Raw genomic sequence first — 55966 nt, forward strand, 5'->3', positions numbered from 1 at the left:
CGACCGCGCCGGCGGGGGCGCGGAGACACAAGTGAGGGGCGAACGCTTTCCGCGTTCGCCCCTCACCCGTACCGGCCGTGTCCCGGCCGGCCGCACCACTTCAAGCTTGGGAGCCTGTGGGCCCGTACTACTACGCGCTACTGACCCTGCTCGTCACGGCGACGCTGCCAGCGCTGCTCGATCCTGTTCATGAACGAGCGGCGCTGCCGAGGTTGTCGCCGGTCGGCCGTGGCCTCACCGGATGCCTGTTGCTCACCCGGTTTCGGGGCCTTGCGCCAGCCGGTGACCGCGAGAACCGCGCAGCCCAGCATGACGAGGAAGCCGACCACGCCCATCCAGATCTGCTTCGCGACCATACCGGTCATGAGGAGCGCGATACCCACCAGAAAGCCAGCGACCGCCTGGTAGACCCGTCGCCGGGTGTACGTACGCAGCCCAGTTCCCTCAAGCGCTGTCGCGAACTTGGGATCTTCGGCGTACAGCGCTCGCTCCATTTGCTCGAGCATTCGCTGCTCGTGCTCCGAGAGCGGCACGGAGTCCTCCTAGTCGTCGGTCGCGGGGGGCGACCGGTATGCGGCCCCTTCAGGATAGGCAGGGAATCGCCCCCGTGATACCCGCCCTCTACGCCATTTCGCCAATCCGGGCCGCCATGCCGACTCGGCCGCTGAGGCGTTGATTCCCCAACCGTCGACCCGTCATGCCGGAAGGCGTACCCCGATCATACGGCGCCGAACGCGTTGCCGGGGGGCCTGTGGCGCACTCCATGTGCAGCTGCGTTGCTGATCAGCCCGTCGATCAGTGCTCGGGAGCGTTCACTGTCAGGCCCGCTTCTGGCCCAGGACGTGCAGCTGGCTCGCGACCGAGTGGAAGGACGGCTGTTCCGCGGCGGCGGCCTCCAGCCTCAGAAGGGCGTCCAGCGCACCGGGCTGAGTGTCCACCAGGACACCCGGAACCAGGTCGGAGAAGACCCGTACGCCGTGGACCGCGCCCACGTCGACACCGGCCTTGTCGACCAGCTCGGTGAGCAGCTCGACCGTGAACCGCCTGGGCACCGGGTCGCCCTCGCCCCAGCGGCCCGCGACGTCGGTGAGGGCCTGCCGGGCCTCGGTGAAGTGCCCGGCGAGCGCCCTGGCGAGGACGGCGCCGCCGAGGCCGGCCGCCAGGAGGCTGAGCGCACCGGAGGGGCGCAGCGCCTCGACCGCGTTGCGGACGCCCTCGGCCGGGTCGTCGACGTACTCCAGGACGCCGTGGCAGAGCACGGCGTCGTAGCCGCCGCGCTCCACCACGTCGAACAGGCCGTGGATGTCACCCTGAACGCCGTTGACGCGGTCGGCGACGCCCGCCTCGGCGGCCCGGCGCTCCAGCGCGAACAGCGCGTTGGGGCTCGGGTCGACGACGGTCACCCGATGGCCGAGGCGGGCGACGGGCACGGCGAAGTTGCCCGTGCCGCCTCCGGTGTCGAGCACGTCCAGGGCCGCCGTAGCCACGGCTGCGGCGCGCGCTTCGAGGGCGCGGCTGAGCACCTCCCAGACCACGGCGGTGCGCAGGGAGTTACGGGGGCGCGACGGCGTCTCTCCACCGACGGCAGGGGAAGGGTCCGACACGGCAGTTGACTCCTCGGCGCGGTGCCGCCCCAGGTCGCGGGGCGTGGGCGGTGCAGGTTCCGCACAGCCTATTGCCTCCGTCGGCCGTCCCCGTCACCCAGCGGCGCCGCCCTTCTCCGGTCCTTCGGCCCTGGGCTGGGGCAGCACCGGTTCGAGCACGAGCAGCCGCTCCACCAGGCGCAGGAACATGGCGACGTCGCGCAGCAGATCGTCGGCGTCGCGGCTGCTCGCCGCGCCCTGTATGCCCGCCTCGGCCCGCGCCCTGCGAGTGGCTCCCGACGCGAACAGCGCGCTCCATTCCGACAGCTCGGGCACGATCTCGGGCAGCACCTCCCAGGCGCTCCGTATGCGCCTGCGGCGCGGGCTCGTGGGCTCGGGGCGGCCCCGGGCGGCGAGAACGGCCGCGGCGGTGCGCAGGGCGGCGAGATGGGCCGTGGCATAGCGCTCGTTGGGTGTGCCGAGAGTGGCGGCCTCGTCCAGCCCGGAACGGGCCTTGGCGAGCAGATCGAGGGCGGCGGGCGGCGCGGTCGCGCGCCTCAGGACGGGGTGGACATCGGTCGCGGCGCCGGTCAGTGAGGGGGCAGGGCCGCCTGTGCTTCGCCGGCGTGCGGCTGCGGCGTAGGAACTGGCCATGACGAACCTCCTGGTCGTCTCTGTGACGGCTCTGTGGCCGTATGTGTCCATCGTGGGGCACACCACTGACAATCGGCCCTGACCTGCGCTTTTGCTTCAATCATCGGTTCGGAGTAGCTTTTGCACTGACTGGTCAGTGCAAAAGCTCTGGGGAGGGCGCGTGAGAGCCGGACCGATCGACGGGGCCGCCGTCGTCGCCGAGGGATTCGGGCTGAAGGGGCCGCGCGGCTGGGTCTTCCGGGACGTCCGCGTCGACGTGGCCCCCGGTGGGATCCTCGCGATCGAGGGCGCGTCCGGTACGGGCCGCACCTGCCTCCTGCTCGCGCTCACCGGGCGGATGCGTCCCACCGCCGGACACGCGGAGATCGCCGGTCTGCGGGTGCCGCGCGCGATGGCCGCCGTGCGCCGTATCAGCGCGCTGGGCCCCGTCGCCGGCGTCAGCGAGCTGGACGCGGCCCTGACCGTCGCCGAGCACCTGCGCGAACGGGCCCTGCTCCGGCGCAGGTTCGACAGCTCCTTGAGAGGCTCGCTCCGCGCCCTGCTGCGGCCCCGCGCCGAACGCGCCGCCGAGGCACGCGGCCGTACGGAGGGCGCGCTGGCCACCGTGGAACTCGACCTGGGGGACCTGCCGAAGGGCGGTCGCACCGCCGTACGCGACCTGGAACGGCTGGAGGCGCTGCGCCTCTCCGTGGCGCTGGCACTCATCGGCCGGCCGCGGCTGCTCGCCGTCGACGATCTCGACCTCAAGCTCTCCGACACCGAACGGGCCCTCGCCTGGGACCTGTTGAGGTCTGTCGCGGCAGGCGGCACCACCGTCGTCGCCGTCTGCGGCCAGGCCCCGACGGGCATCGCCACCGTCCGCCCGGCCGGCGCCCCCGCGCGGAGCAAAACCACCGCCGACACCACAGCCACCGACGACCACGAAGACGCCGGGCACACCGAGGAGGGGACGGCCGATGCGTTCGCCGAGACTGGCCGCGCTTGAGCTGAAGCGGTTCGGCAGGGGGCGGCTGCCGCGCGCCGCGCTCGTCGCGATCACGCTGCTGCCCCTGCTGTACGGCGCGCTGTACCTGTGGTCCTTCTGGGACCCGTACGGCAGACTCGACCGGATCCCCGTCGCGCTGGTCAACGATGACAAGGGCGCCACCGCGTCCGGCGAGAAGCTCACCGCCGGCGACGACATCACCCGCGGTCTGCGCGAGAGCGAGGTCTTCGACTGGCGCGAGGTGAGCGCCGAGCAGGCCCGTGAGGGCGTGGCGGACGGCACGTACTACCTGTCGCTGACCATGCCCGCCGACTTCAGCCGGCGGATCGCGTCCAGTTCCGGCGACTCCCCCGAGACGTCCGCGCTCCAGGTCGTCACGAACGACGCCAACAACTACATCGTCGGCCAGATCTCCCGGACCGTCTTCAGCGAGGTGCGGACGGCGGCCTCCGCGAAGGCGTCGCGCTCGTTCCTCGACCGGATCTTCATCTCCTTCTCCGGCATCCACGACGCGACGGAGAAGGCCGCCGAGGGCGCCGACAAGCTCAAGGGCGGCGTCAGCACGGCCAAGAAGGGCTCGGCCGACCTCGCGGCCGGGCTGAAGGACGCCAAGGCGGGCAGCGGCGAGCTGGCGGGCGGCGTCAAGAAGCTCGACAAGGGCGCGGGAGAGCTGGAGAAGGGCTCGCGGCAGGTCTCCGCCGGGACCCAGGCGCTCGCCGACAAGGTCAACGGGGCGGCGGGGAGCCTGCGTCCGTATCTGAAGGAGAACGGCGCGACGATCGCCGAGACGGCCCGTCTGGTCGCCGATTCCTCCGGGGCGATGCGCGGCCATCTCGACGACCTCGTGAAGGGCGCGCCCCTCGCGGCGACCGCCGCCCACGAGGCGTCCGACGACCTCGCGGACATCTACCGGACGCGCTGCGAGGAGAGCGACGAGCCCGACCCGGCCGCCTGCCCGCCGCTGGAGCGCGCCAGGACGGCGGCGGCGGACGCGGCCCAGGTCGCCGACGACGTGAACGCCCTCGTCGAGGACAGCGGCGACGATCTGACGAAGCTCGACGGGCGGCTCGCGAAGCTCCAGGAGCAGGCGACCGCGCTCGCGAAGCGGGCCCCTCATCTGAACGACGACCTCAAGACGGCCGTCGCCAAGGTCAACCAGCTCAACTCCGGTGCCAAGAAGGTCGCCAAGGGCGCCGACGAGCTGCACACCGGGCTCACCACCGCCAAGAAGGGCTCCACCGACCTAGACGCCGGCGTGAAGAAGCTCGGCGCGGGCGCGAACAGCCTGGACGGCGGTCTCTTCACCCTCGCCGACGGTTCCGCCGACCTCGCCGCCGGACTGGGCGACGGTGTCGGCAAGATCCCGGACTACGGGAAGAGGGACCGCGACCTCCGTACGGAGGTGATGGCCGACCCCGTCCAGCTCGCCTCCCGTTCCACCCACGAGGCGCCCAACTACGGCACCGGTTTCGCCCCTTACTTCATCCCGCTCTCCCTGTGGGTCGGCGCGATGGTGGCGTACATGCTGATCCAGCCGCTCAACCGGCGTGCCCTCGCCGCCGGTTCGTCCGCGTGGCGGATCGCCGTCGCGGGCTGGCTGCCGGTGGTGGGCATCGGTCTGCTCCAGGTCGGCGCGCTGATGTCCGTACTGCACTGGGGACTCGGCCTCCAGATGACCCGCGCCGTCGGCACGGTCGGTTTCCTGGCCCTGGTCACCTGCTGTTTCGCCGCGATCGTGCAGTGGCTGAACGCCCGCTTCGGGGCGGCGGGGCGGATCCTCGTCCTCGCCGTGCTGATGCTCCAGCTGACCTCGGCGGGCGGCACCTACCCCGTACAGACGAGCCCCGGCTTCTTCAACGCCGTCCATCCCTTCCTGCCGATGAGTTACGTGGTGGAGTCGCTGCGCGTCCTCATCACCGGTGGCGGGCTCGGGCCGGTCTGGCAGGGCTGCGCCGTCCTCGCGGCGTTCACGGCGGGCGCGCTGGCGCTGACGGCGGTCTCCGCGCGCCGCAGGCAGGTCTGGACGGTGGACAGGCTGCATCCCGAGTTGAGCCTGTGAGCCGGTGAGTCGGCCCCGTACGCCAACACCTGTGAGAATCGGCCCCATGGACAGGAGCAGCACCCGCCGGCAGGCCACCCGACAGAAGCTCTACGAGGCCGCGGTGACGCTCATCGCCGAACAGGGCTTCTCGGCGACGACCGTGGACGAGATCGCCGAGCGCGCCGGAGTCGCGAAGGGCACGGTCTACTACAACTTCAAGAGCAAGACCGAGCTGTTCGAGGAGCTCCTGCGGCACGGCGTCGGCCTGCTGACCGCCTCCCTCCAGTCCGCGGCCGACGACACGGCGAAGCGCGACGGGACCAGCGTGCAGGCGCTGGACGCCATGATCCGGGCGGGGCTCGCCTTCATCGACCGCTATCCGGCCTTCACCCAGCTGTACGTGGCCGAACTCTGGCGCACGAACCGCGCGTGGCAGTCCACGCTGCTGGTGGTGCGCCAACAGGCCGTCGCCGTCGTGGAGAAGGTGCTCCAGGAGGGCGTCGACGGCGGTGAGCTGAGCCGTGAGATCGACATTCCGCTGACGGCCGCCGCGCTGGTGGGGATGGTGCTGGTGGCGGCTCTGGACTGGCAGGCGTTCCAGCCCGAGCGGTCGATCGACGACGTGCACTCGGCACTGTCGCTGCTGCTGCACGGCCGGGTCGGCGGGGGCTGACACAGCGACCGGCCGACAGGAAGCGACGCGCACACATGGAAATGCGCCGCTCCGACCGGGCTTCCTCACTCCGGGCCCGGTCGGAGCGGCGCACGTCCCACCCCGTAGCGGTCGGGGTGCCACGCCGCTCCGCCGCCCCGTGCCGGCGGTGTCGGCGTCGCGCCCCTCCCGTGCCCCTCACTCTTCCGTCTCCGCAGGTGGGGGCCCATCCGCGTCTCTACTCATCTCACGTACTAGGTACGGATACTCAGAGCCCCGTTCCGGAGCTCACCCGTCCGGCCCACACTCTGGCTACGATCACGTCCGTGTCCGTACTCCCCCTTGTCTTCACCAGCGGCTGGGCCAGCGGCATCAACGCCTACGCGGTGGTCCTGCTGTTCGGCGTCTTCGGCGCGACCGGGCTGACCGACGAGGTCCCCGAGTCGCTTCAGCGCACCGACGTGCTGGTCGTCGTCGGTGTCCTCTTCGTCTGCGAGGCGGTGGCGGACAAGATCCCGTACGTCGACTCGATCTGGGACACCGCGCACACGGTGATCAGACCGGTGTCCGGCGCGGTGGTCGCCGCGCTGCTCGCCGGGCAGAGCGGTTCGCTCCCGGAGATCGCGGCGGGCGCGGTCGGCGGCTCGACCGCCCTGATGAGCCATCTGGTGAAGGCCGGCACGAGGATGGCGGTGAACACCTCCCCGGAGCCCTTCAGCAACATCGCCGTGAGCACCGCGGAGGACCTGGGCGTCGCCGGGATCATCACCTTCGCGATCTTCCACCCGCTAGCGGCGGCGATCGTCGCGGGCGGTCTCCTCCTGCTCGGCATCGTGATCATCGTCTTCCTGGCCGCGAAGATCCGGAACTTCCGGCGGCGCAAGGCGGAGAGACGCACGCGGCGGCGCGTCGCCGCGACGTGGCCCGACTGACGGGCGGCCGGACGCTCCCCGGGCGCGGCGGCGGGAAATCCGGCCGCTAAGGTCCACTTCCATGGCACGAATTGCGGTGATCGGCGCCGGGATGGGCGCGATGGCGGCGGCTGCCCGGCTGGCGGTGGCCGGGCACCGGGTGACGGTGTACGAGCGCTCGGCGACGTACGGCGGCGCCGTCGGCCGGTTCGAGCGTGACGGTTTCGCGTACGACACGGGGCCCGGGCTGCTGCATCTGCCCGCCGTCTACCGGGATCTGTTCGTCAAGACCGGCAAGAAGCCGCTCGAAGAGTGCGTGCGGATGACCCAGGTCGACCCGGCGAGCAGGCATGTGTTCCCGGACGGCACCGTCGTGTCCCTGCCGAACGCGTCGCGCGGCGGTGTCGTCGCGGCCCTGGACGCCGCGCTCGGCGCGGGCGCGGGCGAGCGGTGGGGCGACTTCCTCGGCCGGGCGCGGGACGCCTGGGACCGGTCGCGGCGTCCTCTGTTGGAGGAGCCGCTGCGCGAGGACTGGCAGGTGCTGGGGCGCGATCCGTATCCGGCCCTGCGGCAGCGGCGGCTGCTGCGCGGCCCCCGGTCGGCGGGCACCGTCGCCGAGGTGGGGTCGTGGGAGCTGGGTGATTCCCGGCTCGCCGCGCTGTTCGACGGGTACGCCCTGTCGTACGGGCTCGATCCCCGGCACACCCCGGCGGGCGCCGCGCTGCTGCCGTACATGGAGCAGACCTTCGGGAGCTGGTACGTACGGGGCGGGATGCGGGCGCTGGCGCACGCGGTGTACGAGCGGTGCCTGGAGCGACGGGTGGAGTTCGTCTTCCACGCCGACGTGGTCCGGATCGTGGAGAAGGACGGGCGCGCGGCCGGTGTCGAGCTGGCGCCCGGGCCGTCCGACGACGCCGCCACCGTCGTCGACGCGGACCATGTGGTGGCCGGCACCGCTCCCGCCGCGCTGGTGGGCGACGAGCTGTGGCGGGACGACGACGTACGGCCGCGGGGCGGTGGCGCGGGTGTCGGGACGCCGTCGGTGCCCGGCAGGTTCACGGTGCTGCTGGCCCTGCGTGGTGGCAGACCGGACGGTACGGCACACCGCACGGTCATCCACTCCCCCGGCCGTGGCGACGAGGCCGGCGCCGTGTTCTCCGGGCGGACGGCGGAGCGGCCCACGGTCACGGTGCTGCGGCCCGACGACCCGACGACGCGTCCGGACGACGGGCACGAGGCGGTCACCGTGACGGCGACCGTGGCACCGCACGGTCCGGTGGACTGGACGGACGCCGGGCTGCGGGAGCGGTACGCCGATGTGCTGGTGGAGGTGGCGGGCGCCGCCGTGCCCGAGCTGCGGGAGCGGCTGCGCTGGCGGGAGATCCGTACGCCGGCCGACACGGCGGCCAGGACCGGGGCGCGGGGCGGTTCGGTGCCCGCGCCGTCGCTGGCGGGTGCCGACGGCCGGCTGCTGCGTCCGGCGAACAGCACGCGGCTGCCCGGTCTGTATCTCGTCGGCGGCGAGGCGCACCCGGGCGGTGGGCTGGCGCACGCGGGGATGTCCGGGGCGCTGGTCGCGGGGCTGATCGTCGAGGGGGCGGACTTCCGCGGCTCGCGCTGAACTCGCGAACATATGGCGGGAGTTGACCGGCCGCCGTCAGGAGCGGTCAGTAACGGGGGCGCTGCTCGTCGTGGTTGGGGTCGTAGCCGTACTGCTGGGGCTCCTGCCGCGGCATCGGGGGGAGGTGCTCGCCCTCGCGCTGCTGGGGGACCCAGACCCCGCCGGGCGGCGTGTCCGCGCCGTACGCCTGCTGGCCGCCGGGTCCGGCGCTCTGGGCGTTCGGGTCGCCGTAGGGGGCGCCGTACGGGTCCACGTAACTCTGCTGGCCGCCGTAACTGTCGTACGAGCCGTAGGAGTCGCCGCCGGTGGTCGCGCCGCTGTACGGGTCGGTGTAGGCGGCGTACTGCTGCTGGTCCGTGTCGTAGTCGTACTGCCCGCTCTGGCCGTGCTGGCCGTTCTGCCCGGCGTACGCGTCCTGTTGGCCGCCGTACACGTCCTGGCCCTGGCTCGCGTAGGGGTCCGTGGTGCCGTAGGCGTCGTTCGTGCCGTACCCGCCCTGGTCGGAGGACGGGGCGTAACCGGCGTACGGGTCGTAGTTGCCGTACTGGGTGGCCTGGTAGGCGGCGTCGCTGTACACGCCGTACTGCCCGGTCTCGTCGGGCATCGGCTCCGGCTCGTAGACGGACGCGGCGTACGGGGGCTCGTCGGGGACGGGACCGGCGGAGCCGGCGGGACCCTCGGGGCCGTGGTGGTCCTGGTGGCCGTCCGGGCCGGTGGTCACCGGCTGGTACTCCAAGTCCGAGACTTCCAGGCTCGGTTCGCGTGTCTCGGCCTCACCGGCGCCGGCCCTGCGGCGGCGGCTCGCGCCGGGGCTGCCGCCGATCGCCCAGCCGGTGGAGAAGCCGCGCCGGAACGAGAGCGTCACATAGGTCTGTCCGATCGCGAACGCGATCGCGCCGACCGCGATGACCGGGACGGAGGCGAGCAGGACACCCAGCACCACGCCGACGAAGCCCGTGAAGGCGAGAAGTCGCCAGCGCAGTCGCGCCTTGTACTGAAGCAGCACTTCGCCCAGCAGCCACAGCGCGACGACGCCGAACGCGATGTAGAGGACCGTCCAGCCCATGCCCGCCCCTCTCCTGCGGTCACCGCCCCGGAGCGGGGCGGGTACGACCGGTCAGGACTGCTCGTGCAGTCCGAGATTCTCGTAAATTTCGAGCGTCGCCGTGGAGTTGTTGAGTGTAATGAAGTGGAGTCCGGGGACACCCTCCGCGCGCAGCGTCGCGCAGAACTCCGTCGCGTACTCGATACCGATGGAGCGTACAGCGGCGGGATCGTCCTTGACGGAGAGGATCCGTTCTTTCAGCGCCGGGGGCACGACAGCGTTGCTGAGCTGCGAGAAGCGCTCAAGCTGCCGGACGTTGGTGATCGGCATGATCTCCGGGATGATCGGCGTGTCGCAGCCGGCGGCCGACACCTTGTCACGCAGCCGCAGATAGTCCTCGGGGTCGAAGAACATCTGGGTGATCGCGTAGTCGGCGCCCGCGCGGCACTTGGCCACGAAGTGCCGGATGTCGCTCTCCCAGTCGGTGGAGCGCGGATGCATCTCGGGGAAGGCCGCGACGCCGACGCAGAAGTCGCCGGACTCCTTGATCAGCCGGACGAGGTCGGCCGCGTACTCGACGCCCTCGGGGTGCTTGACCCACTCGCCTCTCGGGTCGCCGGGCGGATCCCCGCGTACGGCGAGGATGTTCCTGATCCCGGCGTCCGCGTACTGGCCGATCATGTTGCGCAGCTCGGCCACCGAGTGGTTCACGGCGGTGAGGTGGGCGACCGGGACGAGCGTGGTGTCGGCGGCGATGCGCTCGGTGGCCTTGACCGTGCCCGCGCGGGTGGAGCCGCCCGCGCCGTAGGTCACCGAGACGAAGTTCGGCGCGACGGCCTCGATGCGGCGCAGCGCGTTCCAGAGGTTCCGTTCGCCCTTCTCGGTCTTGGGCGCCCAGAATTCGAACGAGTACGACAACTTGCCGGTCGCCAGCAGATCACGCACCGTGCGGGCGTGGTCCGTCCTGATCGAAGCTGCGCCGAGAGCCATACGGAAAGGCTATCGAGGGTGCGGCGATCACCCAACCAGACCAGGGAATTTTGTCCGTTTCACACCATCCCTGCCCATTTTTTGGACCGTACGGACACGGCCCACCGCTGCCGCGTACCGGCCGTCAGGCGACCCGGTCGCGTACGCGCTTCGCGAGGCCGGCGGCCGCCATGGCCGGATCGTCCGCCTCGGTGAGCGCCCGTACGACCACGACCCGGCGGGCCCCGGCGTCCAGCACCTCGTCGAGATTGCCCGCGTCGATCCCGCCGATCGCGAACCAGGGGCGCCGGGTGGCCAGCGACGCGGCGTACCGCACGAGGTCGAGTCCCGGGGCGTGCCGGCCCGGCTTGGTGGGGGTGGGCCAGCAGGGTCCCGTGCAGAAGTAGTCAACGCCGGGCTCGCCGGCCGCCGCCATCGCCTCGGCCTCGGAGTGCGTGGAGCGTCCGATCAGCAGATCCGTACCGAGGATGGCGCGGGCGGCGGAGACGGGCAGGTCGCCCTGGCCCAGGTGGAGCACGTCGGCGCCGATCGCGTGCGCCACGTCGGCCCGGTCGTTCACGGCGAGGAGCTTGCCGTGGCGCCGGCAGGCGTCGGCGAAGACCTGGAGGTGGTCCAGCTCCTCGGCCGCCTCCATGCCCTTGTCGCGCAGCTGCACGACGTCGACACCGGAGGTGAGGACGGCGTCCAGGAACTCGGGGAGATCCCCCTGCCGCTTCCGGGCGTCCGTGCACAGATAGAGCCGGGCGTCGGACAGCAGATCGAGTGCGCTGGGCGCACCGGGCACTGCGGGCATGCGGGTCTCCCCCGTCGGATCAAGAGCCGTGTCTGCCGGATCAGGGTCTTGGGACGGCCGTGCGCGGGGCGGGCCGGCGTGGCCCGGCCCGCGTACGGCCGGTGGTGTCGTCAGACGGCGAGCGCCTGCGCGCGGCGCTTCACCTCCGTACCGCGATTCTCGCTGAGGGCCTGCGCGGGCGTGCCCGGCAGGGACGGGTCGGGAGTGAAGAGCCACTCGAGCATCTCTTCGTCGGTGAAGCTGTCGTCCCTCAGGAGCGTCAAGGTCCCCGCGAGGCCCTTGACCACCTTGTTGCCGTCGATGAAGGCGGCCGGCACCTGGAGCGCGCGGTTCTCACCGCGGCGCACGGCGATCAGCGTGCCTTCCTTCACGAGCTGGCGTACACGCGTCACCTCGATATCGAGCATTTCCGCGATATCGGGCAGGTGAAGCCAGGCAGGGACGAGAGCATCGATCTTTGCGTCAATCTCAGTCACAGGACAAGCCTGCCATCCCGGACTGACAGTCGGAAGCCGAGCGGGTCACAGGGCCGTCAGTTTGAGCGGTACGGCGGGGTCGGCGGCACGCTCCGTGTCGATCCGCGCGCCCGCCGCGACGAGCTTGCGGCCCTGCGCCAGATCACGCGGTCTGCCCACGGTCAGCAGCGCCACCAGCGCCCCGTCCCGCAGCCACAGGACCGACCAGGCGGCGCTCGCCGGATCGCCGCGCCACAGCAGCGTGCCGGCCCGCGCGTGGTGGCCCGCGTACTGCACGAAGCGGCCGAACTGCTCGGACCAGAAGTACGGCACCGGGTCGTACGGCTCGTGCGACTCACCGACGATGTCGGCGGCGACCGTACGCGGCCCCTGGAGCGCGTTGTCCCAGTGGTGCACCATCAGCCGTTCGCCGTAGCGGGCCGAGGGGAACGAGGCGCAGTCCCCGACCGCGTACACACCGGGCCACGAGGCGCGCAGCCGGTCGTCGGCGGTGACGGCGCCCTCGGGGCCCGTCGCGATGCCGGAGCCCGCCAGCCAGGCCGTGGCGGGCCTGGCGCCGATGCCCACGACCACGGCGTCCGCCGCCAGCTCGCGGCCGTCGGCGAGGGTCACCCTGCCGGGCTCGACGCCCGCCACGCGCGCGTGGGTGAGGAGTTCGGCGCCGCTCTGCGCGTACCAGTGCGCCATCGGAGTGGCGACCTCGGCGGGCAGGGCGCCTGCGAGCGGCCGGTCCGCCGCCTCGACGACGGTCACCTGGCAGTCGGCCTCCCTGGCCGCGGTGGTGAACTCGGCGCCGATCCAGCCCGCGCCGACCACGACGATGTGCCGCTTGCGGTCCAGGACGGGGCGCAGCCGCGCGGCGTCGTCCAGGGTGCGCAGCAGATGGACGCCGGGCACTCCGTCCGCGCCGGGCAGCGTGAGCGGTTCGGCCCCGGTGGCGAGGACGAGCACGTCGTACGGAACCGGGCCCGCCTCTGTGTCCAGCTCCTGGTCCCCGGGGCGTACGCCGGTCACTTCGAGGCCCAGGCGCAGGTCCACCGAGAGCGCCTCGAAGTCCACGTCGAACGCCGAACTCTCCGCCGTCCCGAGGAGGACGGCCTTCGAGAGCGGAGGCCGGTCGTAGGGCTGGTGGGGCTCGGCGCCGATGAGGGTGACGGGGCCTTCGTAGCCCTGTTCGCGCAGTGCCACGGCGGTCTGCACACCCGCCATGCCCGCGCCGACGACGACGGCGCGCCGCTCGTCCGTCTGCTTCCGCTGCTCGCTCACCCGAACACCTTAAGGACCCGGCGGGGCGACGACTCCCTTACCCGGCGCGGGGAGAGGGGGTTACGCTGACTCGTGAAGCGCTTATCGGCAGTAGCGAACAAGAGACTTCACACCTCGCGGGAGCCCGGACGCAGCGGGCTGAGAGGGAGGCTGACGCGGCCTCCGACCGTACGAACCTGATCCGGGTCATGCCGGCGAAGGGAGGAGCGGGACGCCCATGCGGTCATCTCATACCGATGTCCTCGTCGTCGGGGGCGGGATCATCGGCCTCGTCACCGCCTGGCGGGCGGCGCAGCGCGGACTCGGGGTCGCCGTCGTCGATCCGGAGCCGGGCGGCGGCGCCGCCCTGGTCGCCGCCGGAATGCTCGCCGCCGTCAGCGAACTCGACCACGGCGAACAGACGTTGCTGGGGCTGAACATCGCCTCCGCGCGGCTCTACCCCGACTTCGTCGCCGAGCTGGAGTCGGTCACGGGCCGGGACACCGGCTACCGCGCCTGCGGCACGCTCGCGGTCGCTCTCGACAGCGACGACCGGGCGCAGTTGCGTGAACTCCACGCCCTCCAAAGGAGGTCGGGTCTGGAGTCCGAATGGCTCACCGGCCGCGAGTGCCGACGGCTGGAGCCGATGCTCGCTCCGGGCGTACGCGGCGGTCTTCGGGTCGACGGTGACCACCAGATCGACCCGCGCAGGCTCGCGGCGGCCCTGGTGACGGCCTGCGAGCGGGCCGGGGTGGTCTTCCACCGGGCCTGGGCCGGGCGGCTGCGGGTGGTCGGAGACCGGGCCGCGGGGGTCACCCTCGCCGGCGGCCCCGAGCGGGGCGCCGAACTCGACGCCGGCCAGGTCGTGATCGCCGGGGGCAGCCTCAGCGGGCGGCTGGCGGGCGTGCCGGACGACGTCGTGGCGCCCGTACGCCCGGTCAAGGGCCAGGTCCTGCGGCTGACGGTGCCGCGCCCGTACGCGCCGTTCCTGTCCCGGACGCTGCGGGCCGAGGTCCGCGGCAGCCACATCTATCTCGTGCCGCGCGAGAACGGCGAGCTGGTCCTGGGCGCCACGAGCGAAGAGCTGGGCTGGGACACCACGGTGACGGCGGGCGGGGTGTACGAGCTGCTGCGCGACGCCCACGAACTCCTTCCCGGCATCACCGAACTCCCGCTCACCGAGACCCGCGCCGGGCTGCGGCCGACCTCGCCGGACAACGCCCCGCTGCTCGGTCCGACCGCCCTGCCGGGCCTCCATCTGGCGACCGGGCACCACCGCAACGGGGTGCTTCTGACGCCCGTCACCGGCCGGGTGATGGCGACCGTGCTCACGACGGGCGAACTCCCCGACGACGCACGGCCCTTCGCACCGGGCCGCTTCTCCCCCGCCGCCTCCGCACGTCTGGAGCAGCACGCATGAGCGACACCGCGAACGAACCCGTGAACGAGCCGGCGACGGGCTCCATCTCCGTCTCGGTCAACGGCGCGGCGCGCGTCCTCGCCGCGCCCGTCACCCTCGACGTCCTCGTCGCGACCCTCACCCCCGCCCCGTCGGGCGTCGCCGCCGCGCTCAACGAGACCGTCGTCCCACGTGGGCACTGGTCGGCCACTGCACTCTCCGAGGGTGACCGTGTCGAAGTCCTCACCGCCGTCCAAGGAGGCTGAACCCGATGTCCGACGACCGGCTCGTCATCGGCGACTCCGTCCTCGACTCCCGCCTCATCATGGGTACGGGCGGCGCGCCCAGTCTCGACGTGCTGGAACGGTCCCTGATCGCGTCCGGCACCGAACTCACCACCGTCGCCATGCGCCGGCTGGACCCCACCGTGCAGGGCTCCGTCCTGTCCGTGCTCGACCGCCTCGGCATCCGGGTCCTGCCGAACACGGCGGGCTGTTTCACGGCGGGCGAGGCCGTCCTGACCGCCCGTCTCGCGCGCGAGGCGCTGGGCACCGACTGGATCAAGCTCGAAGTGGTCGCCGACGAACGGACGTTGCTGCCGGACCCGATCGAACTGCTCGACGCCGCCGAGACGTTGGTGGACGACGGCTTCACGGTCCTGCCGTACACGAACGACGATCCGGTGCTCGCCAGGAAGCTGGAGGACGTGGGGTGCGCGGCGATCATGCCGCTCGGTTCGCCGATCGGGTCGGGTCTGGGGATCCGTAATCCGCACAACTTCCAGCTGATCACCGACCACGCGCGCGTGCCGGTCATCCTGGACGCCGGGGCCGGTACGGCCTCGGACGCCGCGCTCGCCATGGAGCTGGGGTGCGCGGCCGTCATGCTGGCGTCGGCGGTCACCCGCGCCCAGGAGCCCGTCCTGATGGCGGAGGCGATGCGGCACGCGGTCGAGGCGGGCCGGCTGGCGCACCGCGCGGGCCGTATCCCGCGCCGGCACTTCGCCGACGCCTCGTCTCCTACGGAGGGGCGGGCGATGCTGGACCCCGAGCGGCCCGCGTTCTGACGCCAGGAGACGCGCGCGGCGAAGGGCGGTCCGGGGGCCGGTGGCCGATTGCCGCGATGTGATGTGTGTGCTGTCACAAGACGGCTCCAGTGGCGCGTCAGGCCTGACCCGGGGCTGCGGGAGTGTCGGCGGCGGCTCGTAGACTCAGCGGGTGGACACCACGCTCAAGGACCCCCTCGTCGGCCAGGTGCTCGACGGCCGTTACCGCGTCGACGCGCGCATCGCCGTCGGCGGCATGGCCACGGTCTACCGGGCGGTCGACACCCGGCTCGACCGGGTCCTGGCCCTGAAGGTCATGCACCCCGCCCTGGCGACCGACGCCGTCTTCGTGGAGCGCTTCATCCGCGAGGCCAAGTCCGTGGCGCGCCTCGCGCATCCGAACGTGGTGGGGGTCTTCGACCAGGGCGCCGAGGGCGCGTACGTGTATCTGGCGATGGAGTACGTCGAGGGCTGCACGCTGCGGGACGTCCTGCGCGAGCGCGGCGCCCTCCAGCCGCGTGCGGCGCTCGACATCCTGGAGCCGATGCTGGCCGCGCTGGGCGCGGCCCACCGGGCGGGCTTCATCCACCGCGACATCAAGCCCGAGAACGTGCTGATAGGGGACGACGGCCGGGTGAAGGTCGCCGACTTCGGTCTCGTACGGGCCGTCGGCTCGGTCACCAACACCACGGGCACGATCCTCGGCACGGTCTCGTATCTGGCGCCGGAGCAGATCGAGTACGGCACCTCCGACACCCGCGTCGACGTGTACGCGTGCGGTGTCGTCCTGCACGAGATGCTGACGGGGGCCAAGCCGCACGGCGGCGACACCCCCGCGCAGGTGCTCTACCTGCATCTGAACGAGGACGTGCCCGCGCCGTCCGCCGCGGTGCCGGGCATGGCGATCGAGCTGGACGAGCTGGTCGCCACGGCCACCGCCCGCAATCCCGAGATCCGCCCCGAGGACGCGGTGGCGCTCCTCGCGCTGACCCGTCGCACACGCGCGGCGCTCAGCGACGCGCAGCTGGACGCGGTGCCACCGCAGGCCACGAACGGAGCCGGTGGGCACGCGGGCGCCGCCGGCGCGTCCGGCCCGTCCCAGGACAGCCACGACGCCACCACCGGCGGCGAAGACGCCCGTACGAGCGTGATCCCGCGCCTGGTGCGCCCCTCGTCGCCCGACGACGGGTCCGATACGCCCGACCTCCCGCCGGCCTCCTCCTCGGGAGACGGCGTCCACCGCACCAGCCGGCTCACGATGCCGCCGGGGCCGTCCGCCCCGCCCTCCCGGCCGCCCACGGGCCGCCGGGCCTTGCGCGGCGGCCTCGCCCGACCCCGCAAAGGCGTCCTCACGATCGTCGTGGCCGCGCTGCTGGTGCTGGGTGTGGGGATCGGCGTCTGGTACATCAACTCGGGGCAGTTCACCCGCGTCCCCTCCCTCCTCGGGCAGACCGAGCAGGTCGCGAAGAAGCGCCTGACCGACGCCGGGCTGGACGCGAAGGTCGGACACGACTTCAGTAGCACGTTCGAGCGCGGCACGGTCATGCGTACCGACCCCGAGCCCCGGTCGCGGATACGGGGCAACGGCTCGGTGACCCTGGTCATCTCACGCGGCCCGGAGATCGTGCGGGTCCCCGACCTGACCGGCAAGTCACTGGCCGACGCCAAGGACGCGCTGAAGAAGGCCGGTCTCGCGCCCGGCGTCATCACCCGGTCCTTCGACGAGGAGACCGCCCAGGGCGGGATCATCCGCACCCAGCCCAAGGCGGGTACGGAGCTGCGGCCCGACGCGGGAGTGGCCCTGGTCGTCAGCAAGGGCCGGCCGGTCCACATGCCCGACGTGACCGGCCAGTCCGAGGAGGAGGCGACCGCCTCGCTCGAAGACGCCGGACTCGATGTGAAGATCGCCGCCGAGCGGGTCAACTCCCCCGAAGAAGAGGGCTCGGTGGCCGAGCAGTCCGCCAAGGAGGGCAGCAGGCTCGCCCGCGGCGACACCGTCACGCTGACCATCTCCAAGGGCCCGCGGATGATCGCCGTCCCCGATGTCACGGGGAAGTCGATAGACGACGCAAGGGCCGAGCTGACGGACGCGGGCTTCGAGGTGGAGGTCGACCGGAGCTTCCCGTTCCTGGACGACACGGTGGCGAAGCAGTCCGTCGACGGCGGCGGGACGGCCGCCGAGGGCAGCACCATCACGATCACGACCAAGGGAATCTGAGGCTTGACGCTCGCCGACCGCCCCTCCGACCGCCCGCGCAATCCCGTCGGAGGCCATGTTCCGGTGGCGGGCGGCCTCGCCCGCGTGGGGCTGGCCTGGGCGCGTGACATCGGCGCCGAGACCGTCCAGGTCTTCGTCGCCAATCCGCGCGGCTGGGCGACGCCGCCCGGCAATCCGGCGCAGGACGAACAGTTCCGTACGGAGTGCGCCGCCGAGGGGCTGTCGGCGTACATCCACGCGCCGTATCTGATCAACTTCGGCTCCCACACGGCGGAGACGGCCGAGCGGTCCGTGGACTCGCTGCGGCACAGCTTGCGCCGGGGCCGGGAGATCGGTGCCCCCGGCGTCGTCGTGCACACCGGTTCGGCGACCGGCGGGCGCTCGCGCGAGGTGGCGCTGGCGCAGGTACGGGAGCGGATGCTGCCGCTCCTGGACGAGCTGACGCACGACGACGACCCGTATCTGCTGCTGGAGTCGACGGCGGGACAGGGCTTCTCGCTCTGCTCGCTCGCCGAGGACTTCGGTCCGTACTTCGACGCGCTCGACTCGCACCCGAAGCTCGGCATCTGCCTGGACACGTGCCACATCTACGCCGCGGGCCACGATCTGGCGGCGCCCGGCGGGACGCACCGGACGCTGGACGAACTGGTGGCGACGGTGGGTCCGGGGCGGCTGCGGCTGATCCACGCCAACGATTCCAAGGACGTGTCCGGCGCCCGTAAGGACCGCCATGTGAATGTCGGCGCGGGCCATATCGGCGAGGCGCCGTTCCGGGACCTGTTCTCGCATCCGGCGACCGAGGGTGTGCCGCTGGTGATCGAGACCCCCGGCGGCAAGGAGGGGCACGCGGCGGACGTGGCGCTGCTCAAGAAGCTGCGCGAGGACACCCCCTAAGGCCGGCTACAGCTCGGGGCCGTCTCCGGGGCCTTCCTGGTAGGAGTAGCGCTGCTCGCTCCAGGGGTCGCCGATGTTGTGATAGCCGCGCTCCTCCCAGAAACCGCGGCGGTCGGCGGTCATGTATTCCACGCCCCGGACCCATTTCGGGCCCTTCCACGCATAGAGATGCGGCACGACGAGCCGCAGCGGAAATCCATGTTCGGCGGTGAGGAGTTCGCCGCCTTTGTGTGTGGCGAAGATGGACCGTTCCGATGTGAAGTCGTCGAGACGGACATTGGCGCTGTAGCCGTACTCGGCCCAGATCATGACATGGGTCACGCCGGGCGCCGGCGGAGCCAGTTCCAGGACCGTACGCGCGAGCACTCCGCCCCATTCAGCCCCGAGCATGCTGAACTTTGTGACGCAATGCAGATCGGCGACGACTGTCGAGAACGGCAGCGCCGAGAACTCCTCGTGATTCCAGCAGTGCTTGTCACCGTCGGCCGTGGCGCCGAAGACGCGGAACTCCCAGCGGTCCGGCTTGAACTTGGGCACGGGCCCGTAATGGGTGACCGGCCAGCCGCGCTGGAGCCGCTGCCCCGGTGGGAGACCGGACTGCGCCGACTCCCGCTCTTCCCGGCTTTCCGGCTGACCCATGCCTTCCATGGTGACAGACCGCGAAGGGTGGTCATGACCAGGTACGGCCCGATTCGGGCAACTGCTACTAAGTGGGGCCTTACTGGACGCTGTTCTGGCGCGGTGCGAAGATGCGCGCATCCTGGCCAGTCCCCGTGTGGAAGGAGCCTCTGCTATGCAGGGCGACCCCGAGGTCATCGAGTTCCTCAATGAGCAGTTGACCGCCGAATTGACCGCGATCAACCAGTACTTCCTGCACGCCAAAATGCAGGAGAACTTCGGTTGGACGAAGCTCGCGAAGTACACACGGGCCGAGTCGTTCGACGAAATGAAGCACGCGGAGGTCCTGACCGACCGGATTCTCTTCCTGGAGGGCCTGCCGAATTATCAGCGGCTATTCCATGTACGGGTCGGCCAGACCGTCACCGAGATGTTCAACGCCGACCGGCAGATCGAGGTCGAGGCCATCGACCGGCTGCGGCGCGGGGTCGAGGTGATGCGCGCCAAGGGGGACATCACATCGGCGAAGATCTTCGAGTCGATCCTCAAGGACGAGGAGCACCACATCGACTATCTCGACACCCAGCTGGAGCTGGTGGAGAAGCTCGGTGAGGCGTTGTACATCGCCCAGCTGATCGAGCAGCCCGACAGCTGACGGGCCTCCTCGGCGCGCACGTCTGCCGGGCGGCTCGGGGGTGTCAGGCGGCTTCCAGGCCCGCGGACGTGGCCACCGCCCGTACGACGGCCGGCTCCGCGACCGTAGTCGTAGGCATGGCATCCGCCGCCGCTGTGCCCAGCAGCTCGCGGCGCGGGCAGCCGCCACGGCCGAGGATCGACTGGATGCTGCGTACGCACGACCCGCAGTCCGTGCCGGCCTTCGAGGCCGAGGCGATCTGGCGGGGGGTGCACGCACCCGCCTCCGCGTGTTCCCGTACCTGCTTCTCGGTGATGCCGAAGCACGAGCAGACGTACACGCGGTTCACCTCCCGGCGGGATCGTTGGCTGGCGCCGCCCCGTTTCGCACGGTGAGGCAAACCTAACCTTACCCGCCCTTCGGTGCACACGACAGCCCCCGTACGAGGGTGGGGCGCGGATCACATCGCGATCCGCGCCCCACCGTGCGTACTGCTCCGCGTCCCTACTGCGCCCGGTACATCTCCGCCACGAGGAAGGCCAGATCGAGCGACTGGCTGCGGTTGAGCCGGGGGTCGCAGGCCGTCTCGTACCGCTGGTGCAGGTCGTCGACGAAGATCTCGTCGCCGCCGCCCACGCACTCCGTGACGTCCTCACCGGTCAGCTCGACATGGATGCCGCCCGGGTGCGTCCCGAGGGCCTTGTGGACCTCGAAGAAGCCCTTGACCTCGTCGAGGACGTCGTCGAACCGGCGGGTCTTGTGGCCGGACGCCGCCTCGAAGGTGTTGCCGTGCATCGGGTCGGTCACCCATGCCACGGTCGCGCCGGACGCGGTGACCTTCTCGACCAGCTCGGGGAGCTTGTCCCTGACCTTGTCGGCGCCCATGCGGACGATGAAGGTCAGCCGGCCGGGCTCGCGTTCGGGGTCGAGCCGGTCGATGTAGGTCAGCGCGTCGTCGACGGTCGTCGTCGGGCCGAGCTTGATGCCGATCGGGTTGGCGATCTTCGAGGCGAACTCGATGTGCGCGCCGTCCAGTTGACGGGTGCGCTCGCCGATCCAGACCATGTGCCCGGAGACGTCGTACAGCTTGCCGCTGCGCGAGTCGACGCGGGTGAGCGCCGACTCGTAGTCGAGGAGCAGCGCCTCGTGCGAGGAGAAGAACTCGACCGTACGGAACTCCGCCGGGTCGGTGCCCGCCGCCTTCATGAAGTTCAGCGCGTTGTCGATCTCGCGGGCGAGCCGCTCGTAACGCTGCCCGGACGGGGAGGACTTCACGAAGTCCTGGTTCCAGGCGTGCACCTGGCGCAGGTCCGCGTAACCGCCGGTGGTGAAGGCACGCACCAGGTTGAGCGTCGCGGCGGACGCGTGGTACATCCGCTTCAGCCGCTCCGGGTCCGGGGTCCTGGCCTCCTCGGTGAAGGCGAAGCCGTTGACGGAGTCGCCGCGGTAGGTGGGCAGCGTCACACCGTCGCGCGTCTCGGTGGGCTTGGAGCGCGGCTTCGAGTACTGACCGGCGATCCTGCCCACCTTCACCACCGGCACCGACGCCGCGTAGGTGAGGACCGCGCCCATCTGGAGCAGGGTCTTGAGCTTGCTGCGGATCTGTTCGGCGGACACGCCGTCGAAGGCCTCGGCGCAGTCGCCGCCCTGAAGCAGGAACGCCTCGCCCCTGGCGACGGCCCCCATCCGGGCGCGCATCTGGTCGCACTCACCCGCGAAGACGAGCGGCGGATAGCTTTCGAGCTCCGCGACGGCAGCGCGCAGGGCCTCGGCATCGGGATACTCGGGCTGCTGCGCCGCGGGGAGGTCTCGCCAGGTCGCCTGCACGGCGGGTGCTCGGGTGTCAGCGTTCACGGTCACACCGACAACATTACGGGGTCCCGGGTGCCGTCCACGCAGTCTCTCAATGGTTGAGACGGCTGTCCGGGGTCGTTTCACGGGCCGCCGGTGTCGGTTATGCTCCGCGACATGTTCGCGCAGCTGAACCAGGCTTGGTGGTGGACCGCACATCCGGCGGTCCACTGATTCACGCGCGCGACACCGAATCGAAAGGCCGCCCGAGGGGCGGCCTTCCGTGTTTCCCGGCCAGTTCGGCCGGTGCGGACCGGACACCGGGGCCGTTCCTCCTCTCCGGAAGGAACGAAACCCCATGCGGAACTCAGACACCGGCAGTCTCCTGGCGAGACTCCTCGCCGACGACTGCCCGCCGTTCGCCCTGCTGCGCCGCCGGACGCCGGGGCGGGACCACGACACCGTGGAACTGCTGATCGGCGGTGTACGCGAGGTGGCGCGGCTGGCCGACATCCCGGCCGGCGACGAGCGGCCCTCGCTCACGCTGGTGCCGTTCCGGCAGATCCGGGAGCGCGGCTTCGAGGCACACGACGACGGCACGCCGCTGTCGGTGCTGGTCGCCGACGAGTCGTACGAGCTGCCGCTCGCCGACGTCCTCGCGAGGCTCCCCGCGCACCGGGTCCACGTCGAGGACGGTGCCTTCGACATCGACGACGCGGCGTACGCGGACATCGTCGGGCGTGTCGTCGAGGACGAGATCGGTCGCGGCGAGGGCGCCAACTTCGTCATCCGGCGCACCTTCGAGGGCCGGATCCCCGGCTTCGGGCGGGCCGACGCGCTGGCGCTGTTCCGGCGGCTGCTGGCCGGCGAGCGGGGCGCGTACTGGACGTACGTGGTGCACACCGGCGCGCGGGCGCTGGTGGGGGCGAGCCCGGAGGTGCATGTGCGGATGAGCGGCGGGACCGTCGTGATGAATCCCATCAGCGGCACCTTCCGCTATCCGCCCGGGGGGCCGACGACCGAGGGGCTGCTCGCGTTCCTCGGCGACCGCAAGGAGACCGACGAGCTGTCGATGGTCGTCGACGAGGAACTGAAGATGATGTGCACCGTCGGGGACATGGGCGGGGTGGTCGTCGGTCCCCGGCTCAAGGAGATGGCCCATCTCGCGCACACGGAGTACGAGTTGCGTGGCCGCAGCTCGCTCGACGTACGCGACGTGCTGCGCGAGACGATGTTCGCGGCGACGGTCACGGGATCGCCGGTGCAGAACGCCTGCCGGGTCATCGCGCGGTACGAGCCGCCGGGGCGCGGCGGTGTCGGGCGCGGCTACTACGCGGGCGCGCTGGCGCTCGTCGGACGGGACGCGGGCGGGGCGGAGACCCTCGACTCGCCCATCCTGATCCGGACGGCCGACATCGACGCCGACGGCGGGCTCCGGGTGCCGGTCGGGGCGACGCTCGTACGGCACTCGGACCCGGCGGGCGAGGTCGCCGAGACCCACGCGAAGGCGGCGGGGGTACTGGCGGCGCTGGGCGTGCGTCCGGGGCCGCCGCGCGACGCCTCCGTACGGAAGGCGCTCGCCGACGACCCGCGGGTCCGGGCCGCGCTGGACTCGCGGCGCGCCCATCTGGCGCCGTTCTGGCTGAGGATGCAGGAGCGGTCGGCGGCGCTGACGGGGCACGCGCTGGTCATCGACAGCGAGGACACGTTCACGGCGATGCTCGCGCATCTGCTGCGCTCCGCGGGTCTGACGGTGACCGTACGGCGGTACGACGAACCGGGCTTCGGTAAGGAGGCCGTGCTGGCGCACCGGGGGCTCGTGGTGCTCGGCCCCGGTCCCGGCGACCCGTCGGACACGACGGACCCCCGCATGCGCACGCTGCGCGCGCTGACCCGCGTACTGCTGCGTGAGCACCGGGACGGCCTGCTGGGCGTGTGCCTCGGCAACGAGCTGATCGCGGCGGAACTGGGCCTGCGCACCGCGCGCAAGCGGGTGCCGTACCAAGGGGCGCAGACCCGGATCGACCTCTTCGGCAGGACGGAGACGGTCGGCTTCTACAACAGCTTCACCGCCCGCTGCGACGACGCGCGGGCGGCGGAGCTGGCGGCACGGGGCATCGAGGTGAGCCGGGACGACGCGGACGAGGTCCACGCGCTGCGGGGCCCCGGCTTCGCCGGGGTGCAGTTCCACCCGGAGTCGGTCCTGACGCTGCGGGGCCCGGAGATCGTCGCGGGCCTCGTCACGGAGGCGATGCGCTTCCAGGTGCCGGAGGGCACGCCGGGGACGTAGCCGGGGGACCAGGTCCTGTCTTCGAACTGGCGTCGTCCGCCCGAAGGGCGGGGCTCACGGCGGCTGGTGCGTGCGATGGCACGGCGGAGGACCGGCCTCGTACGGGCGTACTCGGACGCCTTCGAGCACGCTGCCAACGCGGTGAGGGCGCGTGCCAGGCGCCGTGAGCCAGACGCCAGTTCGAAGAGAGGGCCCAGGGGCGCCGGGCGGCCGTCGGGGCGGGCCGCCCGGCGCTTCGTGAGCAGTGGTCAGCGGTCAGGAATCGGTGGGCAGCGGTCAGCGGTCAGCGGTCAGCCGAAGAAGACGCCGACCTCCTCGTACAGCTCCGGCTGGACGGTCTTGAGTTCCGCTATCGCGTCCGCGATCGGGACCCGCACGACGTCCGTGCCGCGCAGGGCCACCATCTTGCCGAAGTCGCCGTCCCGCACGGTCTCGATCGCGTGCAGCCCGAAACGGGTGGCAAGCCAGCGGTCGAAGGCGCTCGGCGTGCCGCCGCGCTGCACATGGCCCAGGACCGTCGTGCGCGCCTCCTTGCCGGTGCGCTTCTCGATCTCCTTCGCCAGCCATTCGCCGACGCCCGACAGCCGGACATGGCCGAAGGAGTCCAGGGTGCCGTCCTTGAGGATCACCTCGCCGTCCTTGGGCATCGCTCCCTCGGCGATGACCACGATCGGCGCGTACGAGGCCTTGAAACGCGACGTCACCCAGGCGCAGACCTGGTCGACGTCGAAGCGCTGCTCCGGGATGAGGATGACGTTCGCGCCGCCCGCGAGGCCCGAGTGCAGGGCGATCCAGCCCGCGTGCCGCCCCATCACCTCGCAGACGAGGACGCGCATGTGCGACTCGGCGGTGGTGTGGAGGCGGTCGATGGCCTCGGTCGCGATGCCGACCGCCGTGTCGAATCCGAAGGTGTAGTCGGTCGCCGAGAGGTCGTTGTCAATGGTCTTGGGCACGCCCACACAGGGCACGCCGTGCACGTCGGAGAGCTGGGCCGCCACGCCCAGGGTGTCCTCGCCGCCGATCACGATGAGCGCTTCGACCTCGCTGCTCGCGAGGTTCTCCTTGATCCGGCGGATGCCGTCGGCCGCCTTGAGCGGATTGGTGCGTGAGGATCCGAGGATGGTGCCGCCACGGGGCAGGATGCCGCGCACGGTGGGGATGTCGAGCGGTACGGTGTCGCCTTCCAGCGGTCCGCGCCAGCCGTCCCGGAAGCCGGTGAACTCGTACCCGTACTCCTGGACACCTTTGCGCACGATGCCTCGAATGACCGCGTTGAGCCCTGGGCAGTCGCCGCCCCCGGTCAATACTCCGACCCGCATGGAAACACTTCCCTTCGCCGTCGGTGACGCACCTGAGCCACATCCGGGTGACACAGGTCACCCCGGCATGGTGCGCAGGGTCATTTCCGTTGCACCAGAGGGCTGCGGGAGGTGGTTGCCGGACGGCGGGGCGCCGGGCGGGCGTTCACACGTCGTCGAGGCCGCGCTCGATCGCGTATCGCACCAGTTCGACGCGGTTGTGGAGCTGGAGCTTGCCGAGGGTGTTCTGGACGTGGTTCTGCACCGTGCGGTGCGAGATGACCAGGCGCTCGGCGATCTGCTTGTACGAGAGCCCCTTGGCGACCAGGCGCAGCACCTCGGTCTCGCGCTCGGTCAGCTGCGGCACCTTCGGGTCGTCGGACGCCGCGGGCTCGGGCTCGGAGGCGAGCCTGCGGTACTCGCCGAGGACGAGGCCGGCCAGTCCGGGGGTGAAGACCGGGTCGCCGACGGCGGTGCGCCGTACGGCGTCGGTCAGTTCGGCCGTACTGGCGGACTTCAGCAGATAGCCGGTGGCCCCGGACTTCACCGCTTCCAGTACGTCGGCGTGCTCGCCGCTCGCCGAGAGCACCAAGACCCGCAGACCGGGCTGGGAGCCGACGAGCTCCTTGCAGACCTGGACGCCGGGCATGCCGGGCAGGTTGAGGTCGAGGACGAGTACGTCGGGGGTGGTGGCGGTCGCGCGGCGCACCGCCTGGGGGCCGTCACCGGCCGTCGCCACGACGTCGAACCCGGCCTCGGCCAGATCGCGGGCGACCGCGTCGCGCCACATGGGGTGGTCGTCCACGACCATCACCCGTGTCGGACCGGGCGTGCCGCCCTCGTTCTTCCGCGTCTGCTCGCTCATCGCTCCGCCTTCCCCCGTGGAACCTTCAACTCGACTTCCGTGCCCTGGCCGGGGACCGAGATCAGCTCGGCCGTGCCGCCCAGCTCCCGCAACCGCCCCCGGATCGAGAGGGCGACACCGAGGCGCCCCTCCCCCTCGGCCTGCGCCAGCCGGCCCTCCGGGATGCCGGGGCCGTCGTCCCTGACCGTCACGATCACCTCGTCCGGCGAGTCCTCGACCAGGATCCAGGACCGGGCGCCCTCACCGGCGTGCTCACGGACATTGTCCAGGGCCGCGTTCACGGCCGCGGCCAGTTCCCTGGCGGCGGCGGGCCGGAGCAGGACCGGGGCCCCCGGCTCGGCGAGCGTGACGGCGGAGCCGGAGAGCGGTGCCAGCAGCGTACGCAGATCCCACAACCCGCCCCCGTCGGAGCCGTCTTCCGCGTACTCCACGTCGTCCACCGTGCGCACCACCGCGCCCAGCGAGGCGTCCTCGGAGGCGCGGGTGGTCGGTACGAGACCGCTGGAGACCAGTGTCCGCAGGGCGACCTCCTGCTCCCCGGCCATCCGCCCCAGCTCCGACGCCTCCCCGCCGAGGGCGGTACCGCGCCGCTGCACCATCGCCAGGACCTGGAGCACGCTGTCGTGGATGTCGCGCGCCAGGCGCTCGCGTTCGCGGGTCGCCGCCTCGATCTCCAGGGCGCGCGCCAGGGTGCGTTCGGAGGCGCGTGCGACCTCCACGATGTAGCCGATCGCGATGGACGCCACCCACACCAGCAGCACGTTGTGCAGGGTGTCCCGGCTGGGGGTGCCGCGCCCGAACAGGCTGGCCACGGCGACCAGCGAGGAGGCGAAGGCCGCCCAGCGCCAGCCGCCCTTGACGGCGAAGGCGAGGACCGCGCCCGCGGTCCATATGCTCGGCAGGGTGGGGCCGTCCTGGTGCCTGGCCTGCATGTCGACGAGCGGGGTGAGCAGGACGCCGACGAGGGCGATGGTGAGGTCGACGCCGAGGAAGCCCTTGGTGCAGGAGACGGCGTTGGCCACCTTGGGCAGCGTGGCGACCGTCCAGACGACGAGGACGGCGAGATACCCGGCGGCGACCCAGGGGTGGTCGAACTTCTCGCGCCCGAAGGCGGCGATCAGGGTCGCGTAGACCATGGTCAGCAGGCGGTACGCGGTGAGCGCGCGCCACAGCGGCTGCTCGACCGACATCCGTACGACCCGTTCGCGTCCCGCCACCCGTTCTCCCCCTGCCCGCCTCACCCGCGTGCTGATCGCCGTGTCGGCCCGATCAGCCCGTGCTCCCGGCGCTTCCCGTGCTCCCCGCGCCATCGGTCTTCCCGGCCTTCTCGGCCTTCGCCTCCTCGGCGATCCTGCGCTTGGCCGCCGTCGCGTAGACGTCGACGTACTCCTGACCGGAAAGCTTCATGATCTCGTACATGACCTCGTCCGTCAGCGAACGCAGGATGAAGCGGTCACTCTCCATGCCCTGATACCGGCTGAAGTCCAGCGGCTCGCCGATCCTGATCCCCGGCCGCATCAGCTTCGGCATCACCGTCCCCGGCGGCTGGATCTTCTCCGTGTCGATCATCGCGACCGGGATCACGGGCGCGCCGGTGGCGAGCGCCACGCGCGCGAGGCCGCCGGGCTTGCCCCGGTAGAGCCGGCCGTCGGGCGACCGGGTGCCCTCGGGGTAGATGCCGAAGAGTTCGCCGCGCTCCAGGACCGCTATGCCGCTCTTGATGGCCGCCTCACCCGCGCCGCGCACGCCGGAGCGGTCGACCGGCAGCTGGCCGACGCCCTTGAAGAACGCGGCCGTGAGCCGCCCCTTCACACCCGGCGAGGTGAAGTACTCCGCCTTGGCGATGAAGGTGACCTTCCGGGTCAGGACCGCGGGGAGGAAGAACGAGTCCGAGAACGAGAGGTGGTTGCTCGCGAGGATCGCCGGCCCCTCCTCGGGAATGTTCTCGATGCCCTCCACCCAGGGCCGGAAGGCAAGTTTGAGCGACCCTCCGATGGAGAACTTCATCGCGCCGTAGATCAACTCGGGTGCCTCCTGTGTGCTGTCGACCGACCTTAACCCGCGGGGGGCGCGCGGGTTCCGTCCCGGGCCGCCGACGGCTCTGGTCGGTGTCGGTCCGGTCGCGTACGGTGAAGTACCACTCCCACACGCATCACTCCCACACTCACGAAGACTCATGAACAGGAGACCCTGTGCCGGTCCTTCCTGGAGCCGAGCCGTACCGCCACGAGGGCGGAGATGTCGGCGTCCTCCTCTGCCACGGATTCACCGGTTCCCCGCAGTCGCTGCGCCCCTGGGCCGAGTATCTGGCCGCCCGGGACCTCACCGTGTCGCTGCCGCTGCTCCCCGGGCACGGCACACGCTGGGAGGACATGCAGATCACCGGCTGGCAGGACTGGTACGCGGAGGTGGACCGGGCGCTGCGGGAGCTCGGCGAGCGGTGCGGGAAGGTCTTCGTCTTCGGTCTCTCCATGGGCGGGACGCTGGCGCTGCGGCTCGCCGCCAAGCACGGGCACGCGGTCAGCGGCGTCGCCGTCGTCAACCCCGGGAACAAGGTGCACGGCCTTTCGGCGTACGCCCTGCCCCTCGCCAGGCACCTCGTCCGGACGACGAACGGCCTGCGCAGCGACATCGCGCTGGCGGGCGGCGAGGAGGTCGGATACGACCGGGTCCCGCTGCACGCCGCGCACTCGCTGCGGAATTTCTTCCGGCTGGTGGACGGGGAGCTGCCCCAGGTCACCCAGCCGCTGCTGCTGATGCGCAGCCCGCAGGACCATGTCGTGCCCCCGGCCGACTCGGCGAGGATCCTCGGCAGGGTCTCCTCGACCGACATCCGGGAGGTCGTCCTGGAACAGAGCTACCACGTGGCGACGTTGGACCACGATGCGGAGCGGATTTTCGAGGAGAGTCACGCGTTCATCGGCCGACTCGCTCCGAACGTCGGGAAGAAGGGGAGCACAACCGGTGGCTGAGCATGACGCGGACCGTGAGCCGCAGCCGATCGACGAGGACGCCGCCTGGGCGGCGATCGTCGCGGGTTACGGGGAGGAGCCGGCCGATCCGCCGGGCGCCAAGCCCTTCAAGTCGGTCGAGGATCTGGCGCTCCTGGAGAGCGACCGGAACAGTTCCGAGCCCGCGCCGCCCAAGGACAAGGGGTCCGGGACGACGAAGGCGGACCTCGGGCCGGTGAACCGGTCGGAGACCGTGCCGGACACCAAGCCGGGGACCTCCGCGAACACCGCCGGTGCCGACGCCGATTCCGCCGTGAAGCCGCCGCCCGAGCCCGCGCGGGAGCCGGACGCCAAGCCCGACAAGCCGTCGCTCGGCGGCTCGATCGTCTTCGCGCCCGGTGTGGGCGGCGGGGGGCCGCGTGACTACTCGGTGGCCGAGCCGAAGGACGACGACCTCGACGACAGCGACGAGGGCCATTTCGTACCGCCCGAGCCGCCGCCGCTGCCGGAGGCCGACGTCACCGCCAAGTTCGCGTGGCTCGCGGTGATCGGCGGTCCGGTGCTGATGCTCCTCGCCGTGCTGTTCGGGTGGGAGATGACCTGGTGGCTGACGACGGTGTGTATCGGCGGCTTCCTGGGCGGTTTCGTCACGCTGGTGGCACGGATGCAGCACGACGACGACGAGGAGGACGACCCGGGCCGGGGCGCGGTGGTCTGACGCCGCGCCCGTCCTGGGCCGAGCCGGTCTTGACGGGTGTTCAGGCCCGTTGCCCCGGGCGGGAGTTCAGGACGCCGGTACGCGCAGGGCGGCCAGCACCGGAAGGTGGTCCGTGGCCGCCCGCAGGTCGCTCTCCTCGACGCCCGGCAGACCCGACGGCACACCGCAGCCCAGGACTTCGACGCCCCCGGTCGTGAAGATCGCGTCGATGCGCTGGTGCGGATCGGCGGGCGTGGAGGTGTACTCGCTCCCCCACGGCTTGACGGCCCAGGCGTCCTGAAGCTCCCCGGCGATCCGCCGGAACGCACGCCCCTGCGGCCGGTCGTTGATGTCGCCGGCCACGATCGTGTGCGGTACGTCCATGGTCCGTACCCGGTCGAGCAGCATGCCCGCCTGGGCGAGCCGTTCGTCGCCCCGCAGGCTGAGATGGCAGCTGAGCACCCCGATGCGGGCGCCCCCGATCCGTACAACGGCCGTGGCGAAGCCGCGCCGGTGCTGGCCGGGGGTGAGGGGCAGCAGTACGTCCTCCGTACGCTCCACGGTCGCGCGCAGCGAGCACAGCAGCAGCGGGCCCGCCGCCGTACCGCCGCCGCTGAGGACGACGAGATCGGTCCGGGCGGCCAGCCACGCGGCGCGCTTGCGCCAGCGGAAGAAGCGCGGCGCCTCCTGGACGAAGACCAGATCGGGCTCGCAGGCGCTGATCACCCGGGCCAGCGCGTCGCAATCGTCGCGCATGGAGCGGACGTTGTAGGTGAGCACCCGGATCACGGCCGAACCGTCGGGCTCGGTACGGGAGTCGGGCAGCGAGATCGTGGGGACGGGTCCACCCTGTCCACTTACCGGAACTGTCACCGGTCCACGATAGGCCAACGCCCGCCGCACCCCCGGGGGGCACGGCGGGCGTGATCGTCCGGAAAGGAGCGAGCGGCTCAGCCCTGGCGGGCCAGGTCCGCGGCGCCCACCAGCCCGGCCTTGCCGCCCAGTTGGGCGGCGAGGACCTGCGCGTGCGGTCGCCATTCGCCGCCGATCAGCCAGCGGCGGAAGGACTTTCGGATCGGGTCGAGGACCAGTTCGCCCTCGTCCGACACACCGCCGCCGACGATGAACGCCGACGGGTCGAAGAGCGAGGCCAGGTCGGCCAGGCCCGCGCCGGCCCAACGGGCCAGCTCCCGGAAGGAGTCGACGGCCACCGGGTCGCCCTCGCGGGCGGCGGCGCTGACGTGCTTGCCCTCGATGCCTTCGGGTGTGCCGTCGCCGAGACGCAGCAGGATCTCCGCGTTCTCGGGGGTGGCGTTGGCGCGTTGTCTCGCGTATCTGACGAGGGCGCGCCCCGACGCGTACTGCTCCCAGCAGCCCTGACTGCCGCAGCCGCACAGCAACCCGTCGGGTACGACCCGGATATGGCCGAATTCCGCCGCTACGCCGAAGCGTCCCCGGCGCAGTTTGTTGCCGATGATGATGCCGCCGCCGAGGCCGGTGCCGAGCGTGATGCAGATGACGTCGTCGTGGCCCTGTCCGGCCCCGAACTTGTACTCGCCCCAGGCCGCCGCGTTCGCGTCGTTCTCCACGACGACCTGCATCCCGACCCGCTGCTCGACCTTGTCCTTGAGCGGTTCGTGACGCCAGTTGATGTTCGGCGCGAACAGGACGGTGGCGCGCTTGTCGTCGACGTAGCCGGCGGCGCCGATGCCGACGGCCTCGATGTCATGTCCCTTGCCGGCGCCGGACACCGCCGCGCAGATCGCGTCGACGATGCCTTCGGCGGTCGAAGGGGTGGGCACCTGGTACGTATCGAGAATCGCGCCTTCTTCATCGACCACGCCCGCCGCGATCTTCGTGCCGCCGATGTCGACGCCGATGGTGAGTCCCATGTGTCCCTCAGTTTTCGGTCGAGCCCCGCTGCGCCCAACCGTACCCGAGGGCAGGCTCTCCCTGGTCAGTCCAGGTCGATGTGCGTACCGGGGGTGGGGCCCTCATCGCGGGGATCCGAGGGGTCGTTGGCCTTCTCGTCCGGCTTCTTCAGACTGATGTCCGGTGCCTCGGACGGTCCCTGGGTCCAGCGGCGTTCGTCGCCCTCGACGGCGGAGCGGTAGGCCGCGAGCAGTTCGTTTCCGGCCGCCGCGAGGTGGTCGAAGAGGTCGGGGTTACGGTCGATGACCGGCTCGACGGCGGACTTGGCCTGATTGATGAACTGCTGGACGGCGCCCTGGGCGGCCATCCCGAGCAGCGGGCTCTGGAACGAGGACACCTTGTCGGCGACGGCGTCGACGAACCGGCGCAGTTCCTCGGAGGCCGAGCCGGGCGGCGGCCCGTGGACAGCACGGCGACGCGCCTTCTCGGCGGCCAGGTCCTCGGCGCAGGCCGTGGCCCAGGCGTCCGGGTCGGCGGCGGGACGCTCGATGGCATCACTCATGGGTTACTCCCCGCATCGGGCAAGGCGCCTCGTCCGGGGCGGACCGGAGGCTGTGTACCTTCGACGGTACCTGAACCCCGGTGGGACATTCAGGGAGTGCGCGGCCAGAGCCCGGGGTCCGGCGTGAATCGGACCTTCAGGACACCGTCCGTGAGCGCGGCGCCCGAGACGGTGCAGCGGCGCAGGGCGCCCGCGAGGGGCACGATGCGGTGGAACGGACCGACGGTCAGCAGCAGTTCGTCGCCGCGCCGTACCAGGCCGATGTCCGCCTTGACGGCGCCGGGCAGTGGCAGGGACCACACCAGCAGACCGTCCTCCTCGCGCCGGTCCTCGACCCACCAGGGGTCGGGATCAGGCTCGGTGTCCGGTCCCGGGTCCGGGCCCAGGTCGGCGAGAGCCTCAAGATCGGCGAGGTCGTCGAGCCCGCGCGGATCCCGGCCGAGGTGGCGCACCTCGCGCAGCGGCCACCCGGTGCCCGAGCCGGCGCCCGAGCCGGGGCCGTACTCCTCGCTCCACCCGTCCAGGCACTTCTGCTGCTGGGCGGCGAGCGTCGCGAGCCAGGCGTCGGACGAATCCGTCGGCAGCACCTTGTTCGGTACGAGGGCGTCGACGCGCAGCCCGTACAGGCTGAGCCCGTCGCGGGCCACGCGCAGGGCGTCGGCGGCGGCCGGGCCCGGCTCGGCGACGAGCCGTACGGTCGTGCCGGGGGACCCGATCAGCGCCTGGACGGCGGCCAGTTCCTCGTCCCGGCGGGCGGCGGCCCCGTACAGCCAGTCCGCGGGCATCGGTACGCCGGCGAGCTGCGCGATCATCGGGCGCAGCGCCCGCGCGGCCTGCCGCTCGGCGGGCAGGAGGCGGCCGATGAGACGGCGCAGCCGTTCGGGCAGGGCGAGGACGGACAGGGCGTCGCGCAGCGGCGGCAGGTCGACGACGAGCACGTTCCAGTCACCGGCGGCGGCCCGGCGCAGCGCCTGGAGCAGGGCGAACTGTTCGGCGCCCGGCAGCTCGGTCAGCTCCTCGCCGTCGAGGCGGCGGGCGCCGAGCATGTCGAGCGCGGCTGCGGCGCGCTCCTGGAGCGCGAGGAACTCGGTGCGGAAATAGTCGGCGGGGTCGACGCGCGCCACCCAGAGCCCGGGGGTCACCTCGGCCGGTCCGGCACCGGCGGCGGTCGTGACCGCCGTACCGAGGACGGTGCCGGGGCCCGCCGGGTCGGCGCAGAGCAGCAGTGTGCGGTCGCCGCGCCGGGCGGCGGCCAGGGCGGTCGCCGCCGCGACGGTGGTGCGACCGGCGCCGCCGGGGCCGGTGACCAGGACCGTACGCGGCGTCTTCCCCGTCATCAGGTGGTCGGGGTCTCGGCCGCTCCGGCGGACCCGGTGGAGCCGGGGGCGCTCTCGACGCGCTTCTTCAGACCGGCCAGGGCGCGGTCGATGATGACCTTCTCGGCCTTGCGCTTGATCATGCCGAGCATCGGGATCTTGACGTCGACGGTCAGCCGGTAGGTGACCTCGGTGCGCGCCCCGCCGTCCCTCGGCGCCAGGTGGTACGAGCCGTCGAGCGAGCGCAGCATCTGGGACTTGACCAGCGTCCAGCTGACCTCGTCACCACCGGTCCAGGTGTACGCGAGGGTGTGGTCGTCCTTGATCGCGCCGGCGTCCAGCACCAGCCTGACCTGCTCGGCGCGGCCCTCGGCGTCGGTGGAGAGCACCTCGGCCTCCTTCACCTCGCCGGTCCACTCGGGATAGCGGGCGAAGTCGGCGATCACGCCCATCACGTCGGCGGGTGCCGCCTCGATCGTGATGCTCGACTTGGTGTGTTCCGCCATCGACGTGCTCCTCCAGATGGTGTCTCCCCGGCGGTGCGGGGCGACGGTCACGCGTTCCGGTACCGGCCGTGCGGTGTGCAGGCTATCGCGTGCGCGCCGGTCACCATTCCATGGCCCAGGGCCGTCCGGTGGACGCGAAGTGCCCGACGTTCACACACTCCGTCGAGCCGACGCGCATCCGGGCGGCGAGCGGCTGGTGGACATGGCCGAAGAGCGCGTACCTCGGTTTCGTACGGCGCACGGCGTCCAGCAGCGCGCGGCTGCCGCGTTCGAAGCGGCGGGCGACGGTGTCGTACGTCAACTCCGGCACCTCCGGCGGAATGTGCGAGCACAGCACGTCGACGTCGCCGAGCCGCTCGACCTTGGCCGCGTACTCCTCGTCGGAGATCTCGTACGGGGTGCGCATCGGGGTGCGCAGGCCGCCGCCGACGAAGCCGAAGACGCGGCCCCCGATCTCGGCCCGCTCGCCGTCCAGGACGGTGATGCCGGGGCCGGCGTACTCGGGCCACAGGGCCGGGATGTCGACGTTGCCGTAGGTGGCGTACGTCGGGGTGGGCAGGACGGCGAACATCTCGGCGTACTGGCGCCGTACCGCCGATTCGATGACGGTGTCCCGGTCGGCCTCCAGGCCGGCCCAGAGGTCACGGCCCAGGTCACGGGCCTCGTCGAAGCGGCGGGCGGTGCGCAGCTCGACGATGCGGTGGGCGTTCTCCTCGCCGAAGAGGTCGGGGAAGATGCCGCGCGAGTGGTCGGCGTAGTCGAGGAAGAGGACGAGGTCGCCGAGGCAGATCAGGGCGTCGGCGCCGTCGCCGGCGCGGGCCAGGTCGCGGGCGTTGCCGTGCACGTCACTGACGACGTGGACGCGGGTACGGCCCGTCCCGCCGTTCCGGTCGGACACGTCACCGTTCTCGTCGCTGTTCCCGCCACCACGCATGCCGCTCACCCTAGATCGCCGCCCTCCTCCTGTGTAGAGGGGTCCGGACCTGCGGTTACTCCCACGCCCGCAGCGCTGTGGACTACTCTGCGCGAAGGACCGTCAAAAAACGTGTGACGCAGGGAACATCTGGCCGGGACCCCCTATCCGGAACTGAGTACCGGTGGGTAACGTCCGGGCCGTCCCGTCGTGCTCATCCCCAGGAGCACCTGCCCGATGTGGACCGCAGCCGGTCCGGCACAGTGTCGTGCCGCCGGCGCCCGACGAGGAGCAGCAGTCTTGCGCGAGTTCAGCCTTCCGGCCCTGTACGAGGTCCCCTCGGACGGCAACCTGACGGATCTCATCGGCCGCAACGCCGCTCAGTATCCCGATGCCGCGGTCGTGAGCCGCAAGGTCGGTGGTGCCTGGACGGATGTCACGGCCGTCCAGTTCCTCGCCGAGGTGCGGGCGGTGGCCAAGGGCCTGATCGCGTCCGGCATCCTCCCGGGTGAGCGGGTCGCCCTGATGTCGCGGACCCGGTACGAGTGGGTGCTGCTCGACTTCGCGATCTGGAGCGCGGGCGCCGTCACCGTACCGGTGTACGAGACCAGCTCCCCCGAGCAGGTGCAGTGGATCCTCGGCGACTCGGGCACCGCGGCGATCATCGTGGAGTCCGGGGAGCACGCGGCGGCGGTCCGGTCGGTCTCCGACGGGCTGACCGGGCTGCGGCACGTCTGGCGGATCGACGGCGGCGGGGGCGGGGGCCAGGGCGAGGGCTGTGTGGCGGAGCTGACCGCCGCCGGCGCGGAGATCACCGAGGCGGTGGTCGACGAGCGCAGCGCGACGGCGAAGGCCGACGATCCGGCGACGATCGTGTACACCTCGGGGACCACCGGCCGCCCCAAGGGCTGCGTGCTGACGCACCGGGCCTTCTTCGCGGAGTGCGGCAACGTGGTGGAGCGCCTGAAGCCGCTGTTCCGTACGGGCGAGTGCTCGGTCCTGCTCTTCCTGCCCGCCGCGCACGTCTTCGGCCGGCTGGTCGAGGTGGCGTCGGTGATGGCGCCGATCAAGCTGGGCTGCGTACCGGACATCAAGAATCTGACCGAGGAGCTGGCGGCGTTCCGGCCGACGCTGATCCTCGGGGTGCCGCGCGTCTTCGAGAAGGTCTACAACTCGGCGCGCGCCAAGGCGCAGGCGGACGGCAAGGGCAAGATCTTCGACCGCGCGGCGAGCACGGCGATCGCCTACAGCCGCGCGCTGGGCACGCCGCAGGGGCCGTCGCTCGGGCTCAGGATCAGGCACAAGGTGTTCGACGCGCTCGTGTACAGCAAGCTGCGGGCGGTCCTCGGCGGCCGTGGTGAGTACGCCATCTCCGGCGGCGCCCCGCTGGGCGAACGGCTGGGCCACTTCTTCCGCGGCATCGGTTTCACGGTGCTGGAGGGGTACGGCCTGACGGAGACGTGCGCGGCCACGGCGTTCAACCCGTGGGACCGGCAGAAGATCGGCACTGTCGGTCAGCCGCTGCCGGGTTCGGTGATCCGTATCGCCGACGACGGCGAGGTGCTGCTGCACGGCGAGCACCTGTTCACGGGCTACTGGAACAACGAGGCGGCGACGGCCGAGGCGCTGGCGGACGGCTGGTTCCACACCGGGGACATCGGCACGCTCGACGAGGACGGGTATCTCGCGATCACCGGCCGCAAGAAGGAGATCCTGGTGACGGCGGGCGGCAAGAACGTCGCGCCCGCCGTGATCGAGGACCGCATCCGCGCGCACGCGCTGATCGCCGAGTGCATGGTCGTCGGCGACGGCCGCCCGTTCGTGGGCGCGCTGGTGACGCTCGACGCGGAGTTCCTGGCGCGCTGGGCGAAGGACAACGGCAAACCCCCGGGCTCGACGGCGGCGTCCCTGCACGACGACCCGGACCTGCTGGCGGCGGTCCAGCAGGCGGTGGACGACGGCAACGCGGCGGTGTCGAAGGCGGAGTCGGTGCGCAAGTTCCGCGTCCTTCAGGCCCAGTTCACGGAGGAGGCGGGCCACATCACGCCGTCGCTGAAGCTGAAGCGGGGCGTGGTGGCGAAGGACTTCGCGGACGAGATCGAGTCGTTGTACCGCGCCTGAGCCGAAGCACGGCCCGCCAACCGGGTCCATTCGCGGCCCAGTCGGCCCTCACCCGGCGGACGGACCCGGCGTGCCCGCCCGGTGGCTACAGCAGGGCGCGCAGGCGTTCCGACAGGAGGTCCCAGCGCCAGCGTTCCTCCACCCATCGGCGGCCCCGCGTGCCCATCCGGTGGCGCAGTTCGGGGTCCTGGAGCAGTGTCACGATGCGGTCCGACGATTCGCGCGCGGCGAGCGTCGTGGGGGCGCCGGGGACCACCCAGCCCGTTTCGCCGTCCAGTACCGCGTCCGGCGCGCCGCCGGAGTCGCCCGCGACCACCGGGAGGCCCGTCGCGGACGCCTCCAGGTAGACGATGCCCAGGCCCTCCACGTCGAGGCCGCCGCGCCGGGTGCGGCAGGGCATCGCGAAGACGTCGCCCGCGCCGTAGTGGGCGGGCAGTTCCGACCAGGGCACGGGGCCGGTGAAGCGTACGGACTCGGCGACGCCGGTCTCGTGCGCCAGCTTCCGCAGCTCCTTGTCGTACGGTCCGCCGCCGACGATCAGCAGTACGGCGTCCGGGACCCGCGCCAGGATCGCGGGCATCGCGAGGATCAGCGTGTCCTGCCCCTTGCGCGGCACCAGCCGCGAGACGCAGACGACGACGGGCCGCTCGGCGAGCCCCAGCCGCTCCCGTACCTCGTCACCGCCCGACGCCGGGTGGAACGTCTTCTCGTCGACGCCGGGCGGCAGTTGGACCATGCGGCCGGCCGCGTCGGAGGTGAGGGCCGCGGCGATGCGGGAGCGTGTGTACTCGCCGAGGTAGGTGATCGTGTCCGTGCCCTCGCCGATCCGGCGCAGCAGTTGCCGGGACGCGGGCAGCTGCGCCCAGCCCGCCTCGTGGCCGTGCGAGGTGGCGACGATCCGCCGGGCGCCGGCCTGGCGCAGCGCGGGCCCCATCAGTCCGAGCGGGGCCGCCGCGCCGAACCACACGGACTCGCAGCCGTGTTCGCGCAGCAGTCCCACCGCCCGTCTGGTCACTCTCGGGGTGGGCAGCAGCATCGTCGTACGGTCGCGTACGACCGTGAAGGGCTGCTCGGCGTCGAAGGCCGCCGTCGCCTCCGCGCCCTCGGCGCCGCGCTTCCAGGTGGAGGCGTAGACGACGATCCGGTCGGGGTCCAGCCGTAGCGCCATGTTGTGCAGGAACGCCTGGATGCCACCGGGCCGGGGCGGGAAGTCGTTCGTCACGATCAAGGTCTTGTGCATCGTCGCCGACAGTACCGAACGGCCCTGCCTCATCGTTCCCGCGCCTGTCCCCCCGCATGATGGCTCCCGCCAACACATATGTACATTTCGCTCAAAACGGGCAGGGTGGTCATGACGGTCGGGGATGTCGAGGACACGACGCGGTCACACTACGGAGCGGGGACGGCCGGGCCCGTCGCCGTATGGCTCCTCACCAGGACCGTGCTGATGCTCTGCGTCCTGCGGATCATCATCACGCCGGGCTCCGACGTCACCCCGGACGTCTCCGTCACCTACCAGGGCTGGTACGACGTCCTGACCGCCGGCACCTTCCCCCAGGCGGACGTCACCTGGCAGTACCCGCCCGCCGCCGCCTTCGCGATCCTCTCCCCCGCCCTGCTGCCCTTCCTCGGCTACGCCACGGCGTTCTTCACCCTGTGCCTGCTCTGCGACGCGCTCGTCTTCGGGCTGCTTCTCCGTACGGCGCGGCGCCCGGGACGCTCGACGCGCGGCGTGTGGGTGTGGGTCGTCGGCGTCGCGGTGCTCGGGCCCACGGTGTACGCCCGGTACGACCTGATGGTCACCGCCGTCGCCGTCTGCGCCCTCCTCGTGGGCGCCCGAAGGCCCCAACTGCTCGGCGCCCTGGCGGGGTTCGGGGCGCTGCTGAAGGTGTGGCCGGTGCTGGTGCTGATCGGTACGCCGCGCGGCCGGGCCACCCGGCTGTCCTGGTCCGCCGCCGTCGCGACGGCGCTCGCGCTGCTCGCCATGGTGTCCGCGGTGCTGCCGGGCGCGCTGGACTTCCTCACCGCGCAGCGCGACCGGGGTACGGAGGTCGAGTCGCTGGGCGCGCTGGTCTTCCATGTGGCCCGGCATCTCGGCTGGGACGGCGTCGTGATGTTCTCCTACGGCTCGGTGGAGTTCCGGGGGCCGTACGTCCCGCTGGTCAGCGCGCTCGCCCTCGTCCTCAGCGTGACCGCCTTCGGCTGGCTGCTGGTCTGGCGGCTGAAGGCGACGGCGCTCACGGCGAACACCCTGTGCGACGCGGCGTTCGTCGCCGTCCTGCTCTTCACCGTCACCAGCCGGGTGATCAGCCCGCAGTACATGATCTGGCTGGTGGGACTGGCCGCCGTCTGCCTGCTGCTGCGGTCGAGCCCGATGACGCTGCCCGCGGTGCTGGTGGTGGCGGCCTCCGCGGTCACGGTGCTCGAATTCCCGCTGTTCTTCTCGCACGTGACGGCGAGCGACTGGCTGGGCGTGACCCTGCTCGTCGTGCGCAACGGGCTGCTGGTGGCCGCGGCGCTGACCGCGTGCGCGCGGCTGTGGCGCACGACGGTGCCGCTCACGCTCCCACGCCCGGGTACACACGCGGACCCTGACGCGACGGGCAACGCGGACGGGGCCAAGGAGGACCGGTACCGGCTGCTCGGCTCCTGAAGCCCCCCCGCCCCCTCAGCGCAGCCGCTCGCGCATGTAGTCCCGCCACTGCGCCGCGAACGCGTCCGGCGCCACCGACAGAACCTCGTTCATCGCGTCCTCCACGGCGCCCTCGCGGCGCTCGTGCGCGCCCACCGCCCGGTAGAAGTCCGTCAGCTTCTCCTCGCCCCAGCGCCGCGCGATCAGCTCGCACGCCAGGCGACCGCCCTCGTACGCCCGTGCCAGCTCCTCCGCCTTCGCGTCGAAGGCGAAGTCGCCGTCCCCGGGAAGCGCGGCGGGCAGCTCGCCCCGGCGCAGGGACCGTTGGAGCTCCGGTGCCGCCTGGCCGTCCACGCGGCCGGAGTCGCGGTAGGCGACCCAGTCCGCGAGGCCCTCCGACAGCCACATCGGGGTGGCCTCCGTCGTGTCCGTACGGGTCGCCACATGGGTCGTCTCGTGGGTGAGGACCACCTGGCGCCCGAAGTCGCCGAGGATGCCGTACGCGTCGGGGTTGACGATCACCCGGTCCGCCGGCGACGAGCCCTCCCGCCGCGTCTCGCCGGTCGTGACGGCGGCGATGCCCCGGTAGCTGCCCGCCGAGGCGCCCAGCAGGCCGGCCATCGACTCCACCGACCCGGGCACCAGCACCACCACACGGCCGGACCAGCTGCCCGGCCACGCCTCGTCGACGGCGGGCACCGCCCGGTCGGCGACGGCGGCGATCTCGCGCAGCCGCTCGTTGTCCTGGCCGACGCCGAGGATCAGGCTGCGCCTGCCGTGGACGACGTCGACGGGGCCCTGCTGCCAGAGCTGCTGCACGCCGTCCTCGCCGGGCCGGTCGGCGCTCACGTACCACCGCCCGTCGCGTTCGGTCAGCTCCAGGGTGCGGGCCGAGCTGACGGGCGCGCTGTCGTAGCCGGCTATCCGGAAGCGCAGCTCGGCCCGTGCCGTGGCGCGCGTGCCGGAGCGGTCGACGTCCCGCAGCTCGTACTCCCAGGACCGTACGGGTACGTCGGTGAGGTTCTGGTACGTCCGCCGCTCGGCGGCCAGCAGATCACCGGCCGAGGGGTCGACGGCGGCCAGATACCCGGCCTCGTCCCGGTCCACGAGGGCGTCGGCGCGGCGGTCGAGGGTCCGCCGGATCTCGCCCGTCGCGGCGTCGGTCCCGTCGGGCGCGGAGCAACCGGAGGCGACCAGCAGACACCCGAGCAGCGAGACCGCCGCCCGGCCGGGCACACCGCGGCGGCGGACCGGACGCCACCGACCCGCCGCACGTCTTCGAGTCGTACGTCCCCGACCTGCCACGCTGCCGATCGTACGGGGCGCCGCGGGCGGCACGCCTATACGCGGGTCACCGACGAGACCGGCATCATGCCCACCGGGTCGTAGCGGACCGAGGCGCCGGGGTACGGCGCGTGCACCACCTGGCCGTTGCCCATGTACATCCCGATGTGGCTGGCGTCGTCGCGGTAGGCGACCAGGTCGCCGGGTCTCGCCTGGGACAGCGGCACCTGCTGTCCCGCGTACCGCTGCGCCTGCGAGGTACGCGGCAGGGCGACCCCGGCCTGCGCGTACGCCCACTGGGTCAGGCCCGAACAGTCGAAGCCCGAGGGCCCGTTGGCGCCCCACACGTACGGCAGGCCGACGACGCCGCGCGCCGCGCGGGCCGCGGCGGCGGCGCGCGCGGAGGCCGGCGCCTCGCCCGAGAGCGAGAGCGGACCGCCGTCGCGCCCCGAGCGCGAGGCCCGGTCCGCGTCCCTCTCGGCGTCGGGCAACGAGTTCAGCAGCCGCCGCGCCTCGGCGAGCTTGGCCTCGACGGTGCGCTTGTGACGGGCGACGGCTGCCCGGCTGCGCTCCAGCTCCGCGAGGTCCCTGGTCGCCTCGTCGCGCTGCTGGCCGAGCTTGCGCTGGGCCTGCCCGAGGTCGCGCAGGGCATGGGCCTGGCGGTCGCTCAGCCGGTCGAGGGCCTCGGCCCGCTCCAGATAGCTGTCCGGGTCGGAGGAGAGCAGCAGCGCGAGGGCCGGGTCGAGCCCGCCGGAGCGGTACTGGGCGCCGGCGATCGAACCGAGCGCGCCCCGCATGCGGTTGACGCGCTCCTGGCTGCGGGCCGCGCCGTCCCGTACCCGGTCCACCCGCTCGCGCAGGGCGCCGGCCCGCTCGCCCGCCTTGTTGTACTGCTCGGTGGCCTTCTCGGCCTCCTCGTACAGCCGGTCGACGGTCGACCGGGTCGCCTCGGTCGTCTCCCTGGGGTCCGCGCCCGCCGGCGCCGTCCCGAGGGCTGCCGCGGCCGTGACCGCCGCGGCTGACAGGACCGTGACCCGGGTGCCCCGGCTGTGGCCGGGCTGTGAGGAACGACGATGGGACACCACAGGAAGCCGCACTTCCTTCCGCTGGACGCAACTGCGCAGCCCCTGCCGCCCGACGGGCGGAAACATGGCCGGGAGCTACGGCGCAGCAGACAGTAACCGTGCGGACACTCAGTGACCAAAGACCGCGCCGGGCACAGACAGTGATGCCCCGCCGGAGACCACAGGTCACCGGCGGGGCGTGCGTCAGCGGGAGTAACCGGAGTTCGCCCGAACGGGCGGTCGCGGTCGGGTCCGTGAGCGGGAGGGCGCGTCAGGTTCCGCGCGGAGTGTCAGACGCGGACGCCGAACTGGAAGCTGCCGGCCCACTCCATGGATTCGTAGCGCACCACGGTGCCCGGCTTGGGGGCGTGGATGACCTGGCCGTTGCCGACGTACAGCCCGACATGGCTCAGTCCGCTGAAGAAGACCAGGTCGCCGGGGGCAAGTTCGCTGCGGCCGATCTTCGTGCCGTCGTTGACCTGGGTGTACGTGGTCCTGGTGATGCTCACGCCCGCCTGGGCGTAGGCCCACTGGGTCAGCCCGGAGCAGTCGTAGGAGTTGGGGCCCTCGGCGCCGGATATGTACGGCTTGCCCAGCTGGGTCTTGGCAGCGGCCAGCGCGGCGGCGGCCATGCCCGAAGACGCCTTCTCGTTACCGAGGTTGGCGCGCTCGTTGCCACGGGCCGCGCGCTCCGCGTCCTCGGCCTGGATCTGCGCGCGCTCCTCGGCGGTCAGCGTGTTGAGAAGCTTGTTCGCCGCGTTGAGCTTGGCCTGGACGTCCTTCTTCTTCTTGGCCAGCTCCGTGCGCGTGTCGGCGAGGTCCTTCAGCTTGAGGGTCGCCTCCTGACGCTGCTGCGCGAGGGTCCGCTGCTTGGCCTGGATCTTCTCCAGCGCGGTGACCTGCTTGCTGCCCATCTGGTCGAGCACGGAGGCCTTGTCCAGATAGTCGTCGGGGTCGGCGGAGAGGAAGAGCTGGAGAGCGGGGTCGATGCCACCGGAGCGGTACTGGGCGCTGGCCATCGAACCGAGGCCGGTGCGCAGCTCGTTGAGCTCCTCCTGGCCACGGGCGACCTTGTCCTGCATCGCCTCGACCTGCTTCTCGAGCTTCTTTTCCTTCTCCTGGGCGCCGCTGTGCGCCTCCGTCGAGGCCTCGGCCTCGTGGTAGAGCTTGTCGACCTTTTCCTTGACGTCTTCCTTGGTCGGCTTCGGATCGGCCTGCGCGGCCTGGGACGTCAGGGCGACAGCTGCGGCTGCGGTCGCGGTGAGCACGGTCACGCGGGCGCGGCTCGGCTGCTTGGGACGACGGTGGGACGCCACGAAGGCGAGCTCCTTCTTCCTCGAGCCGCCTACCGGGTGTGGGGAGCGGATCCCCGGCTCCATGTGTTTCAGCTTCCCGGCGCTGCCGGACTGAACTACACGAATTCGGCGGTTCCTTCGCCGCCACCCCGGATGGGTGATCAACCGCGCGAAGGTTCGAGGCCTGACCCTAGTGACCTTCCCGTGATCAGTTCAAATCCTGAAGGGGAAAAATTTCGTCGCGGAGTGGTTTCTTCACATACATCGCACTGACAGTGATGAACAATTGACGCTGTGATGCGACATGGCGTGACCAAATGCCGCATTGGCCACAGGAGTTACTAGACGCGCGAAAGCCGCTTCAGCAGCAAGGCGGACGCGACGGGTCTCGCGCCGGCCCGCGCCACTCCGTCGGCGACCTCACGGTCGGTGGAGACGACCACCACCGGCCGCCCCGGCGGCTCCGCCCGGACCAGCTGGCGGATCAACTCGTCCGCCGTCACACCCGGCTTGGAGAACAGCACCCGCACCCCGCGCGGCGGCGCGAGCAGGACGGGGGCGGCCAGTTCGGCGCCGTCGAAGACACAGGTCATCTCCGCGCCGGTCTGCGCCGCGAGCATCGCGAGCCCGCCCAGCAGCCGCAGCCGCTGCTTCTCCAACGGCATCGTGGGATAGCCGGTCTTGGTGACGTTGTAGCCGTCCACGACCAGATGCGCCTGCGGAAGCGCCAGCAACTGGTCCAGCAGCGCGGGATCCATGTCGGACAGCGCGCGGGCCGCGACGTCCTTGGGAGACATCCGGCCCGGCTCCACGGCGTCGACCAGATCGGCCGGGTGCGCGGCGGCCGGCGGAAGCGCCAACTCGCGCCGCAGCCCCTGCGCCGACTCCAGGACCGTGTCCAGCAGCAGCCGCAGCCGCATGTCCTCCACCGAGCGCCCCTCGCGGGCGGCCCGGCGCCCGGCCTCCACGGCCGACTCCGCCTCCGCGAGGCGGGCCTTGAGGCGCCGCGACTCGCTCACCGCGGCGGACAGCTGCGTCGCGGCCTCCGCGCGGGCCGTCTCCATCTCGGCGGCCGTACGGCGCAGCGCGGCCTCACCACGCTTCACGTCGCTCAGGGCGCTGCGCAGCTTGCGGTGCGTGGACTCGGCCTCCCTGCGGGCGGCGTCCAGCTCCGTACGCAGCCGCTCCGTCTCGCTCTTCGTCGAGGCGCGGGCCTGCGCCAGCTCCTCACGCAGCCGCTCCAGCTCACGGCGGTTCTCCTCGTCCGCGCGCTCGGCGTCGGCGCGCTGGACCTCCTCGCCCGCGGCGGCCACCAGCTTCACCCAGCCGACGGGACGCAGGACATAGGCCGCCGCCGCCACGTCGACGGGGTCGGCGGCCGGGGGCGGCGAGCCGGATTCGACGGCGGCGGCCAGCTCGGGGTCCACCTGCCCGAACCGCTCGCCGATCCGCTGCCGGAACACCGGGTCGCTCTCCAGGGCGGCGGCCATCGCGTTGCCCGCGAACCGGGCGCGTCTGCTCGGCGTGAAGCGCGCGTACTGCCGTAGCTGGGCGGGCAGTTCGGTGACGGTCAGCCCGCCGAAGGCGTCGGAGACCAGCGCCACGACCCGGCGCCGCACTCCCTCGGGCAGCGGCCTGTCGAGCGCCTCGGCGTCGCCGCCGGCCGCACCGGCCGGCTCAGCGCCACTTGCGGGCTGCTCCACGATCCGTCACCCCACTACCCTTTCGGGCGGCTCCCTCAGGAACCGGCGCCCGGCCTGTCAACCAGCTCGATCTGATCCACCGCGTTGCACCAGCGGCAGCGGACGGACTCGATGGTCTCACTGACCACGTCGCGCTCCTCGACCTTCGGCTGCCCGGCCAGGTCCAGATGGACGTACTCCACCACCTTGGACGAGCGCGTCACGTCGAACCGGGTGAGATTGCCGCACAGCGTGCAGCGCCACCGGGTCGCGTCGGTCGGCAGGGGAACCGTCGTCATCGTGCGTCCTCTTTCGTCGAGCCCTGGAGTCCTGAAGTCGGAAGTACGCGCCGTAACCCTACGGCCTCCCGCGCGCCCCGTGTCGCGGCGAGGCGGTCTGTACCTGTCTGTCCGCGTACGGGATGATCCGTGGATGATCAATTGGCGTGCGGCGGCCGGAGCACCCGTGGTGACCTACGGCCTGATCGGCCTGTGCGCCCTGGCCTTCCTGACCGGTCCGCTCTCGGGGTTCAATCCCTCGTACGGGACGGGCGATGCCCTGCTCGCGGCGCAGAGCGCGTACTTCGAACGCTGGGGGGTGATCCCCGACCAGCTGACGAGCGGCGACCCGCACGCTCTGCTCACCCCGCTCACCGCCCTCTTCGTCCACGGCAGCTGGCTCCATCTGCTGGGCAACCTGCTCTTCCTCTACGTCTTCGGGGCGATGGCCGAGGAGCGGATGGGACGTGTGCGGTTCACCCTCTTCTATCTCGTGTGCGGATACCTCGCCCTGCTCGCGTACGCGGTGGCCAACGCGGATTCCGATCAGACCCTGGTGGGGGCGTCCGGCGCGATCTCGGGTGTGCTCGGCGCCTTCCTCTGTCTCTTCCCCCGTGCGCGCGTCACCAGCCTCTTTCCGTTCCTTTTCTTCCTGCCGCTGCGCTTCCCCGCCTGGATCGTCCTGATCTTCTGGTTCGTCCTGCAGTGGCTGGCGGCCCGGAACGCCGAGCCGGGCCCCGGCGTCGCGTATCTGGCGCATCTGGTGGGCTTCGTGCTGGGCGCCGTCGGCGCCTGGGGGCTCTTCCGGCGTAAGGCTAGAGTGAAGCCCCGTCTCGTGGCCCCCGAGGGAGAACGTCAACCGTGATCACCGCGATCGTGCTCATCAAGACCAGCGTCGACCGGATCCCCGAGATCGCCGAGGCCGTCGCGGCGCTGGACAGCGTCAGCGAGGTCTTCTCCGTCACCGGCACCTACGATCTGATCGCCATGGTGCGGGTCGCCAGGCACGACGACCTGGCGGACGTCATCCCGGGGAGCATCAGCAAGATCCCGGGCGTCGAGGCCACGGACACGCATGTGGCGTTCCGTACCTACTCCCAGCACGACCTGGAAGCGGCGTTCGCGATCGGCCTCGACGCCTGAGCGTCGTGCGTCAGCCGCGGTCGGGGACGCAACGGCCGTCCTCGGTGCGGTAGTTCCAGCGGGCGCCGTCCCGGACGAGTTCCCTGACGGCGCCGGTGAAGCGCTCGATGTGCTCGTCCGGCGTGCCGGCCCCGAAGCTGACCCGGATCGCGTTGAGCGACCTCTCGCCGGGACCGGCGTCAGGGGCACCGCACTCCCCCGGGTCCCCGGCGTCGCCGCCCAGCAGGGTCCGCACCAGCGGGTGGGCGCAGAAGAGTCCGTCGCGGACGCCGATGCCGTACTCCGCCGAGAGCGCGGCGGCGAAGTGCGAGCTGTTCCAGCCGTCGACGACGAAAGAGATGACGCCCACCCGGGGGGCGTCGTCGCCGAAGAGCGAGAGCACCCGCACCTCGGGCACCTCCGCGAGGCCCTCGCGCACCCGGGCCACCAGCTCCCGCTCACGCGCGACCAGCCGGTCGAAGCCCGCCTCGGTGAGGGCCTTGCAGGCGGAGGCGATGGCGTACACCCCGATGACATTGGGCGAACCGGCCTCGTGCCGGGCCGCGGTGGTGTGCCACTCGACGTCCACACCGCCGTCGGCGCGGCGCGCGACCTTGCGGCTGGCGCCACCACCGGCGAGGTACGGCTCCGAATCCCGGAGCCAGTCGGCGCGGCCGGCGAGCACACCGGAGCCGAACGGCGCGTAGAGCTTGTGCCCGGAGAAGGCCACCCAGTCCACGTCCAGCTCCGCGATGTCCACGGGGTGGTGCGGGGCGAGCTGCGCGGCGTCGAGGACGACGCGGGCGCCGTGGGCGTGCGCGACGGCGGCCAGTTCGCGCACGGGCCACAGCTCACCGGTGACGTTGGAGGCGCCGGTGACACACACCAGGGCGGGGCCCTTCGGGTCACGCGCCGCGAGGGCCCGCTTCAGTGTGGTGACGGCCTCGCCGGGGGTACGGGGCGCGTTCAGGTAGCTGACACGGGCGTCGCGCCAGGGCAGCAGCGACGCGTGGTGCTCGGTCTCGAAGACGAACACCTCGCAGCCGGCGGGCAGCACGGCGGCCAGCAGGTTGAGCGAGTCGGTGGTGGAGCGGGTGAAGACGACCTGGTCGTCCTCGCGGCAGCCGAGGAACTCGGCGACGGCGCGGCGGCTGTTCTCGAAGAGGTCGGTGGAGAGCTGCGAGAGATACCCGGCGCCGCGGTGGACGCTGCCGTAGTACGGGGCGTAGGCGGCGACGTCGTCCCAGACGCGCTGGAGGGCGGGGGCGCTGGCCGCGTAGTCGAGGGCGGCGTAGGTGACTTCGCCGCCGGTGACCAGGGGGACGGTGACGTCCCGCCCGAGGACGGGCAGCGGCTGGGCGTCGGTGGTCTGGGTGAGGGCGTCGATGGGTGCGGACATGGCGGTATCTCCCGGCAGGACGAGGCGGAAACAGCATCAGGACCCGCCGGCCGGACGCGTCGTCGTGACGGCGGAAGGCCGTGACGGCGCGGGAGGGACCGCGGGGGTGGCGCTCACTGAAGAGGGCGGTGGGGCGGCCCCGCGAAGTGCCGTCGTCCGCCCGGAGGGCGGGCTCATGGCGGCCGGCGGCTACACGCGGTACGTGCCGGGCGTCATGAGCGGACAGAACGTCGGTGGGCGGCCCCAGGGCTCGTCCGTCAAGTGACGTCGTCCGCGCGAAGGGCGGGGACGTCGTGGACGCGTCCTGGGCCCTATCGCATTCGCTTGCTCACGAGACTGCTCCCTTGAGGACCAGGACCCCAGGGATGACGACATCCGAACGATGTCCAGGGGTCCGCGCTTGCCGCAGACCTCGCTGACTGCGGCCTGGTCTTCACCCGGGGCACCCCGCCACGGACGGAGGGTTGCCGGACAGCGGGCCGGGGCCGTAGTCGCTGTCACTCATGACCTGGGGGGAGATTACCGCACCGGCACGCGGCGGCCCAGCCGGCGTCCGCGATGCGGGACACCGGCCGGGCCGTAGTGATCAGGCGATCGAGGACCGACCGGTCGCGGCGCTACGCGTTGCTCGCGGCCACCCAGCGCTCCAGTGTCCGCTTCGCCGCTCCCGAGTCCACCGCTTCCGCCGCCCGCGCCAGCCCCGCCGCGAGTTGGTCGTTCAGCGTGGCGTCGGCCGGTTCCAGCGCGACCAGCGCCGCCGCCGCGTTCAGCAGGACCGCGTCCCGTACGGGGCCGGTCTCACCCGCCAGCAGGCGGCGCGCGACGTCCGCGTTGTACGACGCGTCCGCGCCCCGCAGTGCCTCGACCGGGACCAGCTCCAGGCCGATGTCCCTGGGGTCGAATGCCTGCTCGGTGACCTTGCCGTCGCGAACCACCCATACGTGTGAGGTGGCGGTCGTCGTCAGCTCGTCCAGACCGTCGTCGCCCCGGAAGACCAGCGAGGAGTTGCCCCGCTCGGCGAGCACCCCGGCCACGATCGGCGCCATCCGGACGTCCGCCACACCGACCGCCTGGGCGCGGACCCGCGCCGGGTTGGTCAGCGGCCCCAGGATGTTGAACGTGGTCTGCGCGCCCAGCTCCTTGCGGGCCTTGGCCGCGTACCGCAGCGCCGGGTGGAACTTCACCGCGAAGCAGAACGTGATGCCCGCCTCCTCGGCGACCTCCACGACACGCTGAGGCGTCAGCTCCAGATTGACGCCGAGCTTCTCCAGCACGTCGGACGCGCCGCTCGCGGACGACGACGCGCGACTGCCGTGCTTGACGACCTTGCCGCCCGCACCGGCCACCACGATCGCGGCCATCGTGGAGATGTTGACGGTCTTGGCGAGGTCGCCGCCGGTGCCGACGATGTCGACCGTGGCGCCGGGCACCTCGATGGTCCTGGCGTGCTCGTACATGGCCCGGACGAGTCCCGTGACCTCGTCCACGGTCTCGCCCTTGGCGCGCAGCGCGACGGCGAAGCCCGCGATCTGTACGTCGGTGGCCTCGCCGCTCATGATGCGGTCCATGGCCCAGGCCGTGGCGCCGGCGTCGAGATCCTGGCCGCGCAGCAGCGAGTTCAGTACACCCGGCCAGGAACGCGCCGCCAGGGTGTCGCCTCCGGCCGGTGCAACAGCGCTGCTCATGCTCGCTCCTGGGGTATGTGGACGGGTGCACGGCCTGCTGGCCCGTGCTGCCAGGCGTCAGCCTATCGGCGCCGACCGCGATCCACGGCGCGGTGCCCGAACTGCGGACACCCTGAAGTCGGGCCGCCGGCGGCGTACCCGGAACGTACGAGGGCCCCGGCCGGTCCCCCGAAGGGAAACCGGGCCGGGGCCCTCGTACGCCGGACGATCAGTGGTGGCCGTGGCCGCTCGTGATCTCCTTGTACTCCTCGGCCGTCGGCTTGGGAATCTGGTTCCCCTCGCCGTAGTAGCCCTTGCTCAGCTTGACCCGCACCTTCTCCACCGGAGAGGTCTTGCGCTCGACACCGTTCTCGTCGACCGTCGGGCCCAGCTCGGCCGGCTTGTACTGCTCGTGCGCGGTGAGCGTGTGCAGCGCGCCCTGGTCCAGCGGCTGGTGGACCTCGACGAACTCACCGTGCGGCAGCCGCTTGATGACGCCGGACTCCCGTCCGTGCAGCACCTTCTCGGCGTCGCGGCGCTGAAGTCCCAGACAGATCCGCTTGGTGATGACGAACGCGACGACCGGGCCGACGAAGAACGCGATCCGGATGAACCAGGTGATCGTGTTGATCGACAGATGGAAGTGGGTCGCCCAGATGTCGTTCCCGCCACCGATGAGCAGGATGAAGTACAGCGTCAGCCACGCGACACCGAAGCCGGTCCGGGTCGGCACGTTGCGCGGCCGGTCCAGGATGTGGTGCTCGCGCTTGTCGCCGGTGACCCAGGACTCGATGAACGGGTAGACCGCGAGGGCCACCAGCACCAACGGGAAGATCATCAGCGGGATGAACACGCCCAGGACGAACGTATGACCCCAGACGTTGATCTCCCAGCCGGGCATCACGCGGATCAGGCCCTCGGAGAAGCCCAGATACCAGTCCGGCTGGGCTCCGGTGGAGACGAGGTCCGGACGGTACGGGCCGATGGCCCACACCGGGTTGATCGTGGCGATCGCGGAGATGATCGCGATGACACCGAAGACCAGGAAGAAGAAGCCGCCCGCCTTGGCCATGTAGATCGGCAGGAACGGGGCGCCGACGACGTTGTTGTTGGTCTTGCCGGGACCCGCGAACTGCGTGTGCTTGTGGTAGAAGACCAGGATCAGGTGCGCCACCACGAGGCCGAGCATGATGCCCGGCAGCAGCAGGATGTGGATCGAGTAGAACCGCGCCACGATGTCGTGGCCGGGGAACTCCCCGCCGAACAGGAACATCGAGATGTACGTGCCGACGATCGGCGTGGACAGGATGGCGCCCTGCGCGAAGCGGACACCGGTGCCCGACAGCAGGTCGTCCGGCAGCGAGTAACCGGTGAGTCCGGTGAACAACGCGAGCACGAACAGCAGGAAGCCGAAGACCCAGTTGATCTCACGGGGCTTGCGGAACGCGCCGGTGAAGAAGACGCGCATCATGTGCACGAACATCGCGGCCACGAAGATCAGTGCGGCCCAGTGGTGGATCTGCCGGATCAGCAGACCACCGCGTACGTCGAAGCTGATGTCCAGGGTCGAGGCGTACGCCTCGGTCATCCGGACGCCCTGCATCGGCACGTAACTGCCGTCGTACACGACCTCGTTCATGCTCGGGTGGAAGAACAGCGTCAGATACACACCCGTGAGGATGATGACGACGAAGCTCCACAGGGCGATCTCGCCCAGCATGAACGACCAGTGGTCGGGAAAGACCTTGCGGACCATGCCCTTGGCGGCGCCGTAGATCCCGAGACGACCGTCCGCCCAGTCGGCGACCCGCTCTCCCGCGGGTGCCTGGCGGGTCTTTTCGTCAGACGCAGTACTCATCCGCGCTCCCAGAAGGAAGGACCGACGGGCTCGTCGAAGTCGCCGAGCGCTTCGAGGTAACCCTCGTCGTTCACGCCGATCCGCAGCTGCGGAAGGGCGTGCCCGGCCGGGCCGAAGATGACGCGGGCGCCGTCGGAGAGGTCGAAGGTGGACTGGTGGCACGGGCAGAGGACGTGGTGCGTCTGCTGCTCGTACAGGCTGATGGGGCAGCCGACATGGGTGCAGATCTTGGAGTACGCCACGATGCCCTCGTGGGACCACTCAAGTTCGCGCTTGTCCTTGATCTCGGACGGCTGAATACGGACGATCATGAGAGCCGCCTTGGCGATCTCGTTGTTGAAGTCCGGGTTGTGGTCGTCCAGCCCCTCGGGCTGGGCGAACGTCAGCGACCCCACCGTGACGTCCTCGGGACGCAGCGGTTCGTTCGTGTTCTGGTTGATGAGCATCAAGCCCTTCTTCCAGAACGTCGTGCGGAGCTTGTCCTCCGGCAGCGGACCGAGGTCACGCAGCAGGACCACACCGGAGAGCGGCACCATGGCCAGCGCGCCGAACATGGTGTTGCGGATCAGCTTGCGCCTCCCGAAACCGGATTCCGCCGAGCCGAGGAGGAAGTCCTTCTTGGCCTGCGCGGCGACCTCGGGGGTGGCCTCGATCGGGTGCCGCTCCTGGATGATCTCCACGTCGCTCATCAGGGTGCGCGCCCAGTGGATCGCGCCCGCGCCGATGGCGAAGAGGGCGACTCCGAGGGTGAGCCCCAGCGAGAAGTTGAGCGCGCTCACATGGCCGAACGGCCAGATGTACACGATCTTGTCGACGGGGAAGGCGACGAACGAGGCGATGAAGCCGATCGTGGCCAGCATCGACAGCGTGAACATCGCCGCGACCGCGCGCTCGGAGCGCTTGGCCGCCCGCTCGTCGATGTCCTGGATACGCGGCCGGTGGGCCGGCATCCCGGGGTTGGCGAACGGGTCGTCCGCACGCTCGACCTCGGCGTGCGCGGATTCCTGCTCAGCCGGCAGGTTCTCGTCTGAAATCCGGTTGCTACTCATGACTTCCTGGCCTTCGCGGTGTGCGCCGCAACCCAGACGGCGACGGCGACCAGCGCGCCCAGACCGATGATCCAGGAGAACAGACCCTCACTGACCGGCCCGATTCCACCGAGCTTGAGCCCGCCGGGGTTGGCCGACGTACTGCTGTTCACGGACTCGATGTACTTGATGATGTCCTGCTTCTGCTGCTCGGGCATCGTCGAGTCGGGGAACGCGGGCATGTTCTGCGGACCGGTCAGCATCGCCTCGTACAGGTGCTTGGGAGTGACTCCCTCAAGCCCCGGGGCGTACTTGCCGTTCGTCAGAGCGCCGCCCTCACCACCGAAGTTGTGGCACTGGGCGCAGTTCGAGCGGAACAGTTCGCCACCCTTGGCGGCGTCCGCGCCCTGCGGGTTGTACTGCCCGGCGGTCGGGACCGAGGGCCCGGGGCCGAGCGAGGCGACGTACGCCGCGAGTTGGTCGATCTCCTTCTGGTCGTAGATGACCTTCTTCTTGGGTACCTGCGGGCCTGGCTGCTGCGCCGGCATCCGGCCGGTGCCGACCTGGAAGTCCACGGCGGCGGCGCCGACGCCGGTCAGCGACGGGCCGTCGGTCGTGCCCTGACCGCCGACGCCGTGGCAGCTCGCGCAGCCCACGGCGTACAGCTTCTTGCCCTCGTCGATGGCGAGGGACTGGGCGGTGTCGTCTGCCTGTGCCTTGCCCGCGGGCGCGAACGCGGCGTACAGCCCCCCGGTGGCCGCCAGCGCGAGGAGTAGGACGACGACCGCCGCCAACGGATGGCGTCGTCGTGCGGAGAGCTTTTTCACGGATTACCCCGGTGTCAGGATCTTCTGCGTCGGTGTTTCTGGGCGGTGTGCGAGGGCGCTTCGGGCGCTGTGGCCCGCTACTTGATCAGGTAGATCGTGGCGAAGAGGCCGATCCAGACGACATCGACGAAGTGCCAGTAATAGGACACGACGATGGCGGCGGTTGCCTGTTCATGGGTGAACCTCTTGGCCGCGTACGTTCTGCCGAGAACCAGCAGGAAGGCGATGAGACCGCCTGTCACGTGCAGACCATGGAAGCCGGTGGTCAGATAGAACGCGGAGCCGTACGCGTCGGACGAGAGCGAGAGGCCCTCGTGCTTGACGAGCTCCGTGTACTCGAAGATCTGACCGCCGATGAAGACCGCACCCATCACGAACGTGATCACGAACCACGAGCGGAGCTTCTTCACGTCGCCCCGCTCCGCGGCGAAGACGCCGAGCTGGCAGGTGAGTGAGGAGAGCACCAGGATCGTGGTGTTCACCGCGGAGAACGGGATGTTCAGCGAATCGGCCTTCTCCGACCAGAACGCATCCCCTGTCACCGACCGCAGGGTGAAGTACATCGCGAAGAGGGCCGCGAAGAACATCAGCTCGGAACTCAACCAGATGATCGTTCCGACACTGGTGAGGTTCGGCCGATTGACCGTCGGGTGCGCGTGCCCGGTTTCTACTGTCGTTGCTGTCGCCACGACCGACATTATGTCGGTCGCTTATCCCGCCCTCACTCCCGGGGGTGCCCTTCGGAGTGTCAGCCGCTCCGGAGGGGAGGTGAGCCAGGACCGAACGGCCCCTCGCGACAGGGCCGGGACCCGTGCTGACATGGTGTCCGACGGAGTAGCATCCGCTGTCACGACGGACGTCACGGAGGAACAATGCAGCCGACCGCCACGGTCCTGGTCTACAGCGACAACGCGAACACCCGCGAGCAGGTGCGTACGGCAGCGGGCCGCCGGCCGGCCGCCGACCTGCCGCCGGTCGAGTACATCGAGTGCGCGACGATGCACGCCGTGCTGAAGGTGCTCGACAAGGGTGGCGTCGACGCCTGTGTCTTCGACGGCGAGGCCACCCCCATCGGCGGGATGGGTCTGTGCCGGCAGATCAAGGACGAGATCTTCAACTCCCCGCCCGTACTGCTGCTGATGGGCCGCCCGCAGGACGCCTGGCTGGCCACCTGGAGCCGCGCCGAGGCCGCTGTGACGCTGCCGGTGGAGCCGGTGGGCTTCCCGGAGGCGCTGGCCGCGCTGCTGCGCACCAGGCTCGCCGTGGAGGCCTGACGGCTCCGACCGGTCCGGTCGTCCCGGCTCGCGTCAGACCTGCGGGCGGAGCCGGGCGGCCTCCACCTGGCCGCCGCCGTCCTCGCTGGGGCCGACGAGGGCGCTGCCCTGGCGCCACTTGGCCCAGTCCAGGTTCCAGTCGCCGAAGCCGTTCCCGAACGGGTCCATGTCCTCGCCACCGCTGTTGACGACCTTGACGATGTCGCCTTCGCGGACGGTGTCGAAGAACCACTCGGCGTTGTCCGTGGACATGCCGACGCAGCCGTGGCTGACGTTCGCCGACCCCTGTGAGCCCACGGACCACGGGGCGGCGTGCACGTACTCACCGCTCCAGGTGACCCGCGTGGCCCAGTAGACGGGCAGGTCGTACCCCTCGCTGCTGCCCGCCGCGATGCCGACGCTGGTGCCGCGCATCCGTACGAACTGCTGCTTCTCCAGGATGACCTTGGTGCCGTTACGGGTCGAGAAGCCGGGCTTGCCGGTGGTCACCGGGATCGTTTTGATCTCCTCGCCGTTGCGCAGCACCGTCATGTGGTGCGTGCCGGCGTCGGCGATGGCTTCGAGCCGGTCGCCGGTGGTGATCTTCAGGGGCTTCACGGGGCCGCCGTACAGCTTGTTGCCGACCTTGATGCCGTCGAGGGTGCTGCTGACGCTGACGGACGCGTTGGCGGGCCAGTACTCCCTGGGCCGGAAGTGCAGCTTCTTGTCGTCGACCCAGTGCCAGGAGCCTTCGGCGGCGGGGCTGGAGCGGACCTTGAGACCCCGTTCGACGACGGCCCTGGCCGCCCTGTCCTTGACCGGCGCGCTCAGCTCCGCCGTGATGGGCTGGCCGACGCCGTACTTGCCCGCCTTGGGGCCGAAGGTGACGGAGAGGTTGCGCTTGACCGGGGACGTCTCGAAGTCGAGCGTACGGCTGCCGGGGGCGCCGTCCTCGTCCTCCGTGGCGACCTTGACGGTGTAGCGGGCGCCGGCGGCCAGCGGGGCCGTGGAGCGCCAGCGGGCCCCGTCCGCGGCGAGTTCGCCCGCCAGGTGGTGGCCGGCGGCGTCGGTGACGGTGACGTCGGTGATGCGTGCGTCGCCGCCCTTGGCGACGATTTCCAGAGGCTTGTCGGGGTTCGCCTTGGCGTCGCCCTTGGGTGCGTTCAGGGAGACCTGGTCGGCGGCGTCGTAGGGCTTTTCCGACAGCGGGTGGCCGTCCGGGCCGCCACAGCCGGTCGCTACCGCCCCGAGGGACAGGACCAGCAGAGTGCAGCCGAGAACGGTGCGAAAGCGCGGCGTGTGGTTCATATGCACACGTTATGAAGAATGTCCGGTTACGGCGCGCTGTGTGACTGCAAACGAGGGGCCCGGATCCACCTCAGGGGTGAGGGGGATCCGGGCCCGTTGCCTCGTGGACGGCCTCGCGCCGCCGTTTTCGGCTACTGGTTCTGGTTCTCTCCGCTGTAGTACTCGAAGACCCAGCCCCACAGCCCGATCAGGAGGATCGGGAAGGAGAAGAACAGCAGCCACCAGCCGATGGCGATGGAGAGGAACGCGAGCGCGCCGCCGATGGCCAGCGAGAGCGGCTGCCAGC

General features: G+C 71.3%; 56 protein-coding genes and 2 riboswitches (1 of these 58 cut by a window edge). Of the genes, 21 read left to right on the plus strand and 35 right to left on the minus strand.

Going from position 1 to position 55966, the window contains the following annotated elements; all coding sequences use genetic code 11:
* Positions 1 to 137: 137 nt before the first annotated feature.
* From BHU15_RS10505 to BHU15_RS10515, 3 genes are all read right to left on the minus strand, one after another.
* Entirely contained in the window at positions 138 to 533 is a 396-nt protein-coding gene (locus tag BHU15_RS10505) for an SCO2097 family morphological protein (protein WP_023542357.1), read from the minus strand.
* 285 nt (positions 534 to 818) lie between these two features.
* Positions 819 to 1604, minus strand: a complete 786-nt coding sequence (locus BHU15_RS10510; protein WP_069626952.1) for a class I SAM-dependent methyltransferase — start codon at positions 1602 to 1604, stop codon at positions 819 to 821.
* Between the two features lie 93 nt (positions 1605 to 1697).
* Positions 1698 to 2237: an SAV_6107 family HEPN domain-containing protein gene (locus BHU15_RS10515; protein ID WP_069626953.1), complete on the minus strand. Its 540-nt coding sequence runs from the start codon at positions 2235 to 2237 to the stop codon at positions 1698 to 1700.
* A gap of 160 nt (positions 2238 to 2397) precedes the next feature.
* Here BHU15_RS10515 and BHU15_RS10520 point away from each other — a divergent pair, with 160 nt between their 5' ends.
* The 5 genes from BHU15_RS10520 (at position 2398) to BHU15_RS10540 (ending at position 8447) form a co-directional block, all read left to right on the plus strand.
* Positions 2398 to 3222 (plus strand): ATP-binding cassette domain-containing protein, encoded by an 825-nt coding sequence (locus BHU15_RS10520; protein WP_171908348.1) that lies wholly within the window; start codon positions 2398 to 2400, stop codon positions 3220 to 3222.
* On the plus strand, positions 3194 to 5281 hold the full coding sequence (locus tag BHU15_RS10525) for a YhgE/Pip family protein (protein WP_069626954.1): 2088 nt from the start codon (positions 3194 to 3196) through the stop codon (positions 5279 to 5281). The genes BHU15_RS10520 and BHU15_RS10525 overlap by 29 nt, the downstream gene beginning before the upstream one ends.
* 46 nt (positions 5282 to 5327) lie before the next feature.
* Entirely contained in the window at positions 5328 to 5936 is a 609-nt protein-coding gene (locus tag BHU15_RS10530) for a TetR/AcrR family transcriptional regulator (RefSeq protein ID WP_069626955.1), read from the plus strand.
* A gap of 305 nt (positions 5937 to 6241) precedes the next feature.
* Positions 6242 to 6847 (plus strand): DUF4126 domain-containing protein, encoded by a 606-nt coding sequence (locus tag BHU15_RS10535; protein WP_069626956.1) that lies wholly within the window; start codon positions 6242 to 6244, stop codon positions 6845 to 6847.
* Positions 6848 to 6908: 61 nt separating this feature from the next.
* Positions 6909 to 8447, plus strand: coding sequence for a phytoene desaturase family protein (locus BHU15_RS10540; RefSeq protein WP_069626957.1), 1539 nt, complete (start codon positions 6909 to 6911; stop codon positions 8445 to 8447).
* A 46-nt stretch (positions 8448 to 8493) separates the two neighbouring features.
* Here the strand turns inward: BHU15_RS10540 and BHU15_RS10545 are convergent, their stop codons facing one another.
* The 5 genes from BHU15_RS10545 to BHU15_RS10565 form a co-directional block, all read right to left on the minus strand.
* The gene (locus tag BHU15_RS10545) at positions 8494 to 9513 is read right to left on the minus strand and encodes a hypothetical protein (RefSeq protein ID WP_069626958.1); all 1020 of its coding nucleotides are present in this window, start codon (positions 9511 to 9513) and stop codon (positions 8494 to 8496) included.
* A gap of 51 nt (positions 9514 to 9564) precedes the next feature.
* Entirely contained in the window at positions 9565 to 10482 is a 918-nt protein-coding gene (gene metF / locus BHU15_RS10550; protein WP_079128057.1) for a methylenetetrahydrofolate reductase [NAD(P)H], read from the minus strand.
* 124 nt (positions 10483 to 10606) lie between these two features.
* Positions 10607 to 11275 carry a thiamine phosphate synthase gene (thiE, locus tag BHU15_RS10555; protein WP_069626960.1) on the minus strand — a complete coding sequence of 223 codons (669 nt, stop codon included), beginning with the start codon at positions 11273 to 11275 and terminating at the stop codon, positions 10607 to 10609.
* Positions 11276 to 11385: 110 nt separating this feature from the next.
* Positions 11386 to 11751: an Rv2175c family DNA-binding protein gene (locus tag BHU15_RS10560; protein ID WP_031231907.1), complete on the minus strand. Its 366-nt coding sequence runs from the start codon at positions 11749 to 11751 to the stop codon at positions 11386 to 11388.
* 45 nt (positions 11752 to 11796) lie between these two features.
* Positions 11797 to 12960 carry an NAD(P)/FAD-dependent oxidoreductase gene (locus tag BHU15_RS10565; RefSeq protein ID WP_069626999.1) on the minus strand — a complete coding sequence of 388 codons (1164 nt, stop codon included), beginning with the start codon at positions 12958 to 12960 and terminating at the stop codon, positions 11797 to 11799.
* 163 nt (positions 12961 to 13123) lie between these two features.
* A riboswitch (TPP riboswitch) is annotated at positions 13124 to 13237 on the plus strand.
* Here BHU15_RS10565 and thiO point away from each other — a divergent pair.
* The 5 genes from thiO to BHU15_RS10590 all read left to right on the plus strand — a co-directional run bounded on the left by thiO (position 13235) and on the right by BHU15_RS10590 (position 18552).
* Positions 13235 to 14416 (plus strand): glycine oxidase ThiO, encoded by a 1182-nt coding sequence (thiO, locus tag BHU15_RS10570; protein WP_069626961.1) that lies wholly within the window; start codon positions 13235 to 13237, stop codon positions 14414 to 14416. (Overlaps the previous riboswitch by 3 nt.)
* Positions 14413 to 14661, plus strand: coding sequence for a sulfur carrier protein ThiS (thiS, locus tag BHU15_RS10575; protein ID WP_171908349.1), 249 nt, complete (start codon positions 14413 to 14415; stop codon positions 14659 to 14661). Before thiO ends, thiS begins: the two co-directional genes overlap by 4 nt.
* A 5-nt stretch (positions 14662 to 14666) precedes the next feature.
* Complete coding sequence (locus BHU15_RS10580; protein ID WP_069626962.1) at positions 14667 to 15461, plus strand: thiazole synthase; 795 nt, start codon at positions 14667 to 14669, stop codon at positions 15459 to 15461.
* Positions 15462 to 15612: 151 nt separating this feature from the next.
* Positions 15613 to 17658, plus strand: a complete 2046-nt coding sequence (pknB, locus tag BHU15_RS10585; protein WP_171908350.1) for a Stk1 family PASTA domain-containing Ser/Thr kinase — start codon at positions 15613 to 15615, stop codon at positions 17656 to 17658.
* Between the two features lie 3 nt (positions 17659 to 17661).
* Positions 17662 to 18552, plus strand: coding sequence for a deoxyribonuclease IV (locus tag BHU15_RS10590; RefSeq protein WP_069626963.1), 891 nt, complete (start codon positions 17662 to 17664; stop codon positions 18550 to 18552).
* A gap of 6 nt (positions 18553 to 18558) precedes the next feature.
* Here the strand turns inward: BHU15_RS10590 and BHU15_RS10595 are convergent, their stop codons facing one another.
* Positions 18559 to 19191, minus strand: coding sequence for a sulfite oxidase-like oxidoreductase (locus tag BHU15_RS10595; RefSeq protein ID WP_069626964.1), 633 nt, complete (start codon positions 19189 to 19191; stop codon positions 18559 to 18561).
* A 154-nt stretch (positions 19192 to 19345) separates the two neighbouring features.
* Here BHU15_RS10595 and bfr point away from each other — a divergent pair, with 154 nt between their 5' ends.
* A complete protein-coding gene (gene bfr / locus BHU15_RS10600; protein WP_023542338.1) occupies positions 19346 to 19825 on the plus strand; it encodes a bacterioferritin in 480 nt (159 codons plus the stop codon).
* A 43-nt stretch (positions 19826 to 19868) separates the two neighbouring features.
* Here the strand turns inward: bfr and BHU15_RS10605 are convergent, their stop codons facing one another.
* Together BHU15_RS10605 and BHU15_RS10610 are read right to left on the minus strand one after the other, a co-directional pair.
* Positions 19869 to 20153 carry a (2Fe-2S)-binding protein gene (locus BHU15_RS10605; protein ID WP_079128059.1) on the minus strand — a complete coding sequence of 95 codons (285 nt, stop codon included), beginning with the start codon at positions 20151 to 20153 and terminating at the stop codon, positions 19869 to 19871.
* 155 nt (positions 20154 to 20308) lie between these two features.
* Entirely contained in the window at positions 20309 to 21664 is a 1356-nt protein-coding gene (locus BHU15_RS10610; protein ID WP_069626965.1) for a class II 3-deoxy-7-phosphoheptulonate synthase, read from the minus strand.
* Between the two features lie 108 nt (positions 21665 to 21772).
* Between BHU15_RS10610 and BHU15_RS42120 the strand changes: the two genes are divergently transcribed.
* Entirely contained in the window at positions 21773 to 21829 is a 57-nt protein-coding gene (locus tag BHU15_RS42120; protein WP_364612006.1) for a trp operon leader peptide, read from the plus strand.
* A gap of 124 nt (positions 21830 to 21953) precedes the next feature.
* A complete protein-coding gene (locus BHU15_RS10615; RefSeq protein ID WP_069626966.1) occupies positions 21954 to 23885 on the plus strand; it encodes an anthranilate synthase family protein in 1932 nt (643 codons plus the stop codon).
* A gap of 290 nt (positions 23886 to 24175) precedes the next feature.
* Here BHU15_RS10615 and BHU15_RS10620 read toward each other — a convergent pair whose 3' ends face one another.
* The 4 genes from BHU15_RS10620 to BHU15_RS10635 form a co-directional block, all read right to left on the minus strand.
* Positions 24176 to 25204, minus strand: coding sequence for a 6-phosphofructokinase (locus tag BHU15_RS10620; RefSeq protein ID WP_069626967.1), 1029 nt, complete (start codon positions 25202 to 25204; stop codon positions 24176 to 24178).
* 145 nt (positions 25205 to 25349) lie between these two features.
* Positions 25350 to 26048, minus strand: a complete 699-nt coding sequence (locus BHU15_RS10625; protein ID WP_069626968.1) for a response regulator — start codon at positions 26046 to 26048, stop codon at positions 25350 to 25352.
* Entirely contained in the window at positions 26045 to 27265 is a 1221-nt protein-coding gene (macS, locus tag BHU15_RS10630; RefSeq protein ID WP_069626969.1) for a MacS family sensor histidine kinase, read from the minus strand. The genes BHU15_RS10625 and macS overlap by 4 nt, the downstream gene beginning before the upstream one ends.
* A gap of 52 nt (positions 27266 to 27317) precedes the next feature.
* Positions 27318 to 28070, minus strand: a complete 753-nt coding sequence (locus BHU15_RS10635) for a lysophospholipid acyltransferase family protein (RefSeq protein WP_069626970.1) — start codon at positions 28068 to 28070, stop codon at positions 27318 to 27320.
* Positions 28071 to 28240: 170 nt separating this feature from the next.
* Between BHU15_RS10635 and BHU15_RS10640 the strand changes: the two genes are divergently transcribed.
* Together BHU15_RS10640 and BHU15_RS10645 are read left to right on the plus strand one after the other, a co-directional pair.
* Complete coding sequence (locus tag BHU15_RS10640) at positions 28241 to 29020, plus strand: alpha/beta hydrolase (protein ID WP_069626971.1); 780 nt, start codon at positions 28241 to 28243, stop codon at positions 29018 to 29020.
* The gene (locus BHU15_RS10645) at positions 28932 to 29717 is read left to right on the plus strand and encodes a hypothetical protein (protein ID WP_435897021.1); all 786 of its coding nucleotides are present in this window, start codon (positions 28932 to 28934) and stop codon (positions 29715 to 29717) included. Before BHU15_RS10640 ends, BHU15_RS10645 begins: the two co-directional genes overlap by 89 nt.
* Before the next feature lie 66 nt (positions 29718 to 29783).
* On the opposite strand, the gene BHU15_RS10650 is transcribed toward BHU15_RS10645, so the two are convergent.
* From BHU15_RS10650 to BHU15_RS10675, 6 genes are all read right to left on the minus strand, one after another.
* Positions 29784 to 30569 carry an endonuclease/exonuclease/phosphatase family protein gene (locus BHU15_RS10650; RefSeq protein ID WP_247748789.1) on the minus strand — a complete coding sequence of 262 codons (786 nt, stop codon included), beginning with the start codon at positions 30567 to 30569 and terminating at the stop codon, positions 29784 to 29786.
* Between the two features lie 77 nt (positions 30570 to 30646).
* Positions 30647 to 31588: an ROK family glucokinase gene (locus BHU15_RS10655; RefSeq protein WP_023542327.1), complete on the minus strand. Its 942-nt coding sequence runs from the start codon at positions 31586 to 31588 to the stop codon at positions 30647 to 30649.
* 65 nt (positions 31589 to 31653) lie between these two features.
* Complete coding sequence (locus BHU15_RS10660) at positions 31654 to 32130, minus strand: DUF5304 domain-containing protein (protein ID WP_023542326.1); 477 nt, start codon at positions 32128 to 32130, stop codon at positions 31654 to 31656.
* Between the two features lie 89 nt (positions 32131 to 32219).
* The gene (locus tag BHU15_RS10665) at positions 32220 to 33467 is read right to left on the minus strand and encodes an ArsA family ATPase (RefSeq protein WP_069626973.1); all 1248 of its coding nucleotides are present in this window, start codon (positions 33465 to 33467) and stop codon (positions 32220 to 32222) included.
* Positions 33467 to 33952, minus strand: coding sequence for an SRPBCC family protein (locus tag BHU15_RS10670; protein ID WP_069626974.1), 486 nt, complete (start codon positions 33950 to 33952; stop codon positions 33467 to 33469). Before BHU15_RS10670 ends, BHU15_RS10665 begins: the two co-directional genes overlap by 1 nt.
* A 100-nt stretch (positions 33953 to 34052) precedes the next feature.
* Positions 34053 to 34886: a metallophosphoesterase family protein gene (locus BHU15_RS10675; protein WP_079128060.1), complete on the minus strand. Its 834-nt coding sequence runs from the start codon at positions 34884 to 34886 to the stop codon at positions 34053 to 34055.
* A 279-nt stretch (positions 34887 to 35165) separates the two neighbouring features.
* Between BHU15_RS10675 and BHU15_RS10680 the strand changes: the two genes are divergently transcribed.
* Positions 35166 to 36986: an AMP-dependent synthetase/ligase gene (locus tag BHU15_RS10680; RefSeq protein ID WP_069626975.1), complete on the plus strand. Its 1821-nt coding sequence runs from the start codon at positions 35166 to 35168 to the stop codon at positions 36984 to 36986.
* Positions 36987 to 37071: 85 nt separating this feature from the next.
* Here BHU15_RS10680 and BHU15_RS10685 read toward each other — a convergent pair whose 3' ends face one another.
* Positions 37072 to 38226: a glycosyltransferase family 4 protein gene (locus BHU15_RS10685; protein ID WP_069627005.1), complete on the minus strand. Its 1155-nt coding sequence runs from the start codon at positions 38224 to 38226 to the stop codon at positions 37072 to 37074.
* A 111-nt stretch (positions 38227 to 38337) separates the two neighbouring features.
* Between BHU15_RS10685 and BHU15_RS10690 the strand changes: the two genes are divergently transcribed.
* On the plus strand, positions 38338 to 39639 hold the full coding sequence (locus BHU15_RS10690; protein ID WP_069627006.1) for a glycosyltransferase 87 family protein: 1302 nt from the start codon (positions 38338 to 38340) through the stop codon (positions 39637 to 39639).
* A gap of 15 nt (positions 39640 to 39654) precedes the next feature.
* Here the strand turns inward: BHU15_RS10690 and BHU15_RS10695 are convergent, their stop codons facing one another.
* The 5 genes from BHU15_RS10695 to BHU15_RS10715 all read right to left on the minus strand — a co-directional run bounded on the left by BHU15_RS10695 (position 39655) and on the right by BHU15_RS10715 (position 45242).
* Positions 39655 to 40923 carry a hypothetical protein gene (locus tag BHU15_RS10695; RefSeq protein WP_255293076.1) on the minus strand — a complete coding sequence of 423 codons (1269 nt, stop codon included), beginning with the start codon at positions 40921 to 40923 and terminating at the stop codon, positions 39655 to 39657.
* Positions 40924 to 40958: 35 nt separating this feature from the next.
* A complete protein-coding gene (locus BHU15_RS10700) occupies positions 40959 to 41987 on the minus strand; it encodes a C40 family peptidase (protein ID WP_069622019.1) in 1029 nt (342 codons plus the stop codon).
* 269 nt (positions 41988 to 42256) lie between these two features.
* On the minus strand, positions 42257 to 43282 hold the full coding sequence (locus BHU15_RS10705) for a C40 family peptidase (RefSeq protein WP_023542316.1): 1026 nt from the start codon (positions 43280 to 43282) through the stop codon (positions 42257 to 42259).
* A 320-nt stretch (positions 43283 to 43602) separates the two neighbouring features.
* A complete protein-coding gene (locus BHU15_RS10710; RefSeq protein WP_069626977.1) occupies positions 43603 to 44964 on the minus strand; it encodes an NYN domain-containing protein in 1362 nt (453 codons plus the stop codon).
* 35 nt (positions 44965 to 44999) lie between these two features.
* A complete protein-coding gene (locus BHU15_RS10715) occupies positions 45000 to 45242 on the minus strand; it encodes a hypothetical protein (RefSeq protein WP_023542314.1) in 243 nt (80 codons plus the stop codon).
* 133 nt (positions 45243 to 45375) lie between these two features.
* Here BHU15_RS10715 and BHU15_RS10720 point away from each other — a divergent pair, with 133 nt between their 5' ends.
* Together BHU15_RS10720 and BHU15_RS10725 are read left to right on the plus strand one after the other, a co-directional pair.
* A complete protein-coding gene (locus tag BHU15_RS10720; protein WP_069626978.1) occupies positions 45376 to 46086 on the plus strand; it encodes a rhomboid family intramembrane serine protease in 711 nt (236 codons plus the stop codon).
* A complete protein-coding gene (locus BHU15_RS10725) occupies positions 46083 to 46364 on the plus strand; it encodes an Lrp/AsnC family transcriptional regulator (protein WP_023542312.1) in 282 nt (93 codons plus the stop codon). Before BHU15_RS10720 ends, BHU15_RS10725 begins: the two co-directional genes overlap by 4 nt.
* Before the next feature lie 10 nt (positions 46365 to 46374).
* Here BHU15_RS10725 and BHU15_RS10730 read toward each other — a convergent pair whose 3' ends face one another.
* Positions 46375 to 47742: an aminotransferase class V-fold PLP-dependent enzyme gene (locus BHU15_RS10730; protein ID WP_069626979.1), complete on the minus strand. Its 1368-nt coding sequence runs from the start codon at positions 47740 to 47742 to the stop codon at positions 46375 to 46377.
* Between the two features lie 106 nt (positions 47743 to 47848).
* Here BHU15_RS10730 and BHU15_RS40070 point away from each other — a divergent pair, with 106 nt between their 5' ends.
* The gene (locus BHU15_RS40070; protein WP_167756230.1) at positions 47849 to 48007 is read left to right on the plus strand and encodes a hypothetical protein; all 159 of its coding nucleotides are present in this window, start codon (positions 47849 to 47851) and stop codon (positions 48005 to 48007) included.
* A 126-nt stretch (positions 48008 to 48133) separates the two neighbouring features.
* Positions 48134 to 48251, minus strand: a riboswitch (SAM riboswitch).
* Between the two features lie 108 nt (positions 48252 to 48359).
* On the opposite strand, the gene trpD is transcribed toward BHU15_RS40070, so the two are convergent.
* The 5 genes from trpD to ctaE all read right to left on the minus strand — a co-directional run bounded on the left by trpD (position 48360) and on the right by ctaE (position 53817).
* A complete protein-coding gene (gene trpD / locus BHU15_RS10735; RefSeq protein WP_069626980.1) occupies positions 48360 to 49427 on the minus strand; it encodes an anthranilate phosphoribosyltransferase in 1068 nt (355 codons plus the stop codon).
* Between the two features lie 208 nt (positions 49428 to 49635).
* A complete protein-coding gene (gene qcrB, locus BHU15_RS10740; protein ID WP_069626981.1) occupies positions 49636 to 51264 on the minus strand; it encodes a cytochrome bc1 complex cytochrome b subunit in 1629 nt (542 codons plus the stop codon).
* Positions 51261 to 52313 (minus strand): cytochrome bc1 complex Rieske iron-sulfur subunit, encoded by a 1053-nt coding sequence (gene qcrA / locus BHU15_RS10745; protein WP_069626982.1) that lies wholly within the window; start codon positions 52311 to 52313, stop codon positions 51261 to 51263. The genes qcrB and qcrA overlap by 4 nt, the downstream gene beginning before the upstream one ends.
* A complete protein-coding gene (gene qcrC, locus BHU15_RS10750; protein WP_031231896.1) occupies positions 52310 to 53119 on the minus strand; it encodes a cytochrome bc1 complex diheme cytochrome c subunit in 810 nt (269 codons plus the stop codon). The genes qcrA and qcrC overlap by 4 nt, the downstream gene beginning before the upstream one ends.
* A 77-nt stretch (positions 53120 to 53196) precedes the next feature.
* Entirely contained in the window at positions 53197 to 53817 is a 621-nt protein-coding gene (ctaE, locus tag BHU15_RS10755) for an aa3-type cytochrome oxidase subunit III (protein WP_031231895.1), read from the minus strand.
* A 174-nt stretch (positions 53818 to 53991) separates the two neighbouring features.
* On the opposite strand from ctaE, the gene BHU15_RS10760 reads away from it, so the two are divergent.
* Complete coding sequence (locus tag BHU15_RS10760) at positions 53992 to 54393, plus strand: hypothetical protein (protein WP_069626983.1); 402 nt, start codon at positions 53992 to 53994, stop codon at positions 54391 to 54393.
* Between the two features lie 33 nt (positions 54394 to 54426).
* Here the strand turns inward: BHU15_RS10760 and BHU15_RS10765 are convergent, their stop codons facing one another.
* Together BHU15_RS10765 and BHU15_RS10770 are read right to left on the minus strand one after the other, a co-directional pair.
* Entirely contained in the window at positions 54427 to 55680 is a 1254-nt protein-coding gene (locus BHU15_RS10765; RefSeq protein WP_069626984.1) for a L,D-transpeptidase, read from the minus strand.
* A gap of 131 nt (positions 55681 to 55811) precedes the next feature.
* Positions 55812 to 55966, minus strand: the 3' portion of a protein-coding gene (locus BHU15_RS10770) for a cytochrome c oxidase subunit 4 (RefSeq protein ID WP_023542302.1). It continues 244 nt past the right edge of the window; the window shows 155 of its 399 coding nt (coding positions 245–399); its start codon lies beyond the right edge, outside the window; its stop codon occupies positions 55812 to 55814.

The sequence above is a fragment of the Streptomyces niveus genome, from assembly GCF_001723055.1.
In the GTDB taxonomy this organism is placed as follows: domain Bacteria; phylum Actinomycetota; class Actinomycetes; order Streptomycetales; family Streptomycetaceae; genus Streptomyces; species Streptomyces niveus.

Excerpts from the sequence above, each read along its gene's own strand:
- BHU15_RS10625 (WP_069626968.1), bottom strand. The coding sequence starts at position 26,048 with ATGAGCGAGCAGACGCGGAAGAACGAGGGCGGCACGCCCGGTCCGACA.
- BHU15_RS10595 (WP_069626964.1), bottom strand. The coding sequence starts at position 19,191 with ATGGGTCAGCCGGAAAGCCGGGAAGAGCGGGAGTCGGCGCAGTCCGGT.
- BHU15_RS10685 (WP_069627005.1), bottom strand. The coding sequence starts at position 38,226 with ATGCACAAGACCTTGATCGTGACGAACGACTTCCCGCCCCGGCCCGGT.
- trpD (WP_069626980.1), bottom strand. The coding sequence starts at position 49,427 with ATGAGCAGCGCTGTTGCACCGGCCGGAGGCGACACCCTGGCGGCGCGT.
- BHU15_RS10660 (WP_023542326.1), bottom strand. The coding sequence starts at position 32,130 with ATGAGTGATGCCATCGAGCGTCCCGCCGCCGACCCGGACGCCTGGGCC.
- BHU15_RS10665 (WP_069626973.1), bottom strand. The coding sequence starts at position 33,467 with ATGACGGGGAAGACGCCGCGTACGGTCCTGGTCACCGGCCCCGGCGGC.
- BHU15_RS10565 (WP_069626999.1), bottom strand. The coding sequence starts at position 12,960 with ATGGCGGGTGTGCAGACCGCCGTGGCACTGCGCGAACAGGGCTACGAA.
- BHU15_RS10615 (WP_069626966.1), top strand. The coding sequence starts at position 21,954 with ATGCGGAACTCAGACACCGGCAGTCTCCTGGCGAGACTCCTCGCCGAC.
- BHU15_RS10760 (WP_069626983.1), top strand. The coding sequence starts at position 53,992 with ATGCAGCCGACCGCCACGGTCCTGGTCTACAGCGACAACGCGAACACC.
- BHU15_RS10545 (WP_069626958.1), bottom strand. The coding sequence starts at position 9,513 with ATGGGCTGGACGGTCCTCTACATCGCGTTCGGCGTCGTCGCGCTGTGG.
- BHU15_RS10715 (WP_023542314.1), bottom strand. The coding sequence starts at position 45,242 with ATGACGACGGTTCCCCTGCCGACCGACGCGACCCGGTGGCGCTGCACG.
- BHU15_RS10655 (WP_023542327.1), bottom strand. The coding sequence starts at position 31,588 with ATGGGACTCACCATCGGCGTCGACATCGGCGGCACGAAGATCGCGGCG.
- BHU15_RS10730 (WP_069626979.1), bottom strand. The coding sequence starts at position 47,742 with ATGTCCGCACCCATCGACGCCCTCACCCAGACCACCGACGCCCAGCCG.
- BHU15_RS10530 (WP_069626955.1), top strand. The coding sequence starts at position 5,328 with ATGGACAGGAGCAGCACCCGCCGGCAGGCCACCCGACAGAAGCTCTAC.
- BHU15_RS10525 (WP_069626954.1), top strand. The coding sequence starts at position 3,194 with ATGCGTTCGCCGAGACTGGCCGCGCTTGAGCTGAAGCGGTTCGGCAGG.
- thiE (WP_069626960.1), bottom strand. The coding sequence starts at position 11,275 with ATGCCCGCAGTGCCCGGTGCGCCCAGCGCACTCGATCTGCTGTCCGAC.
- qcrB (WP_069626981.1), bottom strand. The coding sequence starts at position 51,264 with ATGAGTACTGCGTCTGACGAAAAGACCCGCCAGGCACCCGCGGGAGAG.
- ctaE (WP_031231895.1), bottom strand. The coding sequence starts at position 53,817 with ATGTCGGTCGTGGCGACAGCAACGACAGTAGAAACCGGGCACGCGCAC.
- metF (WP_079128057.1), bottom strand. The coding sequence starts at position 10,482 with ATGGCTCTCGGCGCAGCTTCGATCAGGACGGACCACGCCCGCACGGTG.
- BHU15_RS10765 (WP_069626984.1), bottom strand. The coding sequence starts at position 55,680 with ATGAACCACACGCCGCGCTTTCGCACCGTTCTCGGCTGCACTCTGCTG.
- BHU15_RS10515 (WP_069626953.1), bottom strand. The coding sequence starts at position 2,237 with ATGGCCAGTTCCTACGCCGCAGCCGCACGCCGGCGAAGCACAGGCGGC.
- BHU15_RS10690 (WP_069627006.1), top strand. The coding sequence starts at position 38,338 with ATGACGGTCGGGGATGTCGAGGACACGACGCGGTCACACTACGGAGCG.
- qcrA (WP_069626982.1), bottom strand. The coding sequence starts at position 52,313 with ATGAGTAGCAACCGGATTTCAGACGAGAACCTGCCGGCTGAGCAGGAA.
- BHU15_RS10720 (WP_069626978.1), top strand. The coding sequence starts at position 45,376 with ATGATCAATTGGCGTGCGGCGGCCGGAGCACCCGTGGTGACCTACGGC.
- BHU15_RS10580 (WP_069626962.1), top strand. The coding sequence starts at position 14,667 with ATGTCCGACGACCGGCTCGTCATCGGCGACTCCGTCCTCGACTCCCGC.
- bfr (WP_023542338.1), top strand. The coding sequence starts at position 19,346 with ATGCAGGGCGACCCCGAGGTCATCGAGTTCCTCAATGAGCAGTTGACC.
- thiO (WP_069626961.1), top strand. The coding sequence starts at position 13,235 with ATGCGGTCATCTCATACCGATGTCCTCGTCGTCGGGGGCGGGATCATC.
- thiS (WP_171908349.1), top strand. The coding sequence starts at position 14,413 with ATGAGCGACACCGCGAACGAACCCGTGAACGAGCCGGCGACGGGCTCC.
- BHU15_RS10620 (WP_069626967.1), bottom strand. The coding sequence starts at position 25,204 with ATGCGGGTCGGAGTATTGACCGGGGGCGGCGACTGCCCAGGGCTCAAC.
- BHU15_RS10670 (WP_069626974.1), bottom strand. The coding sequence starts at position 33,952 with ATGGCGGAACACACCAAGTCGAGCATCACGATCGAGGCGGCACCCGCC.
- BHU15_RS10645 (WP_435897021.1), top strand. The coding sequence starts at position 28,932 with ATGCGGAGCGGATTTTCGAGGAGAGTCACGCGTTCATCGGCCGACTCG.
- BHU15_RS10540 (WP_069626957.1), top strand. The coding sequence starts at position 6,909 with ATGGCACGAATTGCGGTGATCGGCGCCGGGATGGGCGCGATGGCGGCG.
- BHU15_RS10675 (WP_079128060.1), bottom strand. The coding sequence starts at position 34,886 with ATGCGTGGTGGCGGGAACAGCGACGAGAACGGTGACGTGTCCGACCGG.